We start from the raw sequence: 55,741 nt of genomic DNA, 5'->3' as shown, positions 1-55,741 counted from the left end.
GATCAGCGTGACCGGCTCGGGCAGGTCGGCGAGCAGGGCAGGGGTCAGGTGGTGATAGTCGCCGGAGCCGACGAAGAAGATTTCCGGCCGGTTGCCCAATGGCCTGGCGCGATGATCCAGATGCCCGGCGAAGCGTTGGTAATTGTTTTCAGTGGACCAGAGCCGCAATACCGGCCCTAGGGCCAGCAGGTCAAGCCGTGTGGCACGTCCGTCCTGCAGCCGGTCTTTGATCGGTGCCTGCTGCGTGAGGCTGTGATCGAGATCGAGAATGTTCAAGGTTGCCTTCACCCATCAAATGCCGCCCCGGACACCGGGTCCATGGCCATGAACACCGGCCGGGCGGGCCTTTCAGGGGGATTGCAAAGGGTGGGCCAAGGGAGTGAATTTCACGCCTGTAGGAGCGCGCTTGCCCGCGATGGCGGTGTGTCTATGACGTTGATCCCGCCTGACTCACCGAGGTCGCGGGCAAGCGCGCTCCTACAAAAAGTGCGGTGTGTCTATGACGCTGATGGCGCCTGACACACCGAGGTCGCGGGCAAGCGCGCTCCTACAAAAAGTGCGGTGTGTCTATGACGTTGATGGCGCCTGACACGCCGAGGTCGCGGGCAAGCGCGCTCCTACGGGGATGGGTGAGTCAGTCACCCCAACCCGTACTTCTTAACCTTGTCGAACAGCGTGGTCTTGGCCATGCCCAGTTCCTGGCTGGCCTGGCTGAGGTTGCCGCCGCTGCGTTGCAACGCATCGCTGAGCAGGTTTTTCTCGAAGGCTTCCACCGCCTCGGAGAAGCCCAGGCTCTGGGCAGTGGCCGCAGATCCGGTTTTCTTGAAGGCCGGCAAGCCCAACGCATAGCGCTCGGCGACGTTGCGCAGTTCGCGCACGTTGCCCGGCCAGTCGTGGCTCATCAGCGCCGACATGGTCTGCCGATCAAGCTCCGGAGGTTCGCGATCAAAGCGCAGCGATGACAACTGCAGGAAGTGCTCGAACAGTTGCAGAATGTCCTCGCGGCGCTCGCGCAGTGGCGGCAACTCCAGGGTCACCACGTTGAGGCGGTAATACAGGTCGCTGCGAAACTGGTTGGCCCGGCTCAGTTCATCGAGGTCCGACTTGGTGGCCGCGATCACCCGGCAATCCACCGCCACGCTCTGGTTCGAGCCCAGGCGTTCGAGGGTACGCTCCTGCAACACTCGCAGCAGTTTGATCTGCAGGTTGATCGGCATGCTCTCCACTTCATCGAGAAACAGCGTGCCGTCGTGGGCGTGTTCGATTTTGCCGATGCGCCGCTTGCCCGCGCCGGTAAAGGCATTGGCTTCGTGGCCGAAGATTTCGCTTTCGAACAGGTTTTCCGGCAACCCGCCACAGTTCAGCGCGACGAACTGATTGGAATGACGACGGCTGAAGTCGTGCAGGCAGCGGGCGACCAGTTCCTTGCCGGTGCCGGTTTCGCCTTCGATCAGCACGTTGGCCGAGGTGTCGGCGACGTTGGCGATCAGCGCTCGCAGGTTTTGCATGGCGGGGGAGCGACCGATGATCTTGCCTTCCAGCGAGTCGCGCTCGGCCAGTTGCCGGCGCAGCGACCAGACTTCCCGCGCCAGCCCGCGTTGTTCCAGCGCACGGCGGGCGACGTCCACCAGGCGTTCGGGGGAGAAGGGCTTCTCCATGAAATCGTAGGCCCCGTCGCGCATGGCACCGACCGCCATCGACACATCGCCGTGGCCGGTGATCAACACCACCGGCAGGCTGCGGTCGCGCTCTTTCAAGCGCTTGAGCAGTTCCAGACCGTCGATGCCCGGCAGGCGGATGTCGCTGATGACGATCCCGGCATAGTTGTCGCCCACCAGCGCCAGCGCCTCCTCGGCACTGCCCACGCCCTGGCTGTGAATGTCTTCCAGCGCCAACGCCTGCTGGCAGCCGAGCAGGACGTGCGGGTCATCTTCGACGATGAGGACGGTCAGTTCAGTGTTCATGATCTTGCTCACCCAAAAAAACGGATCTGTGGGAGCGAGCTTGCTCGCGAAAGGGCCAGTGCATTCAACGCATTCATGGCGGTCTGCACCCAAGCATTCGCGAGCAAGCTCGCTCCCACAGAGGCAACTTCACCTTGAAAACTCATACATTCGTCCCGGCATTCACCAACGGCAAAACCAGCACGAACATCGTGCCGCCTTCGGCCGGGTCTTCTGCGTTCAAGCTGCCACCGGCGGCGGCTGCCAGGCTGGCCGACAGAGTCAAGCCCAACCCCAGCCCCTGCTCACCCGGCTTGGTGGTGAAAAACGGTTCGAACAGGTGCTTGCGCGCTTCGGCGTCGATGCCGTGGCCGTTGTCGCGAACCCGCAGCCGATAACGGCCCTCGCACATGTCGCCCTGCAACCAGAGCACGGGCAGGGGCTGTGCCTGCATGGCGTCCAGCGCGTTGCCGATCAGGTTGACCAGAATCTGTTCAAGGCGGGTCTGATCGATCGCAAGCTCGACATCCTGAAACTCCTGATGCAGGTCCAGCGCGCTGTTTTCCAGACGCCCGGCCAGCAATTGCAGCGCGGCATCGACGGCCTTGCCCAGCGACGCCTGGCCCTTGTCTTCGCCACGCCGGGCAAAGGCGCGCAGGCTGGCGGTGATGCGGCCCATGCGGTCCACCAGATCGTTAATGGTGCGCAGGTTGGTGCTGGCGGTGTCCAGCGCGCCGCGCTCGATGAAACGCACGGTGTTGCCCGACAAGGTGCGCAACGCGGCCAAGGGCTGGTTGAGTTCGTGGGCGATGCTGGTGGACATCTGACCGATGGCAGCCAGCTTGCCGGCCTGTACCAGTTCGTCCTGGGCCTGGCGCAACGTTTCTTCGGCCTGACGCCGCTCACGAATCTGCCCCTTGAGGCGTTCGTTGCTGGCGCGCAGGTCGGCGGTGCGTTCGGTAATCCGCCGTTCCAGTTCGTTGTTGGCCTGCTCCAGCGCTTCGCGGGCGGCCAGACGCACGGAGATCACCTTGCGCCGCTCGTTCCAGGCAATCAGCAGAAAGGTCACCAGGGCAAAGGCCACGGCCACCAGCATCCCCTGGTTGGCGGCTTCCCGGCGCAGGTCTTCGAGCGGCGTCAGCAGGGTCAGGTGCCAGGGCGTGTCGGCCAGGTCGCGGGTCTGGGCCAGGTAACTGACCACGGTGTGTTCATGATCGACGCTGACGTTGGCAGGGAAGGTCAGCTTCTCCACACCCTCGGCAATCGACTCTCGCTCCAGCGGCACCAGCTCGTTGAGCGGCCACCAGTAATACTGCAGGCTGCGCGCCAGGCGCTCCTTGATGTCAGCTGTCAGGGGGCGCACCGATTTCAGACGTCGGGCCGGGTCGCTGGACAGAATGATGATGCCGTTCTCGTCACTGACGAAGGCTTCCAGACGCGCCCGCTGCCAGCGCTCTTCCAGCGCTTCCAGACGCACCTTGATCACCGCGACGCCGATGATCTTGCCTTTCTCTTCAAGCCCGTGGGCCAGGTAGTACCCGGGCTCGCCGGTGGTGCTGCCGATGCCGTAGAAGCGGCCGGGCAGGCCACGAATCGCGTCCTGATAATAGGCACGGAAGGACAGGTCTTCGCCCAGGTAACTGTCCGCGTCACGCCAGTTGCTGGTGGCGAGCACGCGGCCGGTGGTGTCCAGCACATAGATGGCGCGGCTGCGGCTGCGGCGGTTCAGGCCTTCGAGGTAGTCATTGACCTTGACCCGCAATTCGGGCGACGGATCGTTGAGCAGGTCGGAGACATTGGATTCGAGCTCCAGCACGCTGGGCAGGTAGTTGTATTTGTTGATTTCGCTTTCGACGGTACGCGCGTGCAACTCAAGCTGGCGCTGGCCGTTCTCGCCCAGAGCCTGGATGCCGTTCTTTTCGCTGTACAGATAGGTGAAGTAGCCCAGCGCGATCATCAGCAGAATGACCAGCGGCGGCAGGAACAGTTGGCGGATCAGGCGGGGTTTCACGGCAAGTGATGGTGTCGCGCTAAGAGGTGGATCGCATTTCATCACAGTCGTCCTGGACCGACCAGCCGTGCGTGTCATTGATGGTGAACACGCACGGCCGGTGGTTGTGTGCCCTTGTGGGGCTATGCCCTCGTGAGGCTAAAAACGAAAAGGCTGTTAGTGCTGCAGGATCTTGTTCAGGAAGTGCTGGGCGCGTTCGGAACGAGCGTTGATGTCGCCGAAGAATTCTTCCTTGGGGCAGTCTTCAATGATCTGGCCCTTGTCCATGAAGATCACGCGGTCGGCCACCTTGCGGGCGAAGCCCATTTCGTGGGTCACGCACATCATGGTCATGCCTTCGTGGGCAAGCTGCACCATCACGTCGAGCACTTCGTTGACCATTTCCGGGTCAAGTGCCGAAGTCGGTTCGTCGAACAGCATCACGATCGGGTCCATCGCCAGCGCGCGGGCAATCGCCACACGTTGCTGCTGGCCGCCGGAGAGCTGGCCCGGATGCTTGTGGGCGTGGGCCGACAGACCGACGCGCTCAAGCAACTGCAGGCCTTTTTTGGTGGCTTCTTCCTTGCTGCGGCCCAGCACCTTGATCTGCGCGATGGTCAGGTTCTCGGTGATGGTCAGGTGCGGGAACAGCTCGAAATGCTGGAACACCATGCCCACGCGCGAGCGCAGTTTCGGCAGGTTGGTCTTCGGGTCGGCGATGGAGGTGCCATCGACCTCGATGTCGCCTTTCTGGAACGGCTCAAGGGCGTTGACGCACTTGATCAGGGTCGATTTGCCCGAGCCGGACGGCCCGCACACCACGATCACTTCGCCTTTCTTGACCTCGGTGCTGCAATCGGTCAGCACCTGGAAGTCCCCATACCACTTGTTGATATTTTTGATGGAAATCATACGGCTAACCTTTTCTGCATGAGCTTGACCAGACGCGAGGCCGCGAAGCTGATCGTGAAGTACACCAGACCTGCGATGACCAGGAACTCATTGGAACGGCCAATGATGTCGCCGCTGGCGCGGGCCGAGTTGAGGAAGTCGACCAGACCGACCGTGTACACGAGCGAGGTGTCCTGGAACAGGATGATGCTCTGCTGCAACAGCAGCGGGGTCATCTTGCGAAACGCCTGGGGCAGGATGATCAGGCGCATCATCTGGCCGTAGGTCATGCCCAGGGCCTGCGCTGCGCCCATCTGGCCACGGGAGATCGACTGCACGCCGGCACGCACGATTTCGCAGAAGTACGCCGCCTCGAACATCATGAACGCCACGACGCAGGAGGTGAACGCACCGACCGGGGTATCTTCGCCGGTGATCCAGCGCAGCACGAACGGCACCGCCAGGTAGAACCAGGTGATGACCAGCAGCAGCGGGATCGAACGGAAATAGTTGACGTAGGCGCCGGCGATGCGCGACATCCACTTGCTCGGTGACAGGCGCATCAGGGCCAGGATCGTGCCGAGCACGATGCCGCCCACAACGCCCATTGCCATGAGCTTGAGGGTCATGAGCATGCCGTTCCACAGGCCCGGAATGGCGGGAACGATTCCAGAGAAGTCCATTATTTACCTCCCACGGAAATCAGGCCCGGCACGGCGACTTTCTTCTCGATCAGACGCATGAGCAGCATCAGGCTCATGTTCAGCGTGAAGTAGATCAGGGTGGCCAGGGTGAAGGCTTCGAACAGGTTCGCAGAGAATTCGGCGGTCTGTTTGGTCTGGGCGAGCAACTCCATCAGACCGATCAGCGAGGCCACCGACGAGTTCTTGAACACGTTGAGGAATTCGGAGGTGAGCGGCGGAATGATGATCCGGTAAGCCTGCGGCAGCAGCACGTTCCAGTAGATCTGCGGCAGTTTGAAACCCATGGCGCGTGCGGCGGATTCCTGGCCGCGAGGCAACGCCTGGATACCGGTACGCACTTGTTCGCAAACCCGTGCGGCGGTGAACAGGCCCAGGCACACGACAACGCTCAGGAAAGCCGAGGTGGTCGGGTTCAGGTCCTGCTTGTACCACTCCTGCAGGTTCTCGGGCAGCAGGTCCGGCACCAGGAAGTACCAGATGAATAACTGCACCAGCAGTGGCACGTTACGGAAAATTTCCACGTAGACCGTGGCAATGGTGGACACGATGCGGTTGGGCACCGTACGCATCACCCCGAGCACGGAGCCCAGGATCAGCGCGATGATCCAGGCGACGATGGAGATGCCGATAGTCCAGCCCAGGCCGGAAACGTACCAGTCCAGATAGGTCTCGGTACCCACGCCAGTGGACTTGAAGAACACGCCCCAGTCCCAATTGTAATTCATCAGGGTCTCCCCTCTGATCGATCGTTATGCACGCACACCGCTTTGCAGCGGCTTCCGGGAAGGTCGATGACCTCCCCGGGAGTCAGGCTTTCACTTGTGAAGCATAGGTAGGGAAGGGCTTATGCCTTCTTCTCTGGCGCTGGCTTGTCGTTCGGGTTCTCGATCAGCTTCTTGAGTTCAGGGCTCATCGGGAATTCGAGGTTCAGGCCTTTTGGAGGGATTGGCTGGGTGAACCACTTGGCGTAGATCTTGTTGATCTCGCCCGACTTGTAGAGGCCGACAATCGCGTCGTCCACGGCTTTCTTGAAGGCAGGGTCGTCTTTGCGAACCATGCAGCCGTAGATTTCATAGGATTGCGGAGTGCCGGTCACGTGCCAGTCGGTTGGCTTCTTGGCCTTGGCCATTTCGCCTGCCAGCAGGGCGTCGTCCATCATGAACGCGACAGCGCGGCCCGATTCCAGCATCTGGAAGGATTCGCCGTGGTCTTTGGCGGAGATGACGTTCATGCCCATCTGCTTGTCAGCGTTCATCGCCTTGATGATGCGCTCGGACGTGGTGCCAGCGGTGGTCACGACGTTCTTGCCTTTCAGGTCGTCGAAATCGTTGTACGAAGAGCCGGTCTTGGTCAGCAGGCGAGTACCGATTTCGAAGATGCCGACCGAGAAGTCGACTTGCTGGGCGCGTTCGGCGTTGTTGGTGGTCGAGCCACATTCAACGTCGACGGTACCGTTCTGCACCAGCGGGATACGGGTCTGCGAAGTGACCAGGTTGTAGTTGACCTTCAGGTCAGGCTTGTTCAGGTCTTTCTTGATGGCTTCGACGATCGCCAGTTGAATGTCGTGGGAGTAGCCGACTGGCTTGCCGGAAGCATCCGCGATGTACGAGAACGGAATCGACGAGTCGCGGTGGCCCAGGGTGATGGTGCCCGAATCGTTGATTTTCTTCAGGGTGCCGGTCAGTTCGGCGGCGGAAACCGGGGTGCTGATCAAAGCGGCTGCAGCAATGGCCACGCCCAGAATGTGGGGAACGATACGCATCTGTTAATCCTCGACTTTGTTTTTCTTATGGGTCCGGTGTTGGGTCGGCCCTATCGTTTCAGAACGCTACAACGGCGGCCCAGACAGGCGGCACGCTACATCGGAGCAATCGTGCATGAGTGTAGAGCATGAGTCATGCCAAGCACGTGACAGCTGATAACAGATTGAAAATAAAGGGAATTTATTTTGGGATGAGTGCGAGGAGGGCTGTGGCCGTCCGGGATGCCGAATGGCCAGTAGTATTGCGTTCGGAAATCCGAATGGGAGCGGGCGCTTGTAGGAGCGCGCTTGCCCGCGATGGCGGCGTGTCATTCAACATACTCGGATCAGACACACCGCAATCGCGGGCAAGCGCGCTCCTACAGTGGGGCGGTGTAGGAGGTCAGGCGGCTTCTATAGTGCTTTTGTGGCGAGCGATCTTGTCCAGGTACGCCTGCACCTTTTGCTGTTCTTCAGCCGTGGTGAACAGGCCCAGCTTGGTCCGGCGCCACAGGATGTCCTCGGCCTGGGTCACCCACTCCGCCCGGCACAGGTAATCCACTTCGGCGCTGTACAACCCGCCGCCCAGGTGCTCGCCCATGTCGGCCAGGCTTTGCACGCCATCGACGATCTGCCAGCTGCGCGAGCCATAGGTGATGGCCCAGCGCCTGGCGATTTCAGCGGGCAGCCAACTGCAGCGTTGTTGCAGGTCGCTGGCCAGTTGCGCCGGGGTGGTCATGTTTTCGCCGCCAGGCAGGCTGGTCTTGGCGGTCCAGCTTCCCTTCATCTGCGGGAAGAACGGCGCCAGTTGCTGCATCGCCGATTCGGCCAGCTTGCGGTAGGTGGTCAGCTTGCCGCCGAACACCGAGAGGATCGGCGCCTCTGTGGCATCGCCCGACAGAGCCAGGGTGTAGTCCCGGGTAATGGCCGACGGGTTATCGGATTCGTCATTGCACAGCGGACGCACGCCTGAGTACGTGCGAATGATGTCGCTGCGGCTCAGTTGCTTCTTGAAGTGCTCATTGACGATCTTCAGCAGGTAATCGGTTTCGCCTTCGGTGATCGCCACTGTCGCCGGATCGCCGGTGTACTCGCGGTCAGTGGTGCCGATGATGGTGAAGCGTTCCATGTAAGGAATGGTGAAGACGATGCGCTGGTCTTCGTTCTGCAGAATGAAGGCGTTTTCACCCTCGTACAGCTTCGGCACGATCAGGTGACTGCCCTGGATCAGGCGGATGCCGTACTTGGATTCCAGTTTCAGGTCTTCGCGAATGAACCTGGCGACCCACGGGCCCGCCGCGTTCACCAGCGCCTTGGCGCGAACCGAGAACTGGGTGCCGTCGCTGCGTTCCATTTCCAGTTGCCACAGGCCACCGTTGCGACGGGCGCTCAGGCAGCGGGTGCGGGTGTGCAGGTGCGCGCCGTGTTCGCGGGCGGCCATGGCGTTGAGCACCACCAGACGCGCGTCGTCGACCCAGCAGTCGGAATATTCGAAACCGCGGGTGATCGAGCTGTTCAGCGGGCTGTTGGCACCGAAGCGCAGGTTTTTCGAGGCCGGCAGTTTTTCCCGCTTGCCCAGGTGGTCATACAGGAACAGGCCGGCGCGAATCATCCACGCCGGACGCAGGTGCGGGCGGTGGGGCAGCACGAAGCGCATGGGCTTGACGATGTGCGGGGCCTTTTCCAGCAGCACTTCACGTTCAGCCAGGGCTTCGCGCACCAGGCGGAATTCGTAATGTTCCAGGTAACGCAGACCGCCGTGGATCAGCTTGCTGCTGGCCGAGGAGGTGTGGCTGGCCAGATCGTCCTTTTCGCAGAGGAACACCGAAAGACCACGGCCCGAAGCATCCGCCGCGATCCCGACACCATTGATCCCGCCACCGATGACGGCGATGTCGTAGACCTCTGAAAGGGGTGGAGCAGGGAACGCTGAGTGGGCCATCGGGGCCTCCTGTCTGGAATTCGATCATGTTCGCTTTTGGCGAAATCGAACATTTGAGTTCATTTTCGAAAATGATAAACCAATAAGACAGGTCTAACCACTCAGTATCGATTGAAAATACTGATTGAAGGGAAAGTAAAGGAACAAAAGCGAACATGAAACGGCCTCGCGGCCTGTAGGAGCGCGCTTGCCCGCGACTGCAATCTGTCAGCAATATCAATGGCGGATGACACACTGCAATCGCGGGCAAGCGCGCTCCTACAGCAAAAACGCGCTTAAACCACTTCCAGACGAATCTTGTTCTGCGTCAGCAGTTGCGCAAGGGCCGGCACTGGCGGCTGGTCGGTCACCAGGCAGTCGATCAGGGTGATCGGGCCCAGGCGGACCATGGCGTTGCGGCCGAACTTGCTGGAGTCGGCGGCCAGGATGACCTGGCGGGCGTTGGCGATGATCGCCTGGGAGACGCGCACTTCCTGGTAGTCGAAGTCCAGCAGGCTGCCGTCTTCGTCGATGCCGCTGATGCCCACCAGGGCGAAATCGACCTTGAACTGGGTGATGAAATCGACGCTCGCCTGACCCACCACACCGCCGTCGCGGCGCACGTTGCCACCGGCCAGCAGCACTTCGAAGTCATCCTTGCCGCTCAGGATCGAAGCCACATGCAGGTTGTTGGTGATGATCTTCAGGTGATTGTGGTTGAGCAGGGCGCGGGCGATGGATTCGGTGGTCGTGCCGATGTTGATGAACAGCGAGGCATGATCGGGAATCTGCGCGGCAATCGCCTCGGCGATGCGCTGTTTCTCGTCGCGCATCTGGTCGGCACGCATGGCGTACGCGGTGTTCTCGATACTGGAGTCATAGGCAGCACCGCCGTGGTAGCGACGCAGCAGGTTCATCTCCGCCAACTGGTTGATGTCACGGCGGATGGTCTGCGGGGTAACGACGAACGACTGGGCCATTTCCTCGATGCTGACATAGCCGCGCTCACGGACCAGCTCGAGGATCTGCTGTTGACGGGGTGGCAGATTCATTTTTTTTCCTTCGGGCAAGAGCGCCCATGATGCCGCAGGCGGCCATTACCTGTCAGCCGGAAAAAGTCATGAGGTGGCAAGGCGACGCGAATCATTGTAGGAGCGCGCTTGCCCGCGATTGCGGTGTGCCAGGCACCTTCTTGGGTACAGGTACACCGCGGTCGCGGGCAAGCGCGCTCCTACAGATCGGGATTATTCGGCGTCTTCGTGGGGCTCCCAGTCCCGGGTGCGGTCCACCGCCTTGCGCCAGCCCGCGTAGAGTTTTTCCTTCTCGGCATCGTCGCACTGCGGCTCGAACCTGCGCTCGATCACGGCCTTGTCCTTCAACTCGTCCAGCCCGCTCCAGAAACCAATCGCCAGACCCGCCAGGTACGCCGCGCCCAACGCTGTGGTCTCGCGCATTTTCGGGCGTTCCACCTGGGTGCCGAGGATGTCGGCCTGGAACTGCATGAGGAAGTTGTTGGCCACCGCGCCGCCGTCCACGCGCAGCGCCTTGAGCGGCTCGGCGGCGTCCTGCTGCATGGCGTCGAGCACGTCGCGGGTCTGGTAGGCGATGGACTCCAGGGCCGCACGGATGATGTGATCGACCTTCACGCCACGGGTCAGGCCGAACAGCGCGCCACGGGCGTACGGATCCCAGTAGGGCGCCCCAAGGCCGGTGAACGCCGGGACCAGATACACGCCATTGCTGTTCTTCACCTTGGTGGCGAAATATTCGGTGTCCATGGAGTCATTGACGATTTTCAGTTCGTCACGCAGCCACTGCACGGTCGAGCCGCCGTTGAACACCGCGCCCTCCAGCGCATAGGCCACTTCGCCCCGAGGGCCGCAGCCGATGGTGGTCAGCAGGCCGTGATTGGATTTGACGGCTTTCTTGCCGGTGTTCATCAGCAGGAAACAACCGGTGCCGTAGGTATTCTTGGCCTGGCCGGGCTCCACGCACATCTGGCCGAACAGCGCCGATTGCTGGTCGCCTGCGATACCGGCGATGGCGATGCCGCTTTTGCTGTGGCCATAGACTTCAGATGAAGACTTGACCTCCGGGAGCATTTCCCGAGGCACGTCGAGCACGTCCAGCATCCGCTGATCCCATTCCAGGGTGTGGATGTTGAACATCATGGTGCGCGAGGCGTTGGTGTAGTCGGTGACGTGGACCTTGCCGCCGGTGAATTTCCAGATCAGCCAGCTATCGACGGTGCCGAACAGCAGCTCGCCACGACGGGCGCGTTCGCGGCTGCCTTCGACGTGATCGAGAATCCACTTGAGTTTGCTGCCGGAAAAGTACGGGTCGATGACCAGGCCCGTGGTTTCCTTGATGTAGTCCTCAAGGCCGTCGCGCTTGAGTTGCTGGCAGATTTCCGTGCTGCGACGGCACTGCCAGACCACGGCGTTGTAGATCGGGCGGCCGGTGTCCTTCTCCCACACAACCGTGGTTTCGCGCTGGTTGGTGATACCAATGGCGGCGATCTGGTTGTGATGCAGGTTGGCCTGGGCCAACACCTTGGTCATGCAGGCGGTCTGGGTGGCGAAGATCTCCATCGGATCATGCTCGACCCAGCCCGGCTGCGGGTAATGCTGCACGAACTCGCTTTGGGCGGTGCTGACCACATTGGCGTCGCGGTCGAAGATGATGGCACGGGAACTGGTGGTGCCTTGATCGAGGGCAATAATGTAGTTCTTGTCGTTATCGGTCATGTCGGTTGCCTGGTAATGAAGCCGGTATCCTGGGGGCTGCTATCAGTTTACGTGCAAGCGCCCCGGTTGCGCAGGCAACAGGGGTGCCTGCGCGCAATATTCGTATTCGAAAAAATATAGACGTAAACGAACATTGTCAAAGGTCGAAAGCGAACTGTCACCGGGTTTTGCATCGTCCGCGAAAATTCGTTGCCAGGAGTGTGCGCGCTTGCAGCGTTTACAGGGCCGATGGCCTAAAGTAATGACTGCCAACAAGAAACACCCTGGTCGTCTGGAGTGCTGCATGACCCCTGCATTGGATTTACTGAAGAAAGCCCGCGCCGAACACCGTGTCCACAGTTACGAACATGATCCGAAGGCGGCTTCCTATGGCCTGGAGGCCGCCGAGAAGCTGAACCTGCAACCGGCCCAGGTCTTCAAGACGCTCTTGGCCAGTACCGAAAAGGGCGAATTGCTGGTGGCGGTGGTGCCGGTGGTGGGCTCGCTGGATCTCAAGGCCCTGGCCCATGCTGCCGGTGCGAAGAAGGCCGAAATGGCCGATCCAGCGGCGGCCCAGCGTGCGACGGGTTATCTGTTGGGCGGCATCAGTCCGTTGGGGCAGAAGAAAAGACTGCGAACCTTTATCGATGAGTCGGCTCAACCGTTCGCGACGATTTTTGTCAGCGCTGGTCGACGCGGGCTTGAGGTCGAGTTGTCCGCTGCGGTACTCGCACAACACACCAGTGCGATCTTTGCTCAGATTGGTCGTGAATGACCCGCGCCACCTTCAACGATTGGGGATGCCTTCCATGCAGCTTGAATTCCATCAAGTCGACGCGTTCAGTGACCGACCTTTCGCGGGCAATCCTGCGATGGTCTACCGCCTCGATGCCTGGCTGTCGGATGAGTTGATGCAGCACATTGCGACCGAACATAACCTGTCGGAAACGGCATTTGTCGTGCGCGAGGCCCAGGGCTGGCACATCCGCTGGTTCACGCCCACCAACGAGGTGCCGCTGTGTGGGCACGCGACGTTGGCCAGTGCGTTCGTGTTATTCGAAAAATATGCAGAAACAGCCGACACCATCGAATTCCTCAGCAAGTCAGGCCCCTTGACCGTCACTCGGGAGAGCGGCCGGTTGTGGCTCGACTTCCCGGCGATGCCGCCGAGCGAGGTTGGGGTGACGGTGGACATCGAACGGGCGCTGAATGCCGATGTGGTGGACGCGCTGGGCGCGGCGGCGTTGATGGTGGTGCTGGAGTCGGAGCAGGCGGTTAGGGAGTGCAAGCCTGACATGGCCGCCATCGCCCGGCTGCCGTGGCCGGGAGTGATCGTCACCGCCAAGGGGGATGGCGAGCTGCACGATTTCGTCTCGCGCTATTTTGCGCCGGGCAACGGTATTCCTGAAGACCCGGTGACAGGTTCGACCCACTGCAGCCTGATTCCATACTGGTCGGCGCGGCTGAACAAATTCAGCCTGACGGCGTTTCAGTGTTCGAGACGGGGCGGGGAGCTGTTCTGTCGGCTGGAAGGCGACCGGGTGAAGATCGGCGGGTATGCGACGCTGGTGGCAAGCGGCACGCTGACCCTCGGCTGACCCCGCAATTCCTGTAGGAGCGCGCTTGCCCGCGACGGCGGTGTGTCAGTCAGCACATTCGTAACAGATACACCGCGGTCGCGGGCAAGCGCGCTCCTACAGGGTTCGATGGAGCGCCGGATCCTGATGGACTGGCACGCTCCCGACAGCCGCAAACAACACCAGATGCTCAGCCGAAACCCGAATCCCCACTTCATCCCCGGCGCGCAGGTCCACGTGGCTTGGGAACAGTGCTTCAAGCTGGGTACCGGTCGGCATGCGCAGGCGGTAGAGAGTTGCCGCACCCTGGAAGGTCTTGCTGGCGACTCTGGCCTTCAGCTCGCTGTCCGGGGCGTGGACGATGTCGTCGGGGCGCAGCAGCACATCCATCGGCGTGCCATTGACCCCCGCATAGGCGCGATTGCCGCGCAGCAGGCCGAGTTCGGTCTGTACCGTTTCACCGTCGAGCAATTGCCCACGAATGAAATAGCCCTGGCCTACAAAGCTTGCGACATAAGGCGTCGCCGGTTCGTGATAGAGGTTGTAGGGCGTGTCCCACTGCTCGAGCCGGCCTTCCTTGAACACACCGACATGATCGCTGACCGCGAAGGCTTCTTCCTGATCGTGGGTTACCAGGATCGCACTGGTGCCGCGCGCCTTGAGGATGTCGCGCACCTCATGGCTCAGACGTCTGCGCAGCTCGCCGTCGAGGTTGGAAAAGGGTTCGTCCAGCAGCAGCAATTGCGGCTCGGGCGCCAGCGCACGGGCCAGGGCCACGCGCTGCTGCTGGCCGCCGGAAAGCTCGTGGGGATGACGCTTGCCCAGTGCGCCGAGGTTGACCATCTCCAGCATCTCTTCGACCACCTGCGCCTGGCGCGGGTGATTGCGAATGCCGAAGGCGATGTTCTCGGCGACGGTCAGGTGCGGAAACAGCGCGTAATCCTGAAACACCATGCCGATGCGGCGCTTCTCCGGGGCCAGGGTGAATCCGGGCCGGGAGATGACTTCGTCGGCCAGCACGATCTCGCCTTCATGCACCGGCTCGAATCCGGCAATGGCGCGCAGGGTGGTGGTCTTGCCGCAACCCGAGGAGCCCAGCAGGCAACCGATGTCGCCTGCATTGAGGTGCAGATCGAGGTTCTGCACCACACGTTGGTCCTGGTAACCACAGGCGAGGTTGCGCAGTTTGAGCAGCATCAGTTCACTCAGGCAGGTTGCAGGGCAGGGGCCACGAGGAATTCGAGCAAGGCCTTCTGCGCGTGCAGGCGGTTTTCGGCCTGGTCCCAGGCGACCGAACGGGCGTCGTCGAGCAGGTCTTCACTGATCTCTTCGCCCCGGTGCGCCGGCAGGCAGTGCATGAACAGCACGTCATCGGCGGCCAGGTCGAGCAGTTCGCGGGTGACCTGGAACGGCTTGAACAGGGCGATACGCTTGGCGGTTTCGTCTTCCTGGCCCATGGAGGTCCAGACGTCGGTGCTGATCAGGTGCGCACCCTTGACCGCTTCACGCGGGTCGCGGGTCAGGGTGACGCGGTCGCCGGCCAGCGCCATGAAGTGCGGGTTAGGCTCGTAGCCTTCCGGGCAGGCGACACGCAATTGGAAGTCGAACTGGATCGCCGCTTCTATATAGCTGTTGCACATGTTGTTGCCGTCGCCGATCCAGGCCACGGTCTTGCCCTTGATCGAGCCGCGATGCTCCAGGAAGGTCTGCATGTCGGCCAGCAACTGGCAGGGGTGCAGGTCGTCCGACAGGCCGTTGATGACCGGCACGCGGGAATTGGCGGCAAACTCGGTGAGGTTGCTGTGGGCGAAGGTACGGATCATCACCGCATCGACCATCCGCGACATGACGCGCGCGCCGTCGGCAATCGGCTCGCCGCGGCCCAGTTGTGTGTCACGGGGCGACAAAAAGATCGCCTGGCCGCCCAGCTGGATCATGCCGGCTTCGAACGAAACACGGGTACGAGTCGAAGATTTCTCGAAGATCATCGCCAGCACGCGGCCGCGCAACGGCTCGAACAGCACCCCTCGATTTCGCAGGTCCTTTAGCTCCACGCCGCGACGAATCACGCCGACGAGCTCATCTGGCGTGTAGTCCATCATCGAGAGAAAGTGCCTTGCGCTCATCATTAACTACCTTGTCTGCAACAGACCGCAGATCCTCAAAGCCGGGTTTTATCGGGAAAACGGGCGAGACCTGCGGCAAAAGCCGCACGGGGCGACGGATAGGGAAGGCGCGAGGGTATAAGAAAATGTCGCCTCGTGCCAAGGCCCGGCTTGCTGGAAAATATTCGTCAGACGTTCGGTAGCCTGAAAACGGCGCTGTCAGGACGCTTTTCATGTAACGAAGTGCTACAGTTGCTCGGGCAGGAGAGGCACTTCGCCATCTCTGCGTTGTCGAACGCCAGAGGTTGTACACCGGCCTCTAAAGAATGCGCAATTACTGCCGATTCTGTAATAGTTTCAAATTGATGCAAACCTTGCGACATGCTTCACGCCCCGGAAACCCGGACGTTTCCTAAACCTGTGGCGTGGGTTATAAAGGCCGCTTATGTCCTCCAGAAGAGGTGGGGAATGGATTCAAAAGAGAAACAACTGACGGAACTGCTCGGGCTCACCGCCCGTACCCTTACGCACCTCACGGCTTCCATGACGTCGATGTCGTTCGAGCTGATGCGCAGCGAGGATGAGGTGACCCGCTCGGCAGGTCGTCGTATGATCGACCGCATGGCCACTATCAGTGCCGGGCTTGACGATCATTGGCGTCTGATCGGTGAACTCACCGGTGTTCAGGTTTCCCAGGAACAGGTCGAGACCGTTCACGAGATCCAGATGCAGCGCAAGGTGGTCACCCCCATTGGCGGTTCCGCCTCCTGATCTCCTTTCTGTTTGCGCAGGCGGGCCATCGGCTCGCCTGATGCTGTCCGATTCACGGCACTGACGTTTCTGGCGAAGTGCTGCCCCAGGCGCCATAGTTTTGTCTGCGCGATCACCCCGGTCGCCGAACAAGAATATGAGACTGGCGATGACCAAGACTCTGCACCACCGTGCGTGCCACCTGTGCGAGGCCATCTGTGGCCTGACCATCGAAACCACCCTCGAAGACGATGCCTCGGTGCGCATCAGCTCGATCAAGGGCGACGCTCTGGACACCTTCAGCCGTGGGCACATCTGCCCCAAGGCCGTGGCCCTGCAGGATATCCAGAACGATCCGGACCGCTTGCGCCAGCCCATGCTGCGCGTGGGCGATCAGTGGCAGGCCATCGAGTGGCAGGCGGCGTTCGATCTGGTGGCCGAGCGTCTGCTGGACATTCAGGCGCGTCATGGCCAGAACGCAGTGGCGGTGTATCAGGGCAACCCCAGCGTCCATAACTATGGCCTGATGACCCACAGCAATTACTTTCTGGGCCTTTTGAAAACCCGCAATCGTTTTTCGGCGACCTCGGTCGACCAGTTGCCCCATCACCTGACCAGTTACCTGATGTATGGCCACGGTTTGTTACTGCCGATTGCCGACATCGACCACACCGATTTCATGCTGATACTGGGCGGTAATCCACTGGCGTCCAACGGCAGCATCATGACTGTGCCGGATGTCGAGAAACGCCTGAAGGCCATTCAGGCCCGCGGTGGCAAGGTGGTGGTCATCGATCCGCGGCGCAGCGAAACGGCCGCCATCGCCGATCAGCATCTGTTCATCCGCCCCGGCGCCGACGCGGCGCTGCTGTTCGGCCTGCTGCATACCTTGTTTGCCGAGGGCCTGACCCGCGAAAGCCACTTGCCGGTGGATGGCCTCGAAGAGGTGCGCGCGGCCATCGCGCCGATGGATGCCGACGCCATGAGCCTGCGCTGCGGTATCCCGGCCGAGCAGATTCGGCAATTGGCGCGGGATTTTGCGGCGGCTGACAAGGCGGTCTGTTACGGGCGCATGGGGATTTCCACCCAGGCGTTCGGTACGCTGTGTCATTGGCTGGTGCAGTTGATCAACCTGGTGACCGGCAATCTTGATCGCGTGGGCGGCGCGCTCTGTACCTCGCCCGCGCTGGATATGGTGGCGTCCACTTCGGGCGGCGGCTTCAATCGCTGGCAGAGTCGTGTTTCGGGGCTGCCCGAATACGGCGGCGAACTGCCGGTGTCGGCGCTGGCCGAAGAAATGCTCACCGAAGGCGAGGGGCAGATCAGGGCGCTGGTCACGGTGGCCGGCAACCCGGTGCTCTCGACGCCTAACGGACGCCAGCTGGATCAGGCGCTCGACGGCCTGGAGTTCATGGTCAGCGTTGACCTCTACATCAACGAAACCACCCGCCATGCCGATCTGATCCTGCCGTCCACTTCGGCGCTGGAAAACGATCACTATGACACCACGTTCAACATGTTCGCGGTGCGCAACGTCACCCGTTTCAACCGCGCGATTCTGGCCAAGCCCGAAGGAGCGCTGCACGACTGGGAAATCTTCGTGGGCCTGGCCCGCGCATTCGCCACCCGTGCCGAGCGGGAGCTGAAGCCGACCATCGCCCCGGCGCAGATGGTCGATCGCGGTTTGCGCGCAGGGCTGTACGGAGATGCATCGGATTTCAAGCTTTCCCTTGAGACGCTGCATGAGCACCCTCACGGTCTGGATCTGGGCGCCCTGCGGCCCAACCTTGCGTCCCGGTTGCGCACCGCCAATCAACGGATACAGGCGGCGCCTGAAGTGATCCTCGCCGACCTTGTGCGGTTCGCCATGCAGCCGGTACCTTCGGTTGAAGAGCTGTTGCTGATTGGCCGGCGTCATGTGCGCAGCAACAACTCCTGGATGCACAATTATCATCGGCTGGTGAAGGGCAAGCCGCGCCATCAGTTGCTGATGAACCCGCAGGACATGGCCACGCGCGGGCTCAGTGACGAGCAGCGGGTGAGGGTGAGTTCGAGGGTCGGGATGATCGAGGTGGAGGTGATGAGCAGCACCGACATGATGCCGGGCGTGGTCAGCCTGCCCCATGGCTGGGGCCACGGCCGGCCGGGCGTGCAGATGGAGATCGCCCGGGGGCAGCCGGGGGAGAGCGCTAACGACCTGACCGACGAACGGCATCTGGATGCGATTTCCGGCAATGCGGCGCTCAACGGAGTACCCGTGACGGTAGCGGCGGCATGATGGGCGTCATATCTATCGTCGCAATTAAAGCCAAGACCGAGCGTTACGCTAGGCTTTCCGTTACAATGCGCCACCGTGTCGACATTTAGAGTCGTAAAGTTCAGCCGAGGTGCTCCGTGGATATCATCGAAACGATCAAAGACCAGATTGCCAAAAACACCGTTCTGCTCTACATGAAAGGCGCCCCGAATGCCCCTCAGTGCGGCTTTTCGGCCAAGGCTTCCCAGGCGCTGATGGCATGCGGCGAGAAGTTTGCGTACGTCGACATCCTGCAGAACCCGGAAATCCGCGCCAACCTGCCAAAATATGCCAACTGGCCAACCTTCCCGCAGCTGTGGGTTGATGGCGAGCTGGTCGGCGGTAGCGACATCATCGTCGAGATGCACGCCGCAGGCGAACTGCAGCCGCTGATCAAGGCTGCCGTCGAGAAGAACGCGACTGCCTGATCCCGGTTGTTGAAAAAGGCCCCGGTCTCTTGCGAGATGCGGGGCTTTTTTGTGGGCGTCCATTTCATTGGCGCCCACCGCCTCGTAGCAGTCCGGCTTGCCGGCGTGGCGATCTCGCGGCCGCCCCCGCCGGCAAGCCGTGCTGCTACGGGTTCAAGCCGTTCTCAAGTCGCCCGATCACGCCGATCCCCCGTAGGAGCGCGCTTGCCCGCGACAGCGCCAGCCCAGACACCTTTTGATGAACTGACACACCGCAATCGCGGGCAAGCGCGCTCCTACGGCCTCCGGCCAGAAACCGGTCGCACGTACGACACAAACCCCGTAGCAGCCGGGCTTGCCCGCGGGATCGATCTTGAGGACGCCCCCCGCCGGCAAGCCGTGCTGCTACGGTTTTGCGGCGAACCCAATCCGGTGCCCGCCCGATTTCCCGGGGCATAAAAAAGCCCCGCCGGGCTGAACACCGGGCGGGGCTTTTTGGGGGAAGGCTGGAATCAGTCTTCTTCGCCCATTTGCGATTGCAGGTAATTCTCGATGCCGACCTTGTCGATCAGGCCCAGCTGGGTTTCCAGCCAGTCGATGTGCTCTTCTTCGGACTCCAGGATGTCCTCGAGCATTTCACGGCTGCCGAAGTCGCCAACGGTTTCGCAATGGGCGATGGCCGCTTTCAAATCTGCGTGCCCCTTGCGCTCGATCTTGAGGTCACACTCCAGCATTTCCTTGGTGTGTTCGCCGATCAGGATCTTGCCCAGGTCTTGCAGGTTCGGGATGCCTTCCAGAAACAGGATGCGCTTGATCAGTTTGTCAGCGTGCTTCATCTCGTCGATGGATTCTTTGTACTCGTGCTTGCCCAGCTTGTTCAGGCCCCAGTCTTCGTACATGCGTGCATGCAGAAAATACTGGTTGATCGCGACCAGCTCGTTTCCGAGGATCTTGTTGAGATGCTGGATGACTGTAATGTCGCCTTTCATGATCGAGGTCCTGTCGAAGATGTTCGTATATAAGCCGCAAGTCTGAGCTTCGAACAATCGCCTGTCAAACCTAAGTTATTGAATAATAAGTGAAAATTAATAGGAATAAGAATGTTTTTGTTCCGCATCTTATCGCTAACTAGTTGAATTACAGGCATAAAAAAACCGGACACTGGGTCCGGTTCTTTGAAATTCGCTGAATCAGGCAGCAGAAAATTCTGCAGGGTAGGCAAGGGCCGCCTGGGTCGTTTGCAGTTCAGTCAGGGTTTCACGCACCACTTCCTTCGCAAGGCAGGCACATTTCCCACATTTACTGGCGACACCCAAGGTCTCGCGCACTTCACGATAGCTGCAGCATCCTTCCATGATCGCTTCGCGGATTTGTCCGTCGGTGACACCTGTGCAGAGGCAGACATACATAAAAAAAGGACCGTCGCTGAGTTATTTGCGATATGGACGGATACTAATGTTAATGAGAATGCTTGTCAAAACTACTTCCTGACCTTCAGATGAAGGCCGATGAATGGTCGGGTGAAGGGATGCTAAAGCTCACGTTCCACTGTAGCAGCACGGCTTGCCGGCGGGGGCAGCCTCAAGATCGCTCCCGCCGGCAAGCCGTGCTGCTACGGGGTGTGCGAGCATAAAAAAACCGGCCGCGGGGGCCGGTTTGGGGGATAGCGCAGCAGGCTTCAGTCGTCGAAGTCGTGCCAGCCGCCCATTTCCTTCCAGCGGTTGACGATGCCGCAGAACAGCTCGGCAGTCTTCTCGGTGTCGTAGCGGGCCGAGTGGGCCTCGCGACCGTCGAAGTCGATGTCCGCCGACTGGCAGGCTTTGGCCAGCACGGTCTGACCATATGCCAGGCCCGCCAGAGTTGCGGTGTCGAAGCTCGAGAACGGATGAAACGGGTTACGCTTCATGTCCAGGCGCGTGACGGCCGCGTTGAGGAAGCCCAGGTCGAAGCTGGCGTTATGACCAACCAGAATCGCCCGCTTGCAGCCATTGGCCTTGAGGGCCTTGCGCACACCGCGGAAGATGTCGGTCAGCGCAGTCTCTTCGCTCACCGCCATGCGCAGCGGGTGGTCGAGCTTGATCCCGGTGAACTCCAGGGCCGCCGCTTCGATATTGGCACCTTCGAACGGCTCGACGCGGAAGAAGTAGGTGTGTTCCGGGAACACGAAGCCCTTGTCGTCCATGCCGATGGTGGTCGCTGCAATTTCCAGCAACGCATCGGTAGCGGCGTTGAAGCCTCCGGTTTCTACATCGACCACGACCGGGAGGTAGCCGCGAAAGCGTGCCGCCATCGGGTGCCGGGAGCCTGTGCCGCCGCCGGAACCTTCCTGTTCGTCGTCGTAAAGGTCTTCACTCACGCGTTTTCCTCCAGCAGGCGCCAGCGCAGTTTTTCACCGGCGCGCAGCGGGATGACCGACAGCTCGCCAAACGGCAGGCTGGCAGGGGCGGTCCATTCTTCACGAACCAGCGTGATGGTATCGGTATTGGCCGGCAGGCCGTAGAACGCCGGACCGTTGAGGCTGGCGAAGCCTTCGAGTTTGTCCAGCGCATTGCGCTGCTCGAACGCTTCGGCGTAGAGCTCGATGGCAGCATAGGCGGTGTAGCAGCCGGCACAGCCGCAGGCGGCTTCCTTGGCGTGCTGGGCGTGAGGTGCCGAGTCGGTGCCCAGGAAGAACTTGCTGCTGCCGCTGGTGGCTGCGTCCAGCAGGGCAACCTGGTGGGTGTTGCGCTTGAGGATCGGCAGGCAGTAGAAGTGCGGGCGAATCCCGCCAACCAGCATGTGGTTGCGGTTGTAGAGCAGGTGATGGGCAGTGATGGTCGCGCCGACGTTGGCCGAAGCCTCGTTGACGAACTGCACGGCATCGCCCGTGGTGATGTGCTCGAACACTACCTTGAGCGTCGGGAAACGCTCGACCACACGGCGCATGTGCTCATCGATGAAGATCTTTTCGCGGTCGAACACGTCGATGTCGCCGCGGGTCACTTCGCCGTGAATCAACAGCGGCATGCCGACTTCAGCCATGACTTCCAGCACATGGAAGATCTTGTCGACGCTGGTCACGCCGGAGTCGGAGTTGGTGGTCGCGCCGGCCGGGTACAGCTTGGCCGCATGCACGAAGCCACTGGCCTTGGCGGCGCGGATGTCTTCGGGCTGAGTCACGTCGGTGAGGTAAAGCACCATCAATGGCTCGAAACGGCTGCCTTGCGGACGCGCGGCGAGGATGCGCTGGCGATAGGCATCGGCCTGCTCGGCGTTGCGTACCGGCGGCACGAGGTTCGGCATGATGATGGCGCGGCCGAAGGTGCGGGCCACGTCGGCGACGGTGTGGGGCAGAACAGCGCCATCGCGAAGATGGATATGCCAGTCGTCGGGGCGCAGGAGGGTCAGGCGGTCGGACATTGGGAATTCCAGGCGGGTAAAACGTGCCCGAATGCTACCGGAAAAGACTCCTTCAGGCACTCGCTATCAAGTTTTGCAGGAACTATCCGATAGAGATGTGTAAGCGATAAATCTTGTTACGCGGTAAATTTTTTGTGGAGCCTCCCGTGCGCCAGCGATATCTAGCCCTGCTCAGCGCGTTTGCCAGCCTGCCCGCGATGGCACTCACTTTCCAGACCCGTCTGGAGAATATCGAGTGGAAGGTGGAAGGCGACCAGTTCGAGTGCCGCCTGAGCCAGCCGATCACCGACTTCGGTGCGGGCGAGTTCGTGCGTCGAGCGGGCGAGCAGGCGACGTTTCGCCTGAAGGCCAATGGCTACAGCCTGGCGGCAGGTTCTGCGACGCTGATTGCCGCCGCTGCGCCATGGCAGCCGGGTCGTGGCGATCTGAACCTGGGCGTGGTGAAAGTCGGCAACGGGGACATTCCTTTCAACACCAGCCAGGCCCAGGCGAGCCGGCTGATCGCGGGTCTGATGGAGGGCCGCAGCCCGGTCATCCGTCACAGCCTGCGCGACGGCGGCGGGGCGATGGAAGTTCGTCTGTTGCCGGTCAAGTTCACCTCGGCCTACAACCAGTTCCAGGCATGTACGGCCAAGTTGCTGCCGATGAATTTCGATCAGGTCAGCAAGTCGGAGATCGGCTTCCCGGGTGGCGGTATCGAACTCGATGCCCAAGCCAAGCGCCAACTCGACACCGTACTGGCTTACATGAGCGCCGATCCGTCGGTCAATCGCGTCGAACTGGACGGCCATTCCGATAACAGCGGCAATCGCCTGACCAACCGTGACCTGTCCCGTCGTCGGGCGCTGGCGGTCATGGATTACCTCAAGGCCCAGGGCATCCCGGAAGAGCAGATCACCGTGCGCTTCCATGGCGAGCAGTATCCGCTGGTACCCAATACCAATAATGCCAACCGGGCGCGCAACCGCCGGGTGAACATTCATCTGGAACGTGTCGCGCAGTTGAAGCCGGCAGTGGCGCCGGTGCAAGCCCCTTTACAGCCGCCCGCGCAACCCCCGGCACCTGTCCCGGCGCCTGCACCTGTGCCTGCGCCAGCGGCCACGCCAGCGCCAACCTCTACGCTGGGTTCGCCACCAAAAGCCTCGTGATTGGGGTCGTGTGATCGACAGATTCTGTCGCTTCGTCGTCAGAAGCTGTCGCGACACTGTAAATCCGCGGGTTTGAACGGTAGAATCATCGGTTTTCCGTACAACGCGTTGGAGTGATGGCATGGCGGACGTAAACAAGGTAGTTCTCGCGTATTCCGGTGGCCTGGATACTTCGGTAATCCTCAAGTGGCTGCAGGATACGTACAACTGCGAAGTGGTGACCTTTACCGCTGACCTGGGTCAGGGCGAAGAGGTCGAACCAGCACGCGCCAAGGCGCAAGCCATGGGCGTCAAAGAAATCTACATCGACGATCTGCGCGAAGAGTTCGTGCGTGATTTCGTCTACCCGATGTTCCGCGCCAACACCGTCTACGAAGGCGAGTACCTGCTGGGTACCTCCATCGCCCGTCCGCTGATCGCCAAGCGCCTGATCGAAATCGCCAACGAAACCGGCGCCGACGCCATTTCCCATGGCGCGACCGGCAAGGGTAACGACCAGGTGCGTTTCGAACTGGGCGCCTATGCACTCAAGCCGGGCGTGAAAGTCATCGCCCCATGGCGCGAGTGGGACCTGCTGTCCCGCGAGAAGCTGATGGACTACGCCGAGAAGCACGCGATCCCTATCGAGCGTCACGGCAAGAAGAAGTCCCCGTACTCCATGGACGCCAACCTGCTGCACATCTCCTATGAAGGCGGCGTGCTGGAAGACACCTGGACCGAGCACGAAGAAGACATGTGGCGCTGGACCGTTTCCCCGGAAAACGCGCCTGACAAGCCGCAGTACCTGGAACTGACCTACCGCAACGGCGACATCGTCGCGCTGGACGGCGTCGAAATGACCCCGGCTACCGTATTGGCCACCCTGAACAAGATCGGCGGCGAGCACGGCATCGGTCGTCTGGACATCGTCGAGAACCGTTACGTGGGCATGAAGTCCCGTGGCTGCTACGAAACCCCGGGCGGCACCATCATGCTCAAGGCGCACCGCGCCATCGAGTCGATCACCCTGGATCGCGAAGTCGCTCACCTCAAAGACGAGCTGATGCCTAAATACGCCAGCCTGATCTACACCGGCTACTGGTGGAGCCCTGAGCGTCTGATGCTGCAACAGATGATCGACGCGTCCCAGGCTCACGTGAACGGTGTCGTTCGCCTGAAGCTGTACAAGGGCAACGTGATCGTCACCGGCCGCAAGTCCGATGATTCGCTGTTCGACGCCAACATCGCGACCTTCGAAGAAGATGGCGGCGCTTACAACCAGGCCGATGCGGCGGGCTTCATCAAGCTCAACGCACTGCGCATGCGCATTGCCGCGAACAAGAACCGCAAGCTGTTCTGATCGCTGACCGCGTGAGATGCAACCCCGCTGCGGGGTTGCATCTGCCTCCAAATGCATCGAAAGTTTAACGGTCAGGTCGTCGGATTATTTATCTGAATGGCTCAGATCCGTCAGAAGACGACTGTTCAGGTTCGTCGATTTTCCCCGGACTTTTGAATTCAAAGCGATAAGCCTTGCCGATGTTCCAGACGTCGCGCACCGAAAGCCCCAGCAACTGTGCGATCTCCGGCACCGTATAACCCAGCGTCGAGTAATGCATTGCGTGGCCAGCCACAGTGTCATCGACGGAGGTGGTTTCCCGGTTACGCAGCGACCGTTTCCCCCTGACGGGCCTGCTGTAAACGATCTTCACGCCATGTTCGCTCGCCAGCCGCCTTATTTCCTTGCGGTTCATCCGCAGCGAGTACTGAATCGCGGTCACTCCCGCCCCTTTGGCCACCAGCCCCTTGAGCTGCTCCAGCTTCGCGTTCATCAACGTTTGCGGATCGGGCTGCGCCGGTGGTTGTGCCGGGGCTGAATCCCTGCTGGCCGAGGCTCCTTCGGCAACCACATTGATGATCCCTCCCTGGGCGACATAGCGTTCGATGGCCTGGGTAATCTCGAGGTTTTCAGTAAAAGTTTTCGCTGTTAATTCTGCTTTTCTGGTCATGGTTTATTCCTTTGAACATGTAGGTATAAGGCGTAGCCCGGCGAACATGCAGGGGCCCGGATAACTTTCACGCATCGGCTGCGGCATGTTCAGGGTTGGCCGAAGCCCGCTCGCGCTCGACATCAAGGCAAGATAAATAGCGGAATGGTGGTCAGGGTTGTTACAACTCGGGAGTGGCTTAGTGTGCCGTTTTAGTTATCGGATTAGAGCGGTAATTCATAAAAAAAGTAACGATTGAATTCGGGATTTGCAAGTAGAAAATATTTTTTTGAAAGGGTTTTTCAAAAGTGATTTCCAAGTTCTTACATGGGAGGCGCAGCGGTCTGTCAGTGTTGTAGTATTTTTCTTATTTGGGCGAAGTTGTCTGGATTTAATGAGAAGAATGGTATTACGTAGGCGTCGGAAGAATGCTTTGCTGCACAATCGTTACTGATGAGGCTGCATGACTACTCCTGCTGATTGATTCAGACCTGGGGGCTCCTCTTCGATTCATGACAAAAAAACGCTGGCTGCTCTGCGCCGAAGGGCCCGGCGGGACGAATGATGCGGATTCAGAAGTTTCCGAATATGTCGTAGGCTTTTTCCGTAAATATATATGTATGTAAAAAGACTTTTTCCAGTGTGTATTTTTCAACCACGCCGTTCGCTGAACGAGTCGTGGTGTGACTTGCAATATTTTCTGGTGGTGCACCTCTGGCATGTCCGCGCGATGCGCTTATTCTGATCGAATACGCCACCGCAAGGTTCGCTGGCCCGAAAGTCGGCCGGGCCGGCAAGGGGGCAGGGTCGGTTCAAGGCGCGCCGCCAGGATGAGTCGTCAGCCTTTCATTTTGGAAAGATCGTCCGCCGGGCGCGTATATATTCTTCACGTCGCGCTCGGACCGATCGAATAGTCCCATGAGGTATTACGCAAATGGACGAGCATGCTGTAGTAATGGGCGTGTGGGTTGTGTGGCCTACGCGCCACGAGCCTTCATCGCAGCTCACAGGAGTTCATCAGGCAGAGAAAGACAAATGGAAGCCCTGCCAATGAACGCATATAAGTCAAAAAATGTAGGAAATTTCTGTTGCTTGAGTGGGAAAGGTCTTTGCCTGCTTGTACAGCGGGAGGAGCGCCATGCAAAGCACTAAACGACTAAGCTATTGTGCGGGCTCTGAAAATTCGAATAGCGAAGAATGGATTGCTCATGAATAAAGTGTTGATCGTGGATGATCACCCTGTCATTCGACTCGCCGTGCGCATGTTGATGGAGCGCCACGGTTACGAGGTCATCGCCGAAACGGATAACGGTGTGGACGCACTGCAACTGGCGCGGGAGCATTTGCCCGACATCGTCATCCTGGACATCGGCATTCCCAAGCTCGACGGCCTGGAGGTCATCGCCCGTCTCACGGCCATGACATTGCCCTTCAAGGTGCTGATCCTGACGTCCCAGTCCCCCGGGCATTTCTCGATGCGCTGCATGCAGGCGGGCGCCGCAGGCTACGTGTGCAAGCAGCAGGACCTCACCGAGTTGCTCAGCGCGATCAAGGCCGTTTTGTCCGGGTACAGCTATTTCCCGAACCAGGCGCTGCACACGGTGCGTTCCAGCCTAGGCAATGCCAGCGAGGCAGAGATGGTCGATCGCCTGTCGGCGCGGGAAATGATGGTGCTGCAGCAGTTGGCGCGTGGGAAAACCAACAAGGAGATTGCCGATGGCATGTTTCTGAGCAACAAGACGGTCAGTACCTACAAGACCCGCTTGCTGCTCAAGCTCAACGCCCACTCGCTGGTGGACCTGATCGAACTCGCCCAGCGCAACGGGCTGGTGTAGGGATGGGCGTACATCCCTACCGGAATCTTGCAGGCTGCCCCAATTGAATTCATGTCGTCAGGCCTGGCCTCTCATGCTGCCCGAGAGGCTGTTGGCGCCCGAAGATCAGAGGTCGAAGTCGTAGTCCGCCAACTGCTTCTGCAAACGGCGTTCTTCCAGCAGGTTGTCGATGGTGCGGCGCTTGCTGAGGTTGGTCTTTGCGGTTTCCGCAGGTACTTGCGCGGCTTCGTCTGTATCTGTGGATACGAAGTCGTCGTCTACATCCATCTGCTCTTTGTCAGTACTCATGAAAGTCGACTCCAGGCTTAGACTGTCTTTGGCGCACCTTATAACGACAAACCTCGACCGGGTAAAAAAGATTTTTTCAATCGATCAACCCCTGTAAACGCTATCGCTCAATCGTCTGAGGTTTTCTGCTTGAATTCGCACAGGTCCTCGATTCTGCAACTGCCGCAGCGGGGCTTGCGGGCGATGCACACGTAGCGGCCATGTAGAATCAGCCAGTGGTGGGCGTCCAGCAGATAGTCTTTGGGAACGAACTTCATTAACTTGTTTTCGACCTCCACGACATTCTTGCCGGGTGCAATGCCGGTGCGATTGCTCACGCGAAAAATGTGGGTGTCCACCGCCATGGCCAGTTGCCGGAACGCGGTATTGAGCACGACATTCGCCGTCTTGCGTCCCACGCCGGGCAGTGCCTCAAGGGCTTCGCGGGTCTGCGGCACTTCTCCGCCATGCAGTTCGACCAGCATGCGGCAGGTCTCGATGACGTTCTTGGCCTTGCTGTTGTACAGGCCGATGGTCTTGATGTAGTCCGACAGCCCTTCGACGCCCAGGTCGTAGATCGCCTGGGGCGTATTGGCAACGGGATACAACCGGGCGGTCGCCTTGTTGACGCCTACGTCCGTGGCTTGAGCGGAGAGGATGACCGCGATCAGCAGTTCGAAAGGTGTGGTGTAGGAGAGTTCGGTTTTAGGGTCGGGATTGTCCTCGTGCAAGCGACGAAAAATTTCCAGACGTTTTGCTGCATTCATGAGAGGCGCTTTCCCTGGGAAACGGTCGTGTCGGGCGTCGGGTGTTCTGGCAGGTTCAAGCCGGGCCGGGTTCAAGGGCCTTGAGTGTGTGTTCGGCTTGCATAACCTGATCGCTCAAGGCGGCGATGTCCTCACTGGAGGCTTCAGCAGCCTGGGCCTTCTTCAGCGCGGCGCGACTCATCGCCAATTGAATCTTCGCGCGGTTCAGGGTGGCCTTGTCAGCTTTTTCCATCGCAGCGGGCGGTGCAGGCTGCGCGGCAGCCTCCCGCGATTCAGCGGCCTGCAGTTTCGCCAGCACCTCTTCAGCATCATCCAGCTCGCGCTGCATGACCACCAACTGCGCGGCTTGCTCGGCAATGGGCGGATGACCGAAGGCTTTCAGTGATTTGTTCAACTGGGCGCGGCTCATGGCAACGTTGATCCGTGCCTGCTTCAGTGCCGCCTCGGCATCCGGGGCTTTCTGGGCGCTGATCCTCGCCAATGCGGCCTGTACCGGGTCAGGCGTGGCCGCTCGTGGCGCTGTCAGCGGCTGCTTGCGCGCCAGGCGTTCTGCCTGCCGCTGGCGTTCCTCTCGCTGCAACCTGGCGCTGCGTGCTTCGAAGCGCTGGCGGGCGTGATTGCGTTTGGCTGTGCGCGCGGCTCGTTGAACGTCGTTCGCCGCCAGGCCGCCGACAATCGGCACCACGGTCGCCGGGGGCAGGGGAAGCATGTCGATACAGTCCACGGGGCAGGGCGCCACGCACAGGTCGCAGCCGGTGCATTCATCGACGATGACCGTGTGCATCAGCTTCGCGGCACCGACGATGGCATCCACCGGGCACGCCTGAATGCACTTGGTGCAGCCGATGCATTCGGCTTCGCGGATAAACGCGACCTGAGGCGGGGCGCTGCCGCGTCCGGTGTCCAGGGCGATGACGTTGACATTCAGCAGGTGCGCCAGGGCTGCGATGGTTTCATCGCCGCCAGGAGGACACTTGTTGATCGCTTCACCGCTGGCGATCCCTTCGGCGTAGGGCTTGCAGCCGGGGTGGCCGCATTTGCCGCACTGGGTTTGCGGCAACAGGGCGTCGATGCGCGAAATAAGGCTCATGATTTGACCCGGCCAACGCCCCGCAAGGAACGTTGGCCACGTGCAGGGTTACTTGATGCGCTGACCTGGCTTGGCGCCGCTGTCAGGGCTCAGCAGGTAGATCTCTTCGCCACCAGGGCCTGCCGCCATCACCATGCCTTCGGAGATGCCGAAACGCATTTTGCGCGGCTTGAGGTTGGCGATCATCATGGTCAGGCGACCTTCCAGTTCGGCGGGGTTCGGGTAGGCGCTCTTGATGCCGGAGAACACGTTGCGCTTCTCGTCACCGATGTCCAGGGTCAGGCGCAGCAGTTTGTCGGCACCTTCCACGTGCTCGGCCTTTTCGATCAGCGCGACGCGCAGGTCGATGGCGGCAAAGGCGTCGAAGTCGATTTCCGGCGACAGCGGGTCCTTGGCCAGTTCCCCATTGCCTTGTGGCGCGGAACCGGTGTCGGTGGCGCTGGCGGCGAGGTCTTCTTTCGAGGCGTTGGTCATGGCTTCCACTTTGGCCGGGTCGATACGGGTCATCAGGGCCTGGAACGGGTTCAACTGATGGTTGCTGAGCAGGGTCTGGTGGTCGTCCCAGGTCAGCGGGGCGACGTTGAGGAACTGTTCGGCGTCGGCCGCCAGGTTCGGCAGCACCGGCTTGAGGAAGATCACCAGTTGGCGGAACAGGTTCACGCCCAGGGCGCAGATGGCCTGGACTTCGTCCTGCTTGCCTTCCTGCTTTGCCAGCGACCACGGCGCCTTGTCGGCGATCCAGGCGTTGGCGCGGTCGGCCAGGGCCATGATTTCACGCATGGCACGGGCGAAGTCGCGGGCCTCGTAGGCTTCGGCGATGCTTGGGGCAGCGGCGAGGAAAGCGTCGGTCAGTTCCGGCGCGGCATTGCCGGCCACCAGCACGCCCGCGTTGCCCTTGTGAATGAAGCCTGCGCAGCGGCTGGCGATGTTGACCACCTTGCCGATCAGGTCGGAGTTGACCTTCTGCACGAAGTCTTCGAGGTTCAGGTCTAGGTCGTCGACGCCACGGCCCAGCTTGGCCGCGTAGTAGTAACGCAGGTACTCCGGCGACAGGTGCTCGAGGTAGGTGCGCGCCTTGATGAAGGTGCCGCGGGACTTGGACATCTTCTGGCCGTTGACGGTCAGGTAGCCGTGCACGTTGATGCCGCTCGGCTTGCGGAAGCCCGAACCTTCGAGCATGGCCGGCCAGAACAGGGCGTGGAAGTTGACGATGTCCTTGCCGATGAAGTGGTACAGCTCGGTGGTCGAATCCTTGTTCCAGAACGCGTCGAAATCCAGGTCCGGGGTGCGGTCGCACAGGTTCTTGAAGCTGGCCATGTAGCCGATAGGCGCGTCGAGCCAGACGTAGAAGTACTTGCCGGGTTCGTCCGGAATTTCAAAGCCGAAGTACGGCGCATCGCGGGAGATGTCCCACTGTTGCAGGCCAGAATCCAGCCATTCGGCGATCTTGTTCGCCACGGCGTCCTGCAGGGTGCCGCTGCGGGTCCAGCTTTTGAGCATGGCGTCGAAGGCAGGCAGGTCGAAGAAGAAGTGCTTGGAGTCCTTGAGCACCGGGGTCGCGCCGGAAATGGCCGATTTCGGGTCTTTCAGGTCGGTCGGGGCGTAGGTGGCGCCGCATTTTTCGCAGTTGTCGCCGTACTGGTCTTCGGTGCCGCACTTGGGGCAGGTGCCCTTGATGAAGCGGTCGGCCAGGAACATTTTCTTTTCCGGGTCGAAATACTGGGTCACCGAACGCGTGGCGATGTGTCCGGCGTCACGCAGACGGGTGTAGATCAGGCTCGACAGCTCGCGGTTTTCTTCGGCGTGGGTCGAGTGGAAGTTGTCGAAATCCACCAGGAAGTCGGCGAAGTCACCGCTGTGTTCGGCCTGGACATTGGCGATCAGCTGTTCAGGGGTGATCCCTTCCTTTTCCGCGCGCAGCATGATGGCCGAGCCGTGGGCGTCGTCCGCGCACACATAAATGCACTGGTTGCCGCGGTGCTTCTGGAAACGCACCCACATGTCGGTCTGGATGTACTCGAGCATGTGGCCAAGGTGAATGGAACCATTGGCATAGGGCAGGGCGCTGGTGACGAGGATCTTGCGTGGCTCGGACATGGGGCTCGGCTACTTGAAGTGAAACGGAGGTCGGTAACTATAAAGGCCTGAGCGTTTTTTTTCATCCCGCAGATGCGCGATCTGCGGCGTTCGCGAAATCTGGATACAACATCGCCGGTCGCGGGCAAGCGCGCTCCTACACATGCGAGCACCGGCCCGTAGCAGCACGGCTTGCCGGCGGGGGCGTCTTCAAGATCGCCGACGCCGGCAAGCCGGACTGCTACGGGGCGGGGTACAAACAAAGATCTTGATCTGGCTTTTGATCTTCTTACGCGATGGTGCAGACGACGCCGAACGCGACGTTAAGGCGCCAGGCCGAGCGCAGGTGTCGTGGAGGGGGATGAGCGGTATGGATGCCGCGAAAGCCGTGCGGGCCATGGATGGCCCATCATGGCGTGCCCCCGGAACGGCGCCGGAGTCGAGGGAAGTCCGAAGGACCCCAGCCAGGAGCAAATGGTTTGCCTACTTTCCCGGAAGAAAGTAGGTCGCCCGTAAGGGGCGAAACCCTAGAGTCCAACCACCGCGAAAACGGATCAACCCCCAATCCCGAAGTCACCCAGCGACGCGGAGCGTCTAACCAGGCTTTACCACGCGGAGCGTGGGAACGATCAACAAGGACGGCAGAAAAGCCGGATGCAAAACCCACCCCCCTCTCACCTGACAGACGCGGTAGGATAGCCGCCTGTTTTGCTCAGTCTTTTTCGGGAGTGACCCATGAGCGCCGTGAATCGCGCAACGGTGGAAGCCGTCCTTCGCCAGTACACCGATCCTTATTTGAATCAAGACCCGGTCAGCGCCGGTTGTGTGCGTGCCATCGACATCGAAGGTGACCGCGTCAACGTGCAGCTGGAACTGGGCTACGCCGCCGACCTGTTCAAGAACGGCTGGGCGCAGATGCTGCAAATGGCCATCGAAGGCCTGGACGGCGTGGCTTCGGCCAAGGTCCAGATCAGCACGCTGATTACCGCGCACAAGGCCCAAGGCCAGATCCCGGGCCTGGCCAGCGTCAAGAACATCGTTGCCGTGGCCTCGGGCAAGGGCGGCGTGGGTAAGTCCACCACCGCCGCGAACCTGGCCCTGGCACTGTCCCGCGAGGGTGCACGGGTGGGCATTCTGGACGCCGACATCTATGGCCCAAGCCAGGGCGTGATGTTTGGCATTCCGGAAGGCACGCGACCCAAGGTCAAGGACCAGAAATGGTTCGTTCCGATCGAAGCCCATGGCATCGAAGTCATGTCGATGGCCTTCCTGACCGACGACAACACACCCATGGTCTGGCGCGGGCCGATGGTCTCCGGCGCGCTGCTGCAGCTCATCACCCAGACCGCCTGGAACGACCTGGACTACCTGGTCATCGACATGCCGCCAGGCACCGGCGATATCCAGTTGACCCTGGCGCAGAAGGTCCCGGTGGCTGGCGCGGTCATCGTCACCACCCCACAGGACCTGGCGTTGCTGGACGCGAAAAAGGGTGTCGAGATGTTCCGCAAGGTCAACATCCCGGTGCTGGGCGTGGTCGAGAACATGGCCGTGCACATCTGCTCGAACTGCGGCCATGCCGAGCACCTGTTCGGTGAAGGTGGCGGCGAGAAGCTCGCCTCGCAGTACGGCGTGGAACTGCTGGCGTCGCTGCCTTTGTCGATGCTGATCCGCGAGCAGGCCGACGGTGGCAAACCCACGGCCATCGCAGAACCTGAAAGCCAGATCGCCATGGTCTATCAGGAGCTGGCGCGTCACGTTGGCGCGCGCATTGTGTTGCAGGAAGCGGCAACGCCTGCGATGCCCAACATTTCCGTCAGCGACGATTGAGTGACGGCCGTTCCCGCGCAACAGGTTAGGGAACGGCAAGGCTCATGCCTTCACTGCGAAGCGGCGCTGCCAGTTGGTTGAAGCTGACAGCGCCGTTGTTTTTTCGCAGGCATAAAAAAACCCCGCTGCGAGAGCGGGGTTCTTATCAAGCGAGGAAGCGCAAGTTAGACAACTTGTACTTCTTCAGCCTGCATGCCTTTCTGGCCGCGGGTAGCGACGAAAGAAACCTGCTGGCCTTCTTTCAGGGTTTTGAAACCGTCAGCCTGGATGGCTTTGAAGTGTACGAACAGGTCGTCACCGGATTGTGGGGTGATGAAGCCGAAGCCTTTCTCATCGTTGAACCACTTGACGGTACCGGTTTGGCGATTAGACATGGTGTATCTCCTTGGACAAAGTTAACTGCGACTCAGGAAGTACCCTGGCCGAGACTGAGTGCAAAGAGCAGGAAAAATTCTTGGAGATGGTTGGATCGAAATTCAACATCGTGTAGAGATTCTCAGTGACACAAGCAACACAGTGGACGCACCTTACCCCTTTTTCAGCAATGTGCCAATGGCATTCGGACGTTTATTTCCCCAGATGACCGACGGTTTGCAGCCCGCGCCGTTCGCAGTCTTTGTGCCGCACGCCCGACCCCGGTAAGATGCCCGACATCTTTTTCACCTCGCTATTCAGGACAACGCCATGAGCATCAAATCGGACAAGTGGATTCGCCGCATGGCGCAAGAGCACGGCATGATCGAGCCCTTCGTGGAACGCCAGATGCGCGGCGAAGGCCCGGACCGCCTGATCTCCTTTGGTGTGTCCAGCTACGGCTACGACGTGCGCTGCGCCGACGAATTCAAGGTGTTCACCAACATCAATTCGGCGACCGTCGATCCGAAAAATTTCGACGAGAAGAGCTTCGTCGACATCAAGAGCGACGTCTGCATCATCCCGCCGAACTCGTTCGCGCTGGCCCGCACGGTCGAATATTTCCGCATCCCGCGCAACGTCCTGACCATCTGCCTGGGCAAAAGCACCTACGCGCGCTGTGGCATCATCGTCAACGTGACGCCGCTTGAGCCTGAATGGGAAGGCCACGTGACGCTGGAGTTCTCCAACACCACCACGCTGCCGGCCAAGATCTACGCCAACGAAGGCGTGGCGCAGATGCTGTTCCTCGAATCCGACGAAGAATGCGAGGTTTCCTACAAGGATCGCGGTGGTAAATACCAGGGTCAGCGTGGTGTCACACTGCCACGTACCTGATTGCACCGTTGGTCATCCTGAAAAGGAATTTGTCGGGAAAAGCGCACTCTATTGACTGAACTGTTCCCATCCGCGCCTCGCGGATGGGGCCTACGCTCAGGAGTGCCCTATGAAGAGACAACACAAACCGAGCAGCAAGGAGTACGACCCCGGACAGAACCAGGTCGGAATGCTGGCTTGGTCGCTGTTAGCGCATCCCCATCTGAACAACATGGTTGCCGGCGGCATTCCCGGCCAGCCAACGCCCGATACGCCCAACGATTACCCCCAGCCTGAAGAGCCCGGCGAGCCGACGTTGCCAGACGAGCCGCCTCCCGCTCCGGTTGCCTGACCCCTATTTCCCCGATGGCCCCTTTCCGGCTATCCACTTCGTAGCAGCACGGCTTGCCGGCGGGGGCGATGTAAAGATCGCCCCCGCCGCAGCGGGTATGCCAGATAAATCCTGTGGGAGCGGGCTTGCCCGCGAATGCGTCGGCACCTAGTGCCCAGGTCGTGGCTGGGCGACCGTCTTCGCGGGCAAGCCCGCTCCCACAGCGATCGCACTCATCTGGGGACCGTGCCCACGGTTCCCTCTATACGGCTTCCCACACCGCTCCATCCCCCACCACATACACCCGGCTGCCCGGCTGGCGTTCGATGTTCATGCCGCCTGTGAACGCGCCGAACGCCGGCAGCAGGCTTATGTTTTGCAAAATGTAGAAGCATGGCAGGCGCAGGCGTTGTCGGCCTTTGCCCAGCAGTCGGTAGGCCGGGTGCACATGGCCAGCCAGTACGTGATGGCTGGAATGCGGCGTGGGCTCATGTTGCAAGGCGAACGGGCCCAGTAAAAGCGGTTCAGCTACCACCTGAAACCCCAGGCTGGCCGGTGGATCGCCCGCGCGTTTGTCGTGGTTGCCGCGGATGAGGGTGATTTGGAGTGAGGGATGCCGCTGGCGCCAGTCCTGCAACGCGGCCAGCGTCGCCGAGGCGTGGGATTCGGGGGCGTGGAGAAAGTCCCCCAGAAAGATCAGCCGCTCGCAGTCGTACCCGGCCAGCAGCGCATCGAGCCGCGCAAGATTGTGATCGGTGGTGCCGTGGGGCACTGGCTGCCCGAGCCGACGGTACGCGGCGGCCTTGCCGAAATGGGCGTCGGCGATCAGCAGCGCGCGTTCGGCAGGGTAATAAATGGCCTTGTCTGCCAGCAGCCACAGCTCGGTGCCTGCCAACTGGATCGCAAGGTAGGGCCTCATGAACTCACCTCCGGCCCTGCCGCGGTCTCGAGGTCGCGCACCATCCGCGCGATCCGGTCGGACAGTTTCTCGGTGCTCATGCTCTCACGCATGCGCTCCACCAGCAGCGGGAAGGCCATGGGTGTGGGCCGCTTGATCAGGTGCAAGTCCAGGGTGCGCTGATTGATTCGGCGCAGCGTGTGTTCAAGGCGGCTGACGTCCAGCTCCTGACGCAACACCTCTTCCTCGGCCTGAGTCAGCAACAGGTTGCCTGCGTCATACTGCTTGAACACCTCGAAGAACAGGCCGCTGGAGGCTTGCAACTGACGGTTGCTTTTCGGGGCGCCGGGGTAGCCTGAGAACACCAGCCCGGCAATCCGGGCGATTTCCCTGAAGCGGCGCAGGGCCAGTTCACCGGCGTTGAGGCTGGCAATGATGTCAGCCAGCAGTCCGTCCTCGCTGAAGAGTTGCGGGTTCAGCTGTGCTGACCAGTCCACTTCGGTCGCGCTCAGCAGCTCGAAGCCGTAGTCGTTGACGGCGATGGAGAAGGTCAGCGGCGTGTCTCGGCTCAAACGCCAGGCCAGCAGGCTCGCCAGGCCCAGGTGCACATGGCGCCCGGCGAACGGATACAGGAACAGGTGCCAGCCCTCCCGGGACTTGAGCACCTCGGCCAGCAGCGAATCCTTGCGCGGCAGGGATGACCATTGGCGCTGAACTTCCAGCAGCGGGCTGATGCTGTGCATTTCCGGGCCATCGAACACATTGTGGGCAGCGGCGTCGAATCGGGCGACCACCGCGTCGGCCAACTCGCTGGACAGTGGCATACGTCCGCCATTCCAGCGTGGGACCGCCGCCTTCTTGGTTGTAGCCCGTTTCACATAGGCGGTCATGTTTTCCACCCGTACCAGCTCAAGCAGGCGTCCGCTGAACAGAAAGCCATCACCGGGCTTCAACCGGGCGATGAAACCTTCCTCGACGCTGCCCAGCGAGCCACCCCCGCCGCCTTTGCTCCAGTACTTCACGTTGATGCTGGCATCGCTGACGATGGTGCCGACGCTCATGCGATGGCGCCGGGCCAGACGTGCATCGGGCACGCGCCAGATGCCGTGCTCGTCAGGCTCGACCCGGCGATAATCCGGGTAGGCCGTGAGGGACAGCCCGCCGTGGCGCACGAAGGCCAGCGCCCAGTCCCATTCTTCGTCGGTAAGCTGGCGATAGGCCCAGGCCGTACGAACCTCGGCCAGCAGCTCGTCAGGCAAGAAACCGCCGCCCAACGCCATGCTGACCAAATGCTGTACGAGGACATCCAGCGGCTTGTGGGGCGATTCCCGGGGTTCGATCAGACGTGCCTCTACGGCGTCCCGGGCCGCGGCGGCTTCCACCAGTTCCAGGCTGTGGGTCGGCACCAGCGTCACGCGGGATGGCCGACCCGGCGCATGGCCCGAACGACCGGCCCGCTGCATCAGACGGGCGACGCCCTTGGCCGATCCGATCTGCAGCACGCGCTCCACGGGCAGAAAATCCACCCCCAGATCAAGGCTGGAGGTGCAGACCACGGCCTTGAGATGGCCCTCCTTCAGGGCACGTTCGACCCAGTCGCGAACCTCGCGCGACAGCGAGCCATGGTGCAGCGCGATCAATCCGGCCCAGTCTGGCCGGGCTTCAAGCAGCGCCTGATACCAGATCTCCGATTGCGCCCGGGTGTTGGTGAACAGCAGGCAACTGGCACTGCTGTCCACCTCGGCCAGCACCTGGGGCAACATGCGCAGCCCCATGTGCCCGGCCCAGGGAAAACGCTCGATGGAAGGGGCGATGAGGGTATCGACGATCAGTTCCTTGACCACCTTGCCCTCGACCGTGGTGCCGTGTTCACCCACCAGCACCTGCTGCGCGTGGGCCTGATTGCCCAGAGTGGCGGACAGCCCCCAGACGATCAGTTCGGGATTCCACCGGCGCAGGCGCGCCAGGGCCAGTTGCAACTGCACGCCGCGCTTGTTGCCGATCAGTTCGTGCCACTCGTCGACGACAATCATTTTCAAGGTCGAGAAAATCACCTGGGCGTCGGCGCGGGTCAGCAACAGCGTCAGGCTTTCCGGAGTGGTGATCAGGGACGAGGGCAGGCGTCGCCCCTGTTTGGCGCGTTCGCTGCTGGAGGTGTCGCCGGTACGCAGGCCGACACTCCAGGGGATGTCCAGATCCAGCAGCGGCGCTTCGAGCGCCCGCGCAGTATCGGCGGCCAGGGCACGCATGGGCGTGATCCACAGCACCGTCAGGGGCGCGGCGGGCGCTTTGCGTTTGCGCGGTTTTTCTTCAGATGGAGGAGGGGGCTTGCGGGCGAAGCTGTTGAGCGCCGCGAACCACACTGAATAGGTCTTGCCCGCGCCGGTGCTGGCGTGCAGCAGCCCGGACTCGCCGCGAGCGACGGCATCCCAGACGGCCTGTTGAAAGGCGAAGGGTTTCCAGCCGCGAGCCGCGAACCAGCGTTTGGCGAAGGGAGTGGTTTTGGGCATGCGACGGCTCTGACCGGGTTTAAGTCAAAGACCGCCGCTTGACGCATTTAGTTTGATGCGTGTGCAGCTCAGACGCCTTTGGGGCCTTTGACCGCGTCGATGCTCTGCACCACGGCCTCTTCGGCCGCCACTTCGGCCTTGGTCTTGAGCTTGCTCAGTTCGGCGCCGGCTCTTTCGATGCGGGCCCGGGCGATGTCCATGTCGCTGCGGCTCTTTTCCAACAGCGCCTTGGCCGAGCAGTGCCCGGTGATGCCGCGGGCCAGTACGGCGCCGCCGATGGCCAGTTGCACCAGTCCGAAGATCCCGCCGCGGCGCAGGCCCTTGCCCATCATCAGTACGCCACCGGCCAACGAGCCGATGCGCTCCCAGCCCTGGACGTTCTGTGGCGCCACTTCATCGTGCAGCGTGCGTTCGACGCGTTTCAGGATCGGGGTATCACTCATGATGCGTTCTCCATGAAGAGGTAAGGTCCTTAAAGCTGACTGTCACAAACGCGAACTGTTCAATGCGTCTGTCGCGGCAGGGGCTCAGGTGCGGTCGGTTTCGCGACCGAATTGCGGGCCTGAGCGGGTGTTGTTGCCTTTGGCCATGCGGTCGTAGAGCACCACGTTGACGGTCGCTGCGAGGTTCATGCAGCCGGTGGTGGGGATATAGACCACGTCTTCGCACCAGTCGCGGATCTCTTTGTCCAGCGAGCCGTCTTCGGGGCCGAAGATGTAGATGGCTCGGTCCGGGTGGGTGTATTCAGGCAGTGCCCGAGCGCCCTCGACCAGCTCCACCGCGACCGGCACACAACCCAGCGGAATGATTTTCTTCAGGTCGTCGATGCCGATCAGCGGAATGTCCTGGTGGATCTTCTTGGTGTCGGTGACGAAATCCCGAGCCCGCTCGTAGCGCTTGCCGGTGTAGAACACCGACGCCACGCCATAGCAGCCCGCCGCACGCATCACGGACCCCACGTTTTCCGGGGATTTGGGGTTGTACAAGCCGATGCAGGCGTAACGTTTGTTGGCCACGGGGAGAGGGTGCTCTTCAGGGAAAGCGCGGGATTATACGCGGGGGGGAAGACACTGGGGATACCGTAGGAGCGCGCTTGCCCGCGATGGCGGCTGTGCATTCGACGGATTTCCATCGCCTGACACGGCCAGTCGCGGGCAAGCGCGCTCCTACAGGCTCAATCTTCTTTCTTCATCAATCCGGCGAGGGCTGCAAACGGATTGTGCGTGGCCTTGGCCGTTTTCGGCGTGCCCAGGGACGAGTCCGAGAAGTACTGCTGGTCGGTGTAGCGCGAGTGTTCGTTGTCATGGCAGAACAGGCAGAGCAGTTCCCAGTTCGAGCCGTCTTGCGGGTTGTTGTCGTGGTTGTGGTCACGGTGGTGAACGGTCAGCTCGCTCAGGCGCTTGCCGGAAAACTCCCGGGCGCAGCGGCCGCAGACGTGGGGGTACATCTTCAGCGCTTTGTCGCGGTAGCCCATTTCCTTGTCGCGCTTGGCATCGGCAAGGATGCGGTCGAGCTTGGAGGTATTGGTGGAGCTCATGGTGTCACCTGGTTCGTGTACGGTTGGCAATGGTCCGATTCTAGCGTTTCGGGCGCCATTGGCCGCAGTTTTTTTAGGCCGGGCGACAAGGGGATCAGCCCTTGAGTTTCTCGGCGATCCAGATGGTATGCCGCGTGCCTTTGTTGCCGTGGGCGTACACCTTGACCTCTTCGGCCTTGAAGCCGGCCTTGCGCAGTTTGTCGCTGAAGGCGGCGTCGGCGCTGGCAGACCACACCGCCAGCACGCCCTTGGGCCGCAGGGCCGTGGCGCAGGCGGCCAGGCCCCCGGCCGAATAGAGCCAGCTGTTGGCTTTCTGGGTCAGGCCTTCGGGGCCGTTATCGACATCGAGCATGATCGCGTCGAAGCCTTGAGGCTCGCTTTTCAGCACCTTGGCGACGTCCTGGATGACCACCTTGGCGCGCGGATCCTGCAACGGATTGCCTGATTTCTCACCCAGCGGGCCGCGATTCCACTCAACCACCCCAGGCACCAACTCGGCCACCACCACCTCGCCGTTCTTGCCCAGGTGCTTGAGGGCGGACGCCAGGGTGAAGCCCATGCCCAGCCCGCCAATCAATACCCGAGGTTGCGTGCGCGAGGCGACTTTCTTGCAGGGAATTTCCGCCAGCGCATCTTCGGAACCATGCATGCGGGTGTTCATCAACTGGCCGCCGTCGCCGCCCTGGATCTTGATCACGAAATCTTCGCCGTACTCGAACAGGCACAGGGCGCCGCCGTTATCGGGAATCGGGGTGGTGTCGAGCAGAACGAAACGTTTCATGGGGGACTCGTCGAGGGGCGCGGCCGGGGCACAGGGCAATTTGTCAGCGCACGAAGCCCTGCGCAGGAGTAGCCTGAGCGTCACAGCAGAAGATTGGCAGTGGAGGCCAACGATGAAGCGGTCCATTCTAGCGGCGATTGCTGCGCTGATGCTTGGCGTATCGCCGGTTTTTGCCGAAAGCCTGCAACCTGTACTCAACACGCCGGAGCCTGTGGCGGCCACCTCGGGGTCACCGGGCACTGCAACGCCGACCCCGTATCCGCAGATTTCCCCGCCCAGCGTTCCCCACGTGGGCGGGCAGGGGAATCCGCCACTGTTGCCGAAAATCCCCCAGCCCGGCCCGCCGAAAGAGGATGAGCCGTTGCCGGGGTTGCAGCCGCAGCAGCCGGGCAAGCCCAATCAATGATTGGCGTGCGCTATTCCTGCTGCGCCAACACCTGCCCATCCATCATGCGCAAGCGCTTGGACATGGCGATGGCAATGGCGCGGATGATCTTGGCGGCGACCTTGGGGGCGTCGTTGAGCATCTTGTCCAGCGAGTCACGGCCCAGGTTCAGCAGGTAGCAACTGGAAGCGGCGATGCAACTGGCCGAGCGGCGTTCTCCGTCCAGCACGGCCATCTCGCCGAACGCCCGGCCCGCCCGCAGAATGGCCGTTTCCACCAGCTTGCCTTCGCCATTGACCTTCTGCACCGACACCGTGCCCGAATGAATGATGCACATGAAGGTGCCCGCATCGCCTTCGTTGAAGATCGCCTCGCCTTTTTCGATATTGCTGATGCTGAAGTAACCCGCCGCCGCAGAAAAGTCGGCAGGGGTCAGGGCCAGGAACAGCCCACAGTCCATCAGCATTTCGCGGATTTCATTGTTCAGAGATGAAGGTGTCGGCATGGCATGTTCTTGTTGAATGAGATGAAGAATGAAAACTGACCACAAAAACAGCTCCGTCCTACAAGCGGTACGGAGCCGTCTGATATGACCAACGGGCTTTGAAGAGTTCCTCAGGCCAGTTGCAATACCTTGAACACAAATCCGTATTCGAGCGCCACGTCACGCAATCCCTGATAGCGACCGCTCATGCCGCCGTGGCCGGCACCCAGTTCGGTCTTGAGCAACAGCAGGTTGTCGTCCGTTTTGCTGGCGCGCAACTTTGCCACCCATTTGGCCGCCTCCCAGTATTGCACCCGACTGTCGTTGTAGCTGGCGATGACCAGCATCGCCGGATAGGCCTGGGCCGCAACGTTTTCGTAAGGCGCGTAGGCCTTGATCCGCGCGTACACCTCAGGCTCCTGCGGGTTGCCCCACTCGTCGTACTCAGTGACGGTCAACGGCAGCTCGGGATCAAGCATGGTGTTGAGCACGTCGACGAACGGCACCTCGGCAATGGCTGCCTTGAACAGATCGGGGCGCTGGTTGACCACCGCCCCGATCAACAGCCCTCCCGCGCTGCCGCCGCTGATGACCAGTGTGTCGGCTGTCGTCAGGTTTTGTGCAATCAGATGTTCGGCGCAGTTGATGAAGTCGTCGAAGGTGTTCTGCTTGTGTTCCTGCTTGCCGGTGCGATACCAGTTTTCACCCAGCTCGCCGCCGCCGCGCACATGGGCGATGGCAAAAGCGATGCCGCGATCGAGCAAGCTCAGGCGGGCATGGGAGAACCAGGGGTCGAGGCTCTCGCCATAGGCGCCGTAGCCGTATAGGTAAAGCGGCACGGGGGTGCCTGCCAGTTCGCGCTTGACCACCAGGCTGATCGGCACCTGTGTGCCATCGGCCGCTGTCGCCCACAGGCGCTGGCTGACATAGGCATCGGCGTCGAATACGCCGAGCACCGGGGTTTCCTTGAGCACGACCTGCTCGCCGGTTGCCAGCGCCAATTGACGCACCTGTGGCGGGCGATTGAGCGACTGATAACGCAGGCGAATCTTGTCGCTTTCGAATTCAAGGGTGTCTTGCACATACAGGTTGTAGGCCGCGTCCGGCAATTGCACCCGATACGCCGGCAAACCCTGTGGGTGGACTTCGACGATGGGCAGGCCGCCTTCCCGCAGGCTCAGGGTCAGGCCCCGGGCGTTGAGGCTGAAGCCGTCGAGCATGATGCTGTCGCTGTGGCCGATCAGGGTTTGCCAGTCCTTGCGCTCAGGCACGCCACTGGTTTTTTCCGGCGCATGGTACAGCGCGAAGTTGATCCCGGCCTGGTTGCTGCGAATCACCCAGCTCCAGGTGCCGTCGATCAGGCCATGGTCCACCGAATATTCGTGGCCTTCGCTGCGCGGCGCCATGCAGACGAAGGCCTGTTCGGGTTTGTCGGCGTCCAGCACCCAGCTTTCGCCGGTGGTCTTGCTGTCCAGTGCCAGCACCAGTTGGCGCTCGGAGCTTGAGCGGTAGCAGTGCAGGAAGAACCGCCCGTCCGGTTCGTTGAATACCAGGTCCGCAGAATCGTTGCCGAGTGTGTGGCGATACAGCTTGTGCGGGCGGTGGGTGTCGTCCAGTTCGCCGAAAAACAGCGTCTGGCTGTCGTTGGCCCAGGTCATGCTGCCGTCGCAGTCTTCGAACGGCAGGCTGGTCACCAGGCCAGTGGCCAGCTCCTTGACGTACAGCTGGTAGACCTCCTCGCCGCTGGTGTCCAGGCTGTAGGCCAGCCGCTGGTGGTCCGGGCTGATACTGAATGCGCCCAGCGAAAAGAAGCCGCCGCCGGCCAACACATTGGGGTCGAGCAGCAGTTGTTCGGCGCTTTCGTCGACCGTTTGCGAGTCGTCGGCCGGGCGCGGGCAGCGGTAGTGGCGAGCGTATTCGTCGCCTTCGGTGGTGCGGGTGTAGTAAAGCCAGGGCCCCCAGGGCGAAGGCAGCGACAGGTCGGTTTCCAGAATCCGACCCTTGATCTCCTGAAACAGCGTTTCGCGCAGGGCCTGCTGATCGGCCAGCTGACTTTCCTGGTAATGGTTTTCGGCCTTGAGGTAGTCGAGCACCTCATCGCTGTCGCGATTCTGCAGCCAGGCATACGGGTCGGCGCCGTCGGCCTTGCGGGCGAGCGGGGCGCTTGGGGAGGTGGCGGAAGAAGGCATGCTGGGCTCTCTCAAAGGGGCGGCGGACCGATAACTGAAGCCGGGTAAGCCAGGCTTGCGAAAAGTCGTTATCATAAGCGCCTCTTTACCTGCCTTACCACGGACGTCATGACCGACAACGACTATCTGATTGCCTGGGGCCTGTACGCATTCGCTGCGTTGGGTTGTCTGCTGGTGTGGTTCAAGCTGACGGGCTGGATGTGGCGCTACCTGCGCGAGCCGCTGCGGGTGATCGGCGCGGTGCTGCTGTTCTGCCCGACGGTCATCGACCCGGTCAAGGACACCTACGCCCCGGCGCTGGCCATCAGCGCCCTGGACCTTGCCTTCAAGGTGGGCAACAACGTCTGGCGCGCGGTGCTGGACCTGGCCACCTACGGCGCCATCGCCCTGGGTCTGTACATCGTCTTCGCGCTGATCCGCCTGCCATTCCTGCGCCGCAAGAAAGCCCGTCAGGCCCACGCCGAGGCCGCTGCCGCCCAGGCTGCCGCCGAGCTGAAAGCGGACGACGAACCCTTCGCCGCCCAGGGCACCCCTCGTTACGCAAGCCAGCCGGCAGCCCCGGCGGGTGGTGACAAGGGCGGTGCGAGCGGTCGTTATCGGGTCGAACCCAAGCTTTAACCCTTGCCGAACACTGTAGGAGCGCGCTTGCCCGCGATTGAAGTGTATCTGTACTACAGCAGTTGCCTGATCTTCTGCTATCGCGGGCAAGCGCGCTCCTACAAGCTGATGTGTCGTTGAGTGTACCGAGAGCTGAGCATGTGTGAACTTCTGGGCATGAGTGCCAATGTACCGACCGACATCGTCTTCAGCTTTACCGGGCTGATGCAGCGGGGCGGCCGCACCGGTCCCCACCGTGATGGCTGGGGCATCGGTTTCTATGAAGGCCGCGGCCTGCGCCTGTTCCAGGATCCGGCTGCCAGCAGCGAGTCGGAAGTGGCGCAACTGGTGCAGCGTTATCCGATCAAGAGTGAAGTGGTCATAGGCCATATTCGCCAGGCCAACGTCGGCAAGGTCTGCCTGTCCAACACCCACCCGTTCGTGCGCGAGCTGTGGGGCCGCAACTGGTGCTTTGCCCACAACGGCCAGCTGGCGGATTTCCACCCCAGCGCGACCTTCTACCGTCCGGTGGGCGATACCGACAGCGAAGCGGCATTTTGCGACTTGCTCAACCGCGTGCGCGAGGCCTTTCCGGAGCCGGTCGAGGTCGAACGCCTGCTGCCGACGCTGGTCAATGCCTGTAACGAATACCGCGCCAAGGGCGTGTTCAACGGCCTGCTCAGCGATGGCGACTGGCTGTTCTGTTTCTGCTCGACCAAGCTTGTGCACATTACTCGCCGCGCACCGTTTGGCCCGGCTCGCCTGAAAGATGTCGACGTGATCGTCGATTTTCAGGCCGAAACCACGCCAAACGATGTGGTCACGGTGATCGCTACCGAGCCGCTGACCGAGAACGAAACCTGGAATCGCTACGAACCCGGCCACTGGAGCCTGTGGCGTCGTGGCGAATGCGTGGCCGAAGGCCGGACTGACTGAGAGGGATCTATGCTGCGCAGCTACGTACGACTGGTATTGTTCACCGCAGGCCTGTTGATCGGCGTGCAGATTCCCGGATTCATCAGTGATTACAGCAAGCGTGTCGAAGCGCACCTGATGGAAGCCCAGCAGAACCTGCGCGGCTACAACGAGACAGCGCAGCGCTTCTTCAATGGCGACGTGCAGGCGCTGATCCAGCACTATCGCAGCAGCGAAGACCCGGTGTTCCGTACCGATGCCAACAACATCGCCAACATCCTGAGCCGCAACCAGATCCTGGACCGCGAATGGATGGCGTTGCAGGGGCCGTGGTACAGCCGCGCGTATCACGTGCTGACCGCCGCAGACCCGGCCATCCGCACCGAGACCTGGAATGGCTACACCTGGCAGGTGCTGCTGTCACCGGAAGTCATCGGCTGGGGCCTGGCCTGCGCGCTGCTGTTCTCGCTGGTGATCGAAAGCTTTGTGGTGTTCATCGACTGGTTGTTTGTTGGAAGGGTCTACAAGAAGCGGGTCAATCGCGACTGGCAGTGAGCTTTGCAAGGCAATTCACCGCACCGTAGCAGTCCGGCTTGCCGGCGACAGCGCCCTTCGAATCGCCAACGCCGGCAAGCCGTACTGCTACGGGTTTAGCTAGCCATACTCCATTCACACAGGAGATACCCCGTGGGCCGCCTGTTATTGAACTGTGACATCGGTGAAAGCTTCGGTGCCTGGACCATGGGTCTGGACGCCGAGGTCATGCCGTACATCGATTGCGCCAACATCGCCTGTGGCTTTCATGCCGGTGACCCCAGCGTCATGCGCAAGACCGTCGCCCTGGCGCTGACCCACGGCGTGACCATCGGCGCGCACCCGGCCTACCCGGACCTCGTGGGATTCGGTCGCCGCTCCATGGCCTGCTCCCCGCAGGAAATCCAGGACATGCTGCATTACCAGATCGGCGCGCTGGACGGCGTGTGCCGTGCCCAGGGCGGCCGGGTCAGCTACGTCAAACCCCACGGCGCGATGTACAACGACATGATGGCCAATCCGACCCAATTGCGCGCCGTCATCGAAGCCATCGCCCGCTACAACCCCGAGCTGCCGTTGATGCTGCTGGCCATGCGCGACAACAGCGCAGCCCAAACCATGGCCGATGAGTTCGGCGTGACTTTGTGGTTCGAAGCCTTCGCCGACCGCGCTTACGACAGTGTCGGGCGACTGGTTTCGCGCAATCTGCCGGGCGCCGTTCACCATGATCCGGAATTGATCATCGCCCAGGCGCTGACTCTTTCCCGCGGCGAAGCCTTGACCGCCAGCGACGGCAGTTCGTTGCTGCTCAACGCCGACACCCTGTGCGTGCATGGCGACAACGCCAGCTCTATTGCGGCGGTGCGGCGCATCCGTGAAGCACTGGGCCAGACGTCTGCCTCATGAAGTTGCGCATCGAAGTCGTTGCGATCGATTGCCTGATGGTGCGCCTGTTCGATGCCATCGAAGAGGCGAACATGCCGTGGATGCTTGCGGCCAGCCAGCGTCTGCGGGACGGATTCGGGGCGAACCTGATTGACCTTGTGCCGTCCTACACCACCTTGATGGTCCACTATGACTTGCTGGCATTGAGCCCGCAGCAGGCGCGGGCGTTGATTGCCGAGGCGATGGTCGATCTCTCGCCGGATGCAGCCAGCGCCGGTCGACAGCACGTGCTGCCCGTGTGGTACGAGCCCAGCGTCGGGCCTGAACTGGCATTACTGGCTGAACGTAGCGGCTTGTCGGTGGTTGAAGTGATCGAACGCCACAGTCAGCGCGAGTACCAGGTGTTCGCGCTGGGCTTCGCACCGGGCTTCGGTTTCATGGGGCTGGTAGAAGAAATTCTCGCAGCGCCGCGCATCAAGACCCCGCGCAAACGCGTCCCGGCGGGCAGCGTCGGCATTGCCGAACGTCAAACGGCGGTGTACCCGCTGCAATCGCCAGGCGGCTGGAACATCCTTGGCCGCACCCCGGCCAAACTCTTTGATCGTGAAATCGACGGCTATAGCCTGCTGCAGCCTGGCGACACCGTGCGCTTCGAGCCGGTCGATCACGCCGAATTCATTCGCCTGGGCGGCGACGATTCTCCGCTGGAGGCGCTGGCATGAGCGTGCTGACGGTCAAAAGCAGCACCCCACTGTGCCTGCTGCAAGACGCAGGACGGTTTGGCGTTCGTCATCTGGGCGTGACCCAGGGCGGCGCGCTGGACTGGGTTTCCATGTCGTGGGCCAACAAGCTGCTGAACAATCCGCTGGACGCCGCCGTTATCGAGGTCACGCTGGGGGGACTGACGCTGGTCGCTCTTGAGGATTGCTGCCTGGCCCTGGCCGGAGCCGACCTGGGCGCCATGCTCGATGATCGCCCGGTCGCCCCCTGGCGCAGTTTCTTCCTCAACAAGGGCCAGCAACTGCGCTTCACTCAACCGGTTTCCGGCGCACGAGCCTACCTCGCCGCGCCCGGAGGCTTTGAAGCGGCAGACCTGCTCGGGAGTAGCGCCACGGTGGTTCGGGAAGGGCTGGGCGGCCTGGACGGCACCGGCAAGGCATTGGCCGAAGGCGACCGCCTGGCTTGCCGCAATCGCTCCATCGCGCTGCAAACCCTGCCTGAACACCTGATCCCGAACCTGGCCGACCCACGCCCGCTGGACGTCGTGCTCGGCGCACAGATCGGCCAGTTCAGCGGCCTGAGCCTGTTCGACGCCTTCAACAGCGACTGGACCCTGGACAGCCGCGCCGACCGCATGGGCATCCGCCTGCTCGGCCCGGAACTCGTGTATCAGGGCAAACCCATGATCTCCGAAGGCATTCCCCTGGGCGCCATCCAGGTTCCGCCGGACGGCCAGCCCATCATCCTGCTCAACGACCGCCAGACCATCGGCGGCTACCCACGCCTCGGGGCACTGACTCCGTTGTCACTGGCGCGATTGGCGCAGAAGCTGCCGGGGAGTGTGGTGCGCTTGCGAGCTGTGGTGCAGGAGATGGCGCATAAGGAGCAGGTGCACGCGCTCGATCAACTCCACAGGACGCTGTAGGAGCGCGCTTGCCCGCGATTGCGATGTAACTGCACTACATCAGTTGCCTGATGTTCTGCTATCGCGGGCAAGCGCGCTCCTACAGGCGCGGTGTCATTTGGCCAAATACCGCATCCCTTCCTCCAGCCCCCTCAACGTCAGCGGATACATCTGATCTTCGATCAAATCCCGCACGATATTGGTGGAGGTGGTGTAACCCCAGGCGTCCTTGGGGTAGGGGTTGATCCAGATGATTTTCTTGAACTTGGCCTGGAAGCGTTGCATCCAGACGTAGCCGGCTTCTTCGTTCCAGTGTTCGACGCTGCCGCCCGGCTGGGTGATTTCGTAGGGGGCCATGGCGGCGTCGCCGATGAAGATCACTTTGTAGTCGGCGCCGTATTTGTGCAGCAAGTCCTGGGTTGAAGTGCGCTCGGAAGTGCGGCGCAGGTTGTTCTTCCACACCGATTCATAGATGAAGTTATGGAAGTAGAAATACTCCATGTGCTTGAACTCGGTCTTGCAGGCCGAGAACAGTTCTTCGCAGATCTTCACGTGGGCGTCCATCGAGCCGCCGATGTCGAACAGCAGCAACAGCTTGATGGTGTTGCGCCGTTCCGGGCGCATCTGGATGTTCAGCAGGCCTGCATCGCGTGCGGTGTGGTCGATGGTGCCGTCGATGTCCAGTTCGTCCGCCGCACCCTGGCGGGCGAACTTGCGCAGGCGGCGCAGGGCCACCTTGATGTTGCGCGTGCCCAGTTCCACTTGGTCGTCGAGGTTCTTGTACTCGCGCTGATCCCAGACCTTGGCTGCCTTGCCCTGGCGCTTGCCTGCATCGCCGACGCGAATGCCTTCCGGGTTGTAGCCGCCGGAGCCGAACGGGCTGGTGCCGCCGGTGCCGATCCATTTGTTGCCGCCGGCATGGCGTTCCTTCTGTTCCTCCAGGCGCTTCTTGAATTCCTCGATGAGCTTGTCCAGGCCGCCCAGCGACTGAATCTGCGCACGTTCCTCATCGGTCAGCGAGCGCTCGAACTCCTTGCGTAGCCAGTCTTCGGGGATCAGCGCCTGCAAGTGGTCGTCGAGCTTTTCCAGCCCGTTGAAGTAGGCGCCGAAGGCCCGGTCGAACTTGTCGTAGTGGCGCTCGTCCTTGACCAGAATCGCCCGGGACAAGTAGTAGAACTCGTCCATGTCGGCGAAGGTCACCCGCTGTTTCAGGGCGTTGACCAAGTCCAGCAGTTCACGCACCGAGACCGGCACCTTCGCTGCGCGCATTTCGTTGAACAGGTTGAGCAGCATGAACAGGGCCCCGCACTTATCCGGAAGAACTCAGCGATTGCCACGACGGCTCATGAACGCCAGACGCTCGAGCAACTGAACGTCCTGCTCGTTCTTGACCAGGGCGCCTGCCAACGGCGGAATGGCCTTGGTCGGATCGCGTTCACGCAAAACGGCCTCGCCGATGTTGTCGGCCATCAGCAACTTGAGCCAGTCCACCAGCTCCGAAGTCGAAGGCTTTTTCTTCAGGCCCGGCACTTTGCGCACGTCGAAGAACACGTCCAGCGCTTCGCTGACCAGGTCCTTCTTGATGTCGGGGTAGTGCACGTCAACGATCTGCTGCAGGGTGTTGCGATCGGGGAACGCGATGTAATGGAAGAAGCAGCGGCGCAGGAAGGCGTCTGGCAGTTCTTTTTCGTTGTTGGAGGTAATGATGATGATCGGGCGTTTTTTCGCCTTGATCGTCTCGTCGATCTCGTAGACGTAGAACTCCATCTTGTCGAGTTCTTGCAGCAGATCGTTGGGAAATTCGATATCGGCCTTGTCGATCTCGTCGATCAGCAGGATGACCCGCTCTTCGGACTCGAACGCTTCCCACAACTTGCCTTTCTTCAGGTAATTGCGCACGTCGTGGACCTTGTCGACGCCCAGTTGCGAGTCACGCAGGCGGCTGACCGCGTCGTACTCGTACAGCCCCTGATGGGCCTTGGTGGTCGACTTGATGTGCCAGGTGATCAGCTTAGCGCCAAAGGACTCGGCCAGTTGCTCGGCCAGCATGGTCTTGCCGGTGCCGGGTTCGCCCTTGACCAGCAGCGGACGCTCCAGCGTGATGGCGGCGTTGACGGCAAGCTTGAGGTCGTCGGTGGCGACATAGGCGCGGGTGCCTTCGAACTTCATCGGAAAATCCTCGAACGTAAAGTGCGGGCAACAGACCCGAACGGCGCTGATTCAGCATAAAGAATGCAGCGACTATAACGCGGCCCCCACCGGGCTGTGAACGCAGACCCTTTATTCAGTTGCTGAATGGTGGGTCGGGGTTTGATCGAGAAAATTGTAACGTGCATTTTTCCGGAGGCCGTTGGGCGATACCATCGCAGTTCTGCGCTCGGTGCTGCGATAAAGCACCCCGACAAAGACAACAGCTCGGAAGCTAATAATGACACCCACGGACCGACCTCGCCTTAAATCCGTTCAACCACTCAGTAATCATCGTCTATTGCTGACGTTCACTGATAACCAACGCATCGTTCGGGACATGAGTAATGATGTGGATCGCTGGCCCGGTTTGCTGCTATTGAAAGATCCACAAACATTTGCAACTGCAAGAGTTGGAGATGACGGGTGGACTGTTGAATGGTCCAGCGTGGATATCCAGATTGGTGCCGATACGCTCATTGGGAGCTAAAGCAGCTTTTGTAGGAGTGAGCTTGCTCGCGATTGCTGCGTTTCAGGCGACTCATCTTTGCCTGATATACAGCAATCGCGAGCAAGCTCACTCCTACAGGGGATCGTGGATGCCAGGAGTCACTGCGCCTCACTCTTGCCACTGTCATACCGCGTATTGAACGCCTGCACGAATGCGTTGCGCAGGATCTGCAGGAATGCCTGGAAGGCACTGACGTCCTGTTTGTGCACGCTGCCGCTGAGTTCGACGCGGGTGGCGAACTGGTTTTTGCGCTGGTTCTTGAGCACGGTTTCGCTGGCGCCGACCATGGCTTCCCAGATCGAGCGGAAGAAGCCCTTGTTCTTGTTCTCGACGTCTTGCTGCCAGTTGAAGATGTCGACGTCGCGCAGCAGGGGTTTGATGTAGCCGGACAGTTGGCCCTTGTTGGCCTGGGCTTCGATGACGATGTCGCCGCTGCCGGCGTTAAAGTCGAACTTGCCGTAGGCCGAGGCGAAATCGTTCAGGCGCTTGAGTTGCAGGCCGGTGGCGCGCAGCTTGAAGTCGAAGTTTTCGAAGTTGCTGAGAGGGTCGAAGGTGGCGCTGCTTTCAAGCGGTGCGTGGCCTTCGAGCAGCGCCTTGCCCTCGAAGCGGGCGTCGCGCTTGCCGGCAGCATCGACAACGTTGGTCAGGTTGTAGACGCTGGCGTTGACGTCGTCGGCCTGGATTTTCACCCGTGGCGTGGAATTGAAGTTGCTGAAGGTGATCTTGCCGTCCTGCACCCGCACCTCGTCCAGGGTGATGGGCAGGAGTTTGTTCAACTGGGCGCGCCAGTCGGTGCCGGCACCGGTCTGGGACTGCTGTTTGTCGGTGCCGCCGTCGACGAAGTTGAGTTCCGGGCTGATAAACGCAACCTGTGCCACGACGGCGTGGTCGTACCAGAGTGAGTGCCAGCTGACGGCCAGATCGATGACCGGCGCCTTGAGCAGGGGCACCGGGACCTTGCCGTCCGTCTTGACGATGCTCAGGCCGTTGATCTTGTATGCCCCGCGCCACAGGGCAAGGTCCACATCGGCGATGTGGCCGCGGTAGTCGCCCATGTCGGCGAGCTTGTCGTTGAGGTAGTTGCGCACCACGTAGGGCAGCGCGATGTGGATGGCGATCAACACGACGACGAGGCCCACGACTGTCCACAGTGGCCAGCTATAGCGACGTTTCATGGCAAGGCTCTCCGGTTGCCGACTGATGACTGCCTGATTTGTTGACTGTAGGCCACGTCACAGGTTCGCTGTGACTGGACGCAATATGTGCCCACGGCATACGCTTTGGGTTTTTCCCCACCTGCACAAGGACCCGGTCATGAGCCGTATTTACGCAGACAACGCCCACTCCATCGGCAATACGCCATTGGTGCAGATCAACCGCATCGCGCCACGCGGGGTCACCATCGTGGCCAAGATCGAGGGGCGTAATCCGGGGTATTCGGTCAAATGCCGGATCGGCGCAAGCATGATCTGGGACGCTGAAAGCCGTGGCAAACTCAAGCCGGGCATGACTATTGTCGAACCGACCTCGGGCAACACCGGGATCGGCCTGGCGTTCGTTGCCGCAGCGCGCGGTTACAAACTGGTGCTGACGATGCCGGCTTCCATGAGCATAGAGCGGCGCAAGGTGCTCAAGGCCCTCGGCGCGGAACTGGTGCTGACCGAGCCTGCCAAGGGCATGAAAGGCGCTATCGCCAAGGCCGAGGAACTGGTGGCCAGCGATCCGGCGAAATACTTCATGCCGGCGCAATTCGAGAACCCGGCCAACCCGGCCATCCACGAGAAGACCACCGGCCCGGAAATCTGGAACGACACCGATGGCGCCATCGACGTGCTTGTGGCGGGCGTGGGTACGGGCGGCACCATCACCGGTGTTTCGCGCTACATCAAGCACACCATGGGCAAGCCGATCCTGTCGGTGGCGGTGGAGCCGATGTCTTCGCCGATCATCACACAGGCCAAGGCCGGCCAGGAAATCACCCCAAGCCCCCACAAGATCCAGGGCATTGGCGCAGGTTTCATCCCCAAGAACCTTGATCTGGACATCGTCGACCGCGTCGAGCTGGTCAGCGAGGACGAAGCCAAGGCCATGGCGCTGCGGCTGATGCAGGAGGAGGGGATCCTGTGCGGCATCTCCTGTGGCGCCGCGATGCAGGCCGCGGTTCGCCTGGCCGAAAAGCCGGAAATGCAGGGCAAGACCATCGTGGTGATTCTGCCGGATTCGGGCGAACGTTACCTGTCGAGCATGCTGTTCAGCGACCTGTTTACTGAACAGGAGCTGACCCAATAGTCGCCCGGACAGGCAACTTGGCTTTTTACCGGGCTTGCGAAGGCTTATAGTGGCCGCGCAAAACACTGCGGGAGCGGTCGAGTTCGCTCCTGCAGCAAAAACGGTCACCCGGCTGTTCCAAGGAGAGATTCATGACCCTTTCATTCGCTGCCAAGGCGGCGATCCTGCTGCTGTTCCTGGGCAGCACGCTGTATGTGCATTTGCGTGGCAAGGCGCGTTTGCCGGTATTGCGCCAGTTCGTGAACCACTCTGCACTGTTCGCGCCGTACAACGCCTTGATGTACCTGTTCTCCAGCGTGCCGTCCAAGCCCTATCTGGACCGCAGCAAGTTCCCTGAGCTCGATGTGCTCAAGGACAACTGGGAAGTCATTCGCGACGAAGCGATGCACCTGTTCGACGAGGGTTACATTCGCGCCGCCGCCAAGGACAACGACGCCGGTTTCGGCTCGTTCTTCAAGAAGGGCTGGAAGCGTTTCTACCTCAAGTGGTACGACAAACCGCTGCCTTCGGCCGAAGCGTTGTGCCCGAAAACCGTCGAGCTGGTCAGCCGCATCCCCAACGTGAAGGGCGCGATGTTCGCCTTGCTTCCCGGCGGCAGTCACCTCAACCCGCACCGCGACCCGTTTGCCGGTTCCCTGCGTTATCACCTGGGGCTTTCGACGCCCAACTCCGACGACTGCCGGATTTTCGTCGATGGCAAGGTCTACGCCTGGCGCGACGGCGAAGACGTGATGTTCGATGAAACCTACGTGCACTGGGTCAAGAACGAGACCGACGTGACCCGCGTGATTCTGTTCTGCGACATCGAGCGGCCGCTCTCCAATCGTTTCATGACCCGCGTCAACCGCAGCGTCAGTGCGTTTCTGGGCCGCGCCACCGCGCCGCAGAACACCGATGACGAGCGCGTCGGCGGGATCAACCAGGCCTATGCCTTCAGCAAGCGTTTCAGCAATGCCTTCAGTGGCAAGGTCAAGCAGTTCAAGCGGGCCAATCCCAAGGCTTACCGCGTGCTGCGCCCGGTGCTGGCAGTGATCGTGCTGACCCTCCTGGGCTACTGGCTGTTCGGCTGACACAAACTGTTGCATCATCCACCGCGCGCTGGTTATATTCAGCGCCGGTGTCTTGAATCAAGTCGAAACACCCAACCCCCATTCCGAAGAAGATCAGCGCCATGCCTGCTTCCCGTCCACTGTTCGCGTTTGATGCCGCAGCCTTCGCTGTGGAGAAACCGTGTGGCGACCAGCAAGCGTTCTACATCACGCGCTATCCACCTCCATCCCCTGTGACCACTCCTGTTGTGTGCGCCGTTGTCGCACCGCCAGCCGTGGTTGTGCTTGGCTGATCGACTGCCCCCGCGCCGTCGAATCACGCTGCAAAGCCCAACAAAACGTTTGTGAATCCGGTTCTCGCCGGGTCCGTTTTTGTCTGAATCACAGGTGACTTCATGTTTGCCAACAAAGCCCTGGCCTCGATGGCCACGACTACGCTGTTCGTCCTGCTCTGGAGTAGCGGGGCCATCGTTTCCAAGTGGGGTTTGACCCACGCTTCTCCCTTTGCCTTCTTGCTGTTTCGTTTTCTGCTGGCGCTGGTGGCGCTGGCGATTCTGATCCCCACTCTGGGCTACAAGTTGCCCGCAACCCGGCAGTCGATGCGCTACGCCCTGGCGACCGGCGCGATTCTGCTGGGCGCCTATCAAATCTGCTACCTGCTGGCGCTGGACATGAAGGTGGCGCCTGGGGTGATGGCGACCATCATGGGCGTGCAGCCGATTCTCACGGCGGTGCTGGTCGAGCGCAGCCGTGCCTGGTCGCGGATGTTCGGTTTGTGCCTGGGGCTGGCCGGCTTGGTGCTGGTGGTGTTCCAGGGCATTGGCGACGGTGGCTCGCTGGCCGGGATGGCCTTTGGTGTGTTGGGCATGCTGGCCATGACCGGCGGCTCGATCATGCAGAAGCGCATCACCGACAACCCGCTGGGTACGCTGCCGGTCCAGTACTTCGCCGGGACCCTGGTATGCGCGGCCTTCGTGCCGTTCCAGCCGTTTCACTTCGAGCACAGTTTCGGTTTCTACGTGCCGGTGTTGTACATGGGTTTGGTGGTGTCGGTTTTGGCGACCTTCCTGCTGTACCGGCTGATTGCCCAGGGCAACCTGGTGAACGTCACCAGCCTGTTCTACCTGGTGCCGGCGGTGACGGCGATCATGGATTACCTGATCTTCGGTAATCGCCTGGCCTTGTTGAGCCTGTTGGGGATGGTGTTGATCGTGGTGGGGCTGATTTTTGTGTTTCGTAAGGTGAAATAAACAACGGCGTGGGGGGGGGGGGGGGGGGGCCCCCCCCCCCCCCCGCCGGGGGGGGGGGGGGGGGGGGGGGGGGGGGGACAAAAAAAAACAAAAAAAAACCCCCACCCAGCCTATGGATAGCGGTG

At 61.1% G+C, this 55,741-nt stretch carries 55 protein-coding genes (1 of these 55 only partly in view); 22 read left to right on the top strand and 33 right to left on the bottom strand.

The window, feature by feature from the left end:
* The 10 genes from ACIPOO_RS03685 to glpK form a co-directional block, all read right to left on the bottom strand.
* Positions 1-276 carry the beginning of an arginase gene (locus ACIPOO_RS03685; RefSeq protein WP_400604488.1) on the bottom strand. 645 nt of this gene lie to the left of the window's left edge, so the window shows 276 of its 921 coding nt (coding positions 1-276); the start codon lies at positions 274-276; its stop codon lies beyond the left edge, outside the window.
* Between the two features lie 362 nt (positions 277-638).
* Positions 639-1,964, bottom strand: a complete 1,326-nt coding sequence (locus ACIPOO_RS03680) for a sigma-54-dependent transcriptional regulator (RefSeq protein WP_400604486.1) — start codon at positions 1,962-1,964, stop codon at positions 639-641.
* 142 nt (positions 1,965-2,106) lie between these two features.
* Positions 2,107-3,996: an ATP-binding protein gene (locus ACIPOO_RS03675; protein WP_400604484.1), complete on the bottom strand. Its 1,890-nt coding sequence runs from the start codon at positions 3,994-3,996 to the stop codon at positions 2,107-2,109.
* A 114-nt stretch (positions 3,997-4,110) separates the two neighbouring features.
* Positions 4,111-4,845: an amino acid ABC transporter ATP-binding protein gene (locus tag ACIPOO_RS03670; protein ID WP_274135092.1), complete on the bottom strand. Its 735-nt coding sequence runs from the start codon at positions 4,843-4,845 to the stop codon at positions 4,111-4,113.
* The gene (locus ACIPOO_RS03665) at positions 4,842-5,510 is read right to left on the bottom strand and encodes an amino acid ABC transporter permease (protein WP_274135104.1); all 669 of its coding nucleotides are present in this window, start codon (positions 5,508-5,510) and stop codon (positions 4,842-4,844) included. Before ACIPOO_RS03665 ends, ACIPOO_RS03670 begins: the two co-directional genes overlap by 4 nt.
* Positions 5,507-6,253 carry an amino acid ABC transporter permease gene (locus ACIPOO_RS03660; RefSeq protein WP_274135093.1) on the bottom strand — a complete coding sequence of 249 codons (747 nt, stop codon included), beginning with the start codon at positions 6,251-6,253 and terminating at the stop codon, positions 5,507-5,509. The genes ACIPOO_RS03665 and ACIPOO_RS03660 overlap by 4 nt, the downstream gene beginning before the upstream one ends.
* Before the next feature lie 119 nt (positions 6,254-6,372).
* On the bottom strand, positions 6,373-7,290 hold the full coding sequence (locus ACIPOO_RS03655; RefSeq protein ID WP_274135094.1) for a glutamate/aspartate ABC transporter substrate-binding protein: 918 nt from the start codon (positions 7,288-7,290) through the stop codon (positions 6,373-6,375).
* Positions 7,291-7,672: 382 nt separating this feature from the next.
* Positions 7,673-9,211 carry a glycerol-3-phosphate dehydrogenase gene (glpD, locus tag ACIPOO_RS03650; RefSeq protein WP_400604481.1) on the bottom strand — a complete coding sequence of 513 codons (1,539 nt, stop codon included), beginning with the start codon at positions 9,209-9,211 and terminating at the stop codon, positions 7,673-7,675.
* Positions 9,212-9,486: 275 nt separating this feature from the next.
* Entirely contained in the window at positions 9,487-10,242 is a 756-nt protein-coding gene (locus ACIPOO_RS03645) for a DeoR/GlpR family transcriptional regulator (protein WP_274135096.1), read from the bottom strand.
* A 192-nt stretch (positions 10,243-10,434) separates the two neighbouring features.
* Entirely contained in the window at positions 10,435-11,937 is a 1,503-nt protein-coding gene (glpK, locus tag ACIPOO_RS03640) for a glycerol kinase GlpK (protein WP_400604478.1), read from the bottom strand.
* Between the two features lie 283 nt (positions 11,938-12,220).
* On the opposite strand from glpK, the gene ybaK reads away from it, so the two are divergent.
* Complete coding sequence (gene ybaK, locus ACIPOO_RS03635; protein ID WP_274135098.1) at positions 12,221-12,691, top strand: Cys-tRNA(Pro) deacylase; 471 nt, start codon at positions 12,221-12,223, stop codon at positions 12,689-12,691.
* Positions 12,692-12,725: 34 nt separating this feature from the next.
* Positions 12,726-13,514, top strand: a complete 789-nt coding sequence (locus ACIPOO_RS03630; RefSeq protein ID WP_400604476.1) for a PhzF family phenazine biosynthesis protein — start codon at positions 12,726-12,728, stop codon at positions 13,512-13,514.
* 96 nt (positions 13,515-13,610) lie between these two features.
* On the opposite strand, the gene ACIPOO_RS03625 is transcribed toward ACIPOO_RS03630, so the two are convergent.
* The gene (locus ACIPOO_RS03625) at positions 13,611-14,702 is read right to left on the bottom strand and encodes an ABC transporter ATP-binding protein (RefSeq protein WP_400605177.1); all 1,092 of its coding nucleotides are present in this window, start codon (positions 14,700-14,702) and stop codon (positions 13,611-13,613) included.
* Positions 14,699-15,619 (bottom strand): ornithine carbamoyltransferase, encoded by a 921-nt coding sequence (gene argF / locus ACIPOO_RS03620; RefSeq protein WP_274135100.1) that lies wholly within the window; start codon positions 15,617-15,619, stop codon positions 14,699-14,701. The genes ACIPOO_RS03625 and argF overlap by 4 nt, the downstream gene beginning before the upstream one ends.
* 447 nt (positions 15,620-16,066) lie before the next feature.
* Between argF and ACIPOO_RS03615 the strand changes: the two genes are divergently transcribed.
* From ACIPOO_RS03615 to grxD, 3 genes are all read left to right on the top strand, one after another.
* Positions 16,067-16,369, top strand: a complete 303-nt coding sequence (locus ACIPOO_RS03615) for a hypothetical protein (RefSeq protein ID WP_062387999.1) — start codon at positions 16,067-16,069, stop codon at positions 16,367-16,369.
* Between the two features lie 148 nt (positions 16,370-16,517).
* Complete coding sequence (locus ACIPOO_RS03610) at positions 16,518-18,626, top strand: molybdopterin oxidoreductase family protein (protein ID WP_400604473.1); 2,109 nt, start codon at positions 16,518-16,520, stop codon at positions 18,624-18,626.
* Between the two features lie 116 nt (positions 18,627-18,742).
* Positions 18,743-19,072 (top strand): Grx4 family monothiol glutaredoxin, encoded by a 330-nt coding sequence (gene grxD, locus ACIPOO_RS03605; RefSeq protein WP_093461226.1) that lies wholly within the window; start codon positions 18,743-18,745, stop codon positions 19,070-19,072.
* Positions 19,073-19,563: 491 nt separating this feature from the next.
* On the opposite strand, the gene bfr is transcribed toward grxD, so the two are convergent.
* From bfr to pyrC, 4 genes are all read right to left on the bottom strand, one after another.
* Positions 19,564-20,040 (bottom strand): bacterioferritin, encoded by a 477-nt coding sequence (gene bfr / locus ACIPOO_RS03600; RefSeq protein ID WP_400604470.1) that lies wholly within the window; start codon positions 20,038-20,040, stop codon positions 19,564-19,566.
* A 201-nt stretch (positions 20,041-20,241) separates the two neighbouring features.
* Entirely contained in the window at positions 20,242-20,460 is a 219-nt protein-coding gene (locus ACIPOO_RS03595) for a bacterioferritin-associated ferredoxin (protein ID WP_274135103.1), read from the bottom strand.
* Between the two features lie 269 nt (positions 20,461-20,729).
* Positions 20,730-21,407: a ribonuclease T gene (gene rnt / locus ACIPOO_RS03590; protein ID WP_274136763.1), complete on the bottom strand. Its 678-nt coding sequence runs from the start codon at positions 21,405-21,407 to the stop codon at positions 20,730-20,732.
* On the bottom strand, positions 21,404-22,450 hold the full coding sequence (pyrC, locus tag ACIPOO_RS03585) for a dihydroorotase (RefSeq protein WP_400604467.1): 1,047 nt from the start codon (positions 22,448-22,450) through the stop codon (positions 21,404-21,406). Before pyrC ends, rnt begins: the two co-directional genes overlap by 4 nt.
* A 146-nt stretch (positions 22,451-22,596) precedes the next feature.
* Between pyrC and ACIPOO_RS03580 the strand changes: the two genes are divergently transcribed.
* Positions 22,597-23,598: an OmpA family protein gene (locus ACIPOO_RS03580; protein WP_400604465.1), complete on the top strand. Its 1,002-nt coding sequence runs from the start codon at positions 22,597-22,599 to the stop codon at positions 23,596-23,598.
* A 121-nt stretch (positions 23,599-23,719) separates the two neighbouring features.
* Entirely contained in the window at positions 23,720-24,937 is a 1,218-nt protein-coding gene (locus ACIPOO_RS03575; protein WP_274136758.1) for an argininosuccinate synthase, read from the top strand.
* 88 nt (positions 24,938-25,025) lie between these two features.
* On the opposite strand, the gene ACIPOO_RS03570 is transcribed toward ACIPOO_RS03575, so the two are convergent.
* Positions 25,026-25,586, bottom strand: coding sequence for a hypothetical protein (locus tag ACIPOO_RS03570; RefSeq protein ID WP_400604463.1), 561 nt, complete (start codon positions 25,584-25,586; stop codon positions 25,026-25,028).
* A gap of 1,187 nt (positions 25,587-26,773) precedes the next feature.
* Here ACIPOO_RS03570 and ACIPOO_RS03565 point away from each other — a divergent pair.
* On the top strand, positions 26,774-27,400 hold the full coding sequence (locus ACIPOO_RS03565; RefSeq protein ID WP_274136755.1) for a response regulator transcription factor: 627 nt from the start codon (positions 26,774-26,776) through the stop codon (positions 27,398-27,400).
* A gap of 105 nt (positions 27,401-27,505) precedes the next feature.
* On the opposite strand, the gene ACIPOO_RS03560 is transcribed toward ACIPOO_RS03565, so the two are convergent.
* The 4 genes from ACIPOO_RS03560 to metG form a co-directional block, all read right to left on the bottom strand.
* Positions 27,506-27,688: a PA3496 family putative envelope integrity protein gene (locus ACIPOO_RS03560; RefSeq protein ID WP_274136753.1), complete on the bottom strand. Its 183-nt coding sequence runs from the start codon at positions 27,686-27,688 to the stop codon at positions 27,506-27,508.
* Positions 27,689-27,795: 107 nt separating this feature from the next.
* Positions 27,796-28,434 carry an endonuclease III gene (gene nth, locus ACIPOO_RS03555; RefSeq protein WP_400604460.1) on the bottom strand — a complete coding sequence of 213 codons (639 nt, stop codon included), beginning with the start codon at positions 28,432-28,434 and terminating at the stop codon, positions 27,796-27,798.
* Between the two features lie 55 nt (positions 28,435-28,489).
* The gene (gene rsxB, locus ACIPOO_RS03550; protein WP_400604458.1) at positions 28,490-29,524 is read right to left on the bottom strand and encodes an electron transport complex subunit RsxB; all 1,035 of its coding nucleotides are present in this window, start codon (positions 29,522-29,524) and stop codon (positions 28,490-28,492) included.
* A 48-nt stretch (positions 29,525-29,572) separates the two neighbouring features.
* On the bottom strand, positions 29,573-31,621 hold the full coding sequence (metG, locus tag ACIPOO_RS03545; RefSeq protein WP_400604456.1) for a methionine--tRNA ligase: 2,049 nt from the start codon (positions 31,619-31,621) through the stop codon (positions 29,573-29,575).
* A 714-nt stretch (positions 31,622-32,335) separates the two neighbouring features.
* On the opposite strand from metG, the gene apbC reads away from it, so the two are divergent.
* On the top strand, positions 32,336-33,430 hold the full coding sequence (gene apbC, locus ACIPOO_RS03540) for an iron-sulfur cluster carrier protein ApbC (protein WP_274136799.1): 1,095 nt from the start codon (positions 32,336-32,338) through the stop codon (positions 33,428-33,430).
* A 164-nt stretch (positions 33,431-33,594) separates the two neighbouring features.
* Here the strand turns inward: apbC and ACIPOO_RS03535 are convergent, their stop codons facing one another.
* Complete coding sequence (locus tag ACIPOO_RS03535) at positions 33,595-33,804, bottom strand: cold-shock protein (protein ID WP_274136797.1); 210 nt, start codon at positions 33,802-33,804, stop codon at positions 33,595-33,597.
* Positions 33,805-34,114: 310 nt separating this feature from the next.
* On the opposite strand from ACIPOO_RS03535, the gene dcd reads away from it, so the two are divergent.
* Together dcd and ACIPOO_RS03525 are read left to right on the top strand one after the other, a co-directional pair.
* Entirely contained in the window at positions 34,115-34,681 is a 567-nt protein-coding gene (gene dcd, locus ACIPOO_RS03530; protein WP_016965530.1) for a dCTP deaminase, read from the top strand.
* Between the two features lie 109 nt (positions 34,682-34,790).
* Complete coding sequence (locus tag ACIPOO_RS03525; RefSeq protein WP_274136796.1) at positions 34,791-35,012, top strand: hypothetical protein; 222 nt, start codon at positions 34,791-34,793, stop codon at positions 35,010-35,012.
* Positions 35,013-35,253: 241 nt separating this feature from the next.
* Here the strand turns inward: ACIPOO_RS03525 and pdeM are convergent, their stop codons facing one another.
* The 6 genes from pdeM to ACIPOO_RS03495 form a co-directional block, all read right to left on the bottom strand.
* Complete coding sequence (gene pdeM, locus ACIPOO_RS03520; RefSeq protein WP_400604452.1) at positions 35,254-35,910, bottom strand: ligase-associated DNA damage response endonuclease PdeM; 657 nt, start codon at positions 35,908-35,910, stop codon at positions 35,254-35,256.
* Positions 35,907-38,399, bottom strand: coding sequence for a ligase-associated DNA damage response DEXH box helicase (locus ACIPOO_RS03515; RefSeq protein ID WP_400604450.1), 2,493 nt, complete (start codon positions 38,397-38,399; stop codon positions 35,907-35,909). Before ACIPOO_RS03515 ends, pdeM begins: the two co-directional genes overlap by 4 nt.
* Before the next feature lie 68 nt (positions 38,400-38,467).
* Positions 38,468-38,842, bottom strand: coding sequence for a DUF2892 domain-containing protein (locus tag ACIPOO_RS03510; protein WP_274136793.1), 375 nt, complete (start codon positions 38,840-38,842; stop codon positions 38,468-38,470).
* Positions 38,843-38,926: 84 nt separating this feature from the next.
* Positions 38,927-39,415: an RNA methyltransferase gene (locus ACIPOO_RS03505; protein ID WP_074752637.1), complete on the bottom strand. Its 489-nt coding sequence runs from the start codon at positions 39,413-39,415 to the stop codon at positions 38,927-38,929.
* 158 nt (positions 39,416-39,573) lie between these two features.
* Complete coding sequence (locus ACIPOO_RS03500; protein ID WP_274134278.1) at positions 39,574-39,936, bottom strand: YajD family HNH nuclease; 363 nt, start codon at positions 39,934-39,936, stop codon at positions 39,574-39,576.
* 94 nt (positions 39,937-40,030) lie between these two features.
* The gene (locus tag ACIPOO_RS03495) at positions 40,031-40,717 is read right to left on the bottom strand and encodes a spermidine synthase (protein WP_274134279.1); all 687 of its coding nucleotides are present in this window, start codon (positions 40,715-40,717) and stop codon (positions 40,031-40,033) included.
* A 112-nt stretch (positions 40,718-40,829) separates the two neighbouring features.
* Here ACIPOO_RS03495 and ACIPOO_RS03490 point away from each other — a divergent pair, with 112 nt between their 5' ends.
* Positions 40,830-41,123 (top strand): hypothetical protein, encoded by a 294-nt coding sequence (locus ACIPOO_RS03490; RefSeq protein ID WP_400604447.1) that lies wholly within the window; start codon positions 40,830-40,832, stop codon positions 41,121-41,123.
* A gap of 10 nt (positions 41,124-41,133) precedes the next feature.
* Here the strand turns inward: ACIPOO_RS03490 and ACIPOO_RS03485 are convergent, their stop codons facing one another.
* Together ACIPOO_RS03485 and ACIPOO_RS03480 are read right to left on the bottom strand one after the other, a co-directional pair.
* A complete protein-coding gene (locus ACIPOO_RS03485; RefSeq protein ID WP_274134281.1) occupies positions 41,134-41,607 on the bottom strand; it encodes a cyclic nucleotide-binding domain-containing protein in 474 nt (157 codons plus the stop codon).
* Positions 41,608-41,717: 110 nt separating this feature from the next.
* Positions 41,718-43,775 (bottom strand): S9 family peptidase, encoded by a 2,058-nt coding sequence (locus ACIPOO_RS03480; protein WP_400604444.1) that lies wholly within the window; start codon positions 43,773-43,775, stop codon positions 41,718-41,720.
* Between the two features lie 108 nt (positions 43,776-43,883).
* Between ACIPOO_RS03480 and ACIPOO_RS03475 the strand changes: the two genes are divergently transcribed.
* The 6 genes from ACIPOO_RS03475 (at position 43,884) to ACIPOO_RS03450 (ending at position 48,351) form a co-directional block, all read left to right on the top strand.
* The gene (locus ACIPOO_RS03475; protein WP_400604442.1) at positions 43,884-44,393 is read left to right on the top strand and encodes an MFS transporter; all 510 of its coding nucleotides are present in this window, start codon (positions 43,884-43,886) and stop codon (positions 44,391-44,393) included.
* Between the two features lie 138 nt (positions 44,394-44,531).
* A complete protein-coding gene (locus ACIPOO_RS03470) occupies positions 44,532-45,308 on the top strand; it encodes a class II glutamine amidotransferase (RefSeq protein WP_400604440.1) in 777 nt (258 codons plus the stop codon).
* A 9-nt stretch (positions 45,309-45,317) separates the two neighbouring features.
* Complete coding sequence (locus tag ACIPOO_RS03465; RefSeq protein ID WP_400604438.1) at positions 45,318-45,842, top strand: DUF2937 family protein; 525 nt, start codon at positions 45,318-45,320, stop codon at positions 45,840-45,842.
* 132 nt (positions 45,843-45,974) lie between these two features.
* Positions 45,975-46,727 carry a 5-oxoprolinase subunit PxpA gene (locus ACIPOO_RS03460; protein WP_400604436.1) on the top strand — a complete coding sequence of 251 codons (753 nt, stop codon included), beginning with the start codon at positions 45,975-45,977 and terminating at the stop codon, positions 46,725-46,727.
* The gene (pxpB, locus tag ACIPOO_RS03455; protein ID WP_400604434.1) at positions 46,724-47,428 is read left to right on the top strand and encodes a 5-oxoprolinase subunit PxpB; all 705 of its coding nucleotides are present in this window, start codon (positions 46,724-46,726) and stop codon (positions 47,426-47,428) included. The genes ACIPOO_RS03460 and pxpB overlap by 4 nt, the downstream gene beginning before the upstream one ends.
* A complete protein-coding gene (locus tag ACIPOO_RS03450) occupies positions 47,425-48,351 on the top strand; it encodes a biotin-dependent carboxyltransferase family protein (protein WP_400604432.1) in 927 nt (308 codons plus the stop codon). Before pxpB ends, ACIPOO_RS03450 begins: the two co-directional genes overlap by 4 nt.
* Before the next feature lie 93 nt (positions 48,352-48,444).
* On the opposite strand, the gene ACIPOO_RS03445 is transcribed toward ACIPOO_RS03450, so the two are convergent.
* Positions 48,445-49,623 carry a VWA domain-containing protein gene (locus ACIPOO_RS03445; RefSeq protein ID WP_400604430.1) on the bottom strand — a complete coding sequence of 393 codons (1,179 nt, stop codon included), beginning with the start codon at positions 49,621-49,623 and terminating at the stop codon, positions 48,445-48,447.
* A 30-nt stretch (positions 49,624-49,653) separates the two neighbouring features.
* Positions 49,654-50,499, bottom strand: coding sequence for a MoxR family ATPase (locus ACIPOO_RS03440; RefSeq protein ID WP_274134292.1), 846 nt, complete (start codon positions 50,497-50,499; stop codon positions 49,654-49,656).
* 259 nt (positions 50,500-50,758) lie between these two features.
* Between ACIPOO_RS03440 and ACIPOO_RS03435 the strand changes: the two genes are divergently transcribed.
* Positions 50,759-51,007, top strand: a complete 249-nt coding sequence (locus ACIPOO_RS03435) for a DUF2442 domain-containing protein (protein WP_400604428.1) — start codon at positions 50,759-50,761, stop codon at positions 51,005-51,007.
* 119 nt (positions 51,008-51,126) lie between these two features.
* Here the strand turns inward: ACIPOO_RS03435 and ACIPOO_RS03430 are convergent, their stop codons facing one another.
* Positions 51,127-52,203: a DUF748 domain-containing protein gene (locus ACIPOO_RS03430; protein ID WP_274134293.1), complete on the bottom strand. Its 1,077-nt coding sequence runs from the start codon at positions 52,201-52,203 to the stop codon at positions 51,127-51,129.
* 139 nt (positions 52,204-52,342) lie between these two features.
* Between ACIPOO_RS03430 and cysK the strand changes: the two genes are divergently transcribed.
* The 3 genes from cysK (at position 52,343) to ACIPOO_RS03415 (ending at position 55,616) form a co-directional block, all read left to right on the top strand.
* On the top strand, positions 52,343-53,317 hold the full coding sequence (gene cysK, locus ACIPOO_RS03425) for a cysteine synthase A (protein WP_274134294.1): 975 nt from the start codon (positions 52,343-52,345) through the stop codon (positions 53,315-53,317).
* Between the two features lie 131 nt (positions 53,318-53,448).
* The gene (locus ACIPOO_RS03420; RefSeq protein WP_400604425.1) at positions 53,449-54,387 is read left to right on the top strand and encodes an aspartyl/asparaginyl beta-hydroxylase domain-containing protein; all 939 of its coding nucleotides are present in this window, start codon (positions 53,449-53,451) and stop codon (positions 54,385-54,387) included.
* Positions 54,388-54,761: 374 nt separating this feature from the next.
* Positions 54,762-55,616 carry a DMT family transporter gene (locus tag ACIPOO_RS03415; RefSeq protein WP_274134296.1) on the top strand — a complete coding sequence of 285 codons (855 nt, stop codon included), beginning with the start codon at positions 54,762-54,764 and terminating at the stop codon, positions 55,614-55,616.
* Positions 55,617-55,741 lie beyond the last annotated feature (125 nt).

This window comes from Pseudomonas sp. NPDC090201 (assembly GCF_044746825.1).
GTDB classification, from domain to species: domain Bacteria; phylum Pseudomonadota; class Gammaproteobacteria; order Pseudomonadales; family Pseudomonadaceae; genus Aquipseudomonas; species Aquipseudomonas putida_AD.
The sequence above is the reverse complement of the archived record's forward strand: the minus strand, read 5'-3'. Positions and strand labels throughout refer to the sequence as shown.

Bases quoted from the DNA above. Each gene is read 5' to 3' on its own strand.
- argF (WP_274135100.1), bottom strand. From the start codon at position 15,619: ATGAGCGCAAGGCACTTTCTCTCGATGATGGACTACACGCCAGATGAG.
- pdeM (WP_400604452.1), bottom strand. From the start codon at position 35,910: ATGAGGCCCTACCTTGCGATCCAGTTGGCAGGCACCGAGCTGTGGCTG.
- ACIPOO_RS03575 (WP_274136758.1), top strand. From the start codon at position 23,720: ATGGCGGACGTAAACAAGGTAGTTCTCGCGTATTCCGGTGGCCTGGAT.
- ACIPOO_RS03630 (WP_400604476.1), top strand. From the start codon at position 12,726: ATGCAGCTTGAATTCCATCAAGTCGACGCGTTCAGTGACCGACCTTTC.
- rsxB (WP_400604458.1), bottom strand. From the start codon at position 29,524: ATGAGCCTTATTTCGCGCATCGACGCCCTGTTGCCGCAAACCCAGTGC.
- ACIPOO_RS03675 (WP_400604484.1), bottom strand. From the start codon at position 3,996: ATGAAATGCGATCCACCTCTTAGCGCGACACCATCACTTGCCGTGAAA.
- ACIPOO_RS03495 (WP_274134279.1), bottom strand. From the start codon at position 40,717: ATGAAACGTTTCGTTCTGCTCGACACCACCCCGATTCCCGATAACGGC.
- nth (WP_400604460.1), bottom strand. From the start codon at position 28,434: ATGAATGCAGCAAAACGTCTGGAAATTTTTCGTCGCTTGCACGAGGAC.
- ACIPOO_RS03450 (WP_400604432.1), top strand. From the start codon at position 47,425: ATGAGCGTGCTGACGGTCAAAAGCAGCACCCCACTGTGCCTGCTGCAA.
- pyrC (WP_400604467.1), bottom strand. From the start codon at position 22,450: ATGTCCGACCGCCTGACCCTCCTGCGCCCCGACGACTGGCATATCCAT.
- ACIPOO_RS03645 (WP_274135096.1), bottom strand. From the start codon at position 10,242: ATGAATCTGCCACCCCGTCAACAGCAGATCCTCGAGCTGGTCCGTGAG.
- ybaK (WP_274135098.1), top strand. From the start codon at position 12,221: ATGACCCCTGCATTGGATTTACTGAAGAAAGCCCGCGCCGAACACCGT.
- ACIPOO_RS03470 (WP_400604440.1), top strand. From the start codon at position 44,532: ATGTGTGAACTTCTGGGCATGAGTGCCAATGTACCGACCGACATCGTC.
- pxpB (WP_400604434.1), top strand. From the start codon at position 46,724: ATGAAGTTGCGCATCGAAGTCGTTGCGATCGATTGCCTGATGGTGCGC.
- ACIPOO_RS03475 (WP_400604442.1), top strand. From the start codon at position 43,884: ATGACCGACAACGACTATCTGATTGCCTGGGGCCTGTACGCATTCGCT.
- ACIPOO_RS03490 (WP_400604447.1), top strand. From the start codon at position 40,830: ATGAAGCGGTCCATTCTAGCGGCGATTGCTGCGCTGATGCTTGGCGTA.
- ACIPOO_RS03485 (WP_274134281.1), bottom strand. From the start codon at position 41,607: ATGCCGACACCTTCATCTCTGAACAATGAAATCCGCGAAATGCTGATG.
- ACIPOO_RS03465 (WP_400604438.1), top strand. From the start codon at position 45,318: ATGCTGCGCAGCTACGTACGACTGGTATTGTTCACCGCAGGCCTGTTG.
- ACIPOO_RS03525 (WP_274136796.1), top strand. From the start codon at position 34,791: ATGAAGAGACAACACAAACCGAGCAGCAAGGAGTACGACCCCGGACAG.
- ACIPOO_RS03420 (WP_400604425.1), top strand. From the start codon at position 53,449: ATGACCCTTTCATTCGCTGCCAAGGCGGCGATCCTGCTGCTGTTCCTG.
- ACIPOO_RS03415 (WP_274134296.1), top strand. From the start codon at position 54,762: ATGTTTGCCAACAAAGCCCTGGCCTCGATGGCCACGACTACGCTGTTC.
- glpK (WP_400604478.1), bottom strand. From the start codon at position 11,937: ATGACCGATAACGACAAGAACTACATTATTGCCCTCGATCAAGGCACC.
- ACIPOO_RS03615 (WP_062387999.1), top strand. From the start codon at position 16,067: ATGGATTCAAAAGAGAAACAACTGACGGAACTGCTCGGGCTCACCGCC.
- ACIPOO_RS03660 (WP_274135093.1), bottom strand. From the start codon at position 6,253: ATGAATTACAATTGGGACTGGGGCGTGTTCTTCAAGTCCACTGGCGTG.
- ACIPOO_RS03570 (WP_400604463.1), bottom strand. From the start codon at position 25,586: ATGACCAGAAAAGCAGAATTAACAGCGAAAACTTTTACTGAAAACCTC.
- ACIPOO_RS03565 (WP_274136755.1), top strand. From the start codon at position 26,774: ATGAATAAAGTGTTGATCGTGGATGATCACCCTGTCATTCGACTCGCC.
- cysK (WP_274134294.1), top strand. From the start codon at position 52,343: ATGAGCCGTATTTACGCAGACAACGCCCACTCCATCGGCAATACGCCA.
- ACIPOO_RS03560 (WP_274136753.1), bottom strand. From the start codon at position 27,688: ATGAGTACTGACAAAGAGCAGATGGATGTAGACGACGACTTCGTATCC.
- glpD (WP_400604481.1), bottom strand. From the start codon at position 9,211: ATGGCCCACTCAGCGTTCCCTGCTCCACCCCTTTCAGAGGTCTACGAC.
- ACIPOO_RS03480 (WP_400604444.1), bottom strand. From the start codon at position 43,775: ATGCCTTCTTCCGCCACCTCCCCAAGCGCCCCGCTCGCCCGCAAGGCC.
- ACIPOO_RS03595 (WP_274135103.1), bottom strand. From the start codon at position 20,460: ATGTATGTCTGCCTCTGCACAGGTGTCACCGACGGACAAATCCGCGAA.
- ACIPOO_RS03680 (WP_400604486.1), bottom strand. From the start codon at position 1,964: ATGAACACTGAACTGACCGTCCTCATCGTCGAAGATGACCCGCACGTC.
- dcd (WP_016965530.1), top strand. From the start codon at position 34,115: ATGAGCATCAAATCGGACAAGTGGATTCGCCGCATGGCGCAAGAGCAC.
- ACIPOO_RS03515 (WP_400604450.1), bottom strand. From the start codon at position 38,399: ATGCCCAAAACCACTCCCTTCGCCAAACGCTGGTTCGCGGCTCGCGGC.
- ACIPOO_RS03655 (WP_274135094.1), bottom strand. From the start codon at position 7,290: ATGCGTATCGTTCCCCACATTCTGGGCGTGGCCATTGCTGCAGCCGCT.
- ACIPOO_RS03610 (WP_400604473.1), top strand. From the start codon at position 16,518: ATGACCAAGACTCTGCACCACCGTGCGTGCCACCTGTGCGAGGCCATC.
- metG (WP_400604456.1), bottom strand. From the start codon at position 31,621: ATGTCCGAGCCACGCAAGATCCTCGTCACCAGCGCCCTGCCCTATGCC.
- ACIPOO_RS03535 (WP_274136797.1), bottom strand. From the start codon at position 33,804: ATGTCTAATCGCCAAACCGGTACCGTCAAGTGGTTCAACGATGAGAAA.
- ACIPOO_RS03445 (WP_400604430.1), bottom strand. From the start codon at position 49,623: ATGCTGCTCAACCTGTTCAACGAAATGCGCGCAGCGAAGGTGCCGGTC.
- ACIPOO_RS03440 (WP_274134292.1), bottom strand. From the start codon at position 50,499: ATGAAGTTCGAAGGCACCCGCGCCTATGTCGCCACCGACGACCTCAAG.
- ACIPOO_RS03500 (WP_274134278.1), bottom strand. From the start codon at position 39,936: ATGAGCTCCACCAATACCTCCAAGCTCGACCGCATCCTTGCCGATGCC.
- apbC (WP_274136799.1), top strand. From the start codon at position 32,336: ATGAGCGCCGTGAATCGCGCAACGGTGGAAGCCGTCCTTCGCCAGTAC.
- ACIPOO_RS03435 (WP_400604428.1), top strand. From the start codon at position 50,759: ATGACACCCACGGACCGACCTCGCCTTAAATCCGTTCAACCACTCAGT.
- ACIPOO_RS03670 (WP_274135092.1), bottom strand. From the start codon at position 4,845: ATGATTTCCATCAAAAATATCAACAAGTGGTATGGGGACTTCCAGGTG.
- ACIPOO_RS03510 (WP_274136793.1), bottom strand. From the start codon at position 38,842: ATGAGTGATACCCCGATCCTGAAACGCGTCGAACGCACGCTGCACGAT.
- ACIPOO_RS03430 (WP_274134293.1), bottom strand. From the start codon at position 52,203: ATGAAACGTCGCTATAGCTGGCCACTGTGGACAGTCGTGGGCCTCGTC.
- bfr (WP_400604470.1), bottom strand. From the start codon at position 20,040: ATGAAAGGCGACATTACAGTCATCCAGCATCTCAACAAGATCCTCGGA.